The sequence below is a fragment of the Microcoleus sp. D3_18_C2 genome (assembly GCF_036702395.1).
Lineage (GTDB): Bacteria > Cyanobacteriota > Cyanobacteriia > Cyanobacteriales > Microcoleaceae > Microcoleus.
The window spans coordinates 1-57,671 of the sequence record NZ_JAUBTG010000032.1 but is presented as its reverse complement, the minus strand read 5'-3'; the positions used below and the strand labels follow the sequence as shown (position 1 = coordinate 57,671).

General features: G+C 47.1%; 36 protein-coding genes. 26 read left to right on the top strand and 10 right to left on the bottom strand.

The window, feature by feature from the left end; all coding sequences use genetic code 11:
- Positions 1-211 precede the first annotated feature (211 nt).
- Positions 212-1,450 carry an LL-diaminopimelate aminotransferase gene (locus QUA88_RS18825; protein WP_333033869.1) on the bottom strand — a complete coding sequence of 413 codons (1,239 nt, stop codon included), beginning with the start codon at positions 1,448-1,450 and terminating at the stop codon, positions 212-214.
- 106 nt (positions 1,451-1,556) lie between these two features.
- Between QUA88_RS18825 and QUA88_RS18820 the strand changes: the two genes are divergently transcribed.
- The 8 genes from QUA88_RS18820 to QUA88_RS18785 all read left to right on the top strand — a co-directional run bounded on the left by QUA88_RS18820 (position 1,557) and on the right by QUA88_RS18785 (position 16,521).
- Complete coding sequence (locus QUA88_RS18820; protein WP_332950583.1) at positions 1,557-1,697, top strand: hypothetical protein; 141 nt, start codon at positions 1,557-1,559, stop codon at positions 1,695-1,697.
- A gap of 146 nt (positions 1,698-1,843) precedes the next feature.
- Complete coding sequence (locus QUA88_RS18815; RefSeq protein WP_333250733.1) at positions 1,844-2,935, top strand: hypothetical protein; 1,092 nt, start codon at positions 1,844-1,846, stop codon at positions 2,933-2,935.
- A 240-nt stretch (positions 2,936-3,175) separates the two neighbouring features.
- Positions 3,176-4,933 (top strand): DUF3352 domain-containing protein, encoded by a 1,758-nt coding sequence (locus tag QUA88_RS18810; protein WP_333056460.1) that lies wholly within the window; start codon positions 3,176-3,178, stop codon positions 4,931-4,933.
- Between the two features lie 1,220 nt (positions 4,934-6,153).
- Positions 6,154-10,512, top strand: coding sequence for a CHAT domain-containing protein (locus QUA88_RS18805; RefSeq protein ID WP_333273115.1), 4,359 nt, complete (start codon positions 6,154-6,156; stop codon positions 10,510-10,512).
- Positions 10,506-10,718, top strand: a complete 213-nt coding sequence (locus QUA88_RS18800; RefSeq protein WP_333273113.1) for a hypothetical protein — start codon at positions 10,506-10,508, stop codon at positions 10,716-10,718. Before QUA88_RS18805 ends, QUA88_RS18800 begins: the two co-directional genes overlap by 7 nt.
- A 146-nt stretch (positions 10,719-10,864) precedes the next feature.
- On the top strand, positions 10,865-13,273 hold the full coding sequence (locus tag QUA88_RS18795) for a dynamin family protein (protein WP_333273110.1): 2,409 nt from the start codon (positions 10,865-10,867) through the stop codon (positions 13,271-13,273).
- A 60-nt stretch (positions 13,274-13,333) separates the two neighbouring features.
- Positions 13,334-14,194 carry a hypothetical protein gene (locus QUA88_RS18790; protein ID WP_333273108.1) on the top strand — a complete coding sequence of 287 codons (861 nt, stop codon included), beginning with the start codon at positions 13,334-13,336 and terminating at the stop codon, positions 14,192-14,194.
- Between the two features lie 11 nt (positions 14,195-14,205).
- Entirely contained in the window at positions 14,206-16,521 is a 2,316-nt protein-coding gene (locus QUA88_RS18785; RefSeq protein WP_333273105.1) for a dynamin family protein, read from the top strand.
- A 534-nt stretch (positions 16,522-17,055) separates the two neighbouring features.
- On the opposite strand, the gene QUA88_RS18780 is transcribed toward QUA88_RS18785, so the two are convergent.
- Both QUA88_RS18780 and QUA88_RS18775 read right to left on the bottom strand, forming a co-directional pair.
- Positions 17,056-17,355 (bottom strand): DUF4351 domain-containing protein, encoded by a 300-nt coding sequence (locus QUA88_RS18780; protein WP_333273103.1) that lies wholly within the window; start codon positions 17,353-17,355, stop codon positions 17,056-17,058.
- A 53-nt stretch (positions 17,356-17,408) separates the two neighbouring features.
- The gene (locus QUA88_RS18775; protein ID WP_333056456.1) at positions 17,409-18,698 is read right to left on the bottom strand and encodes a transposase; all 1,290 of its coding nucleotides are present in this window, start codon (positions 18,696-18,698) and stop codon (positions 17,409-17,411) included.
- An 865-nt stretch (positions 18,699-19,563) separates the two neighbouring features.
- Between QUA88_RS18775 and ccsB the strand changes: the two genes are divergently transcribed.
- The 3 genes from ccsB (at position 19,564) to tilS (ending at position 22,636) form a co-directional block, all read left to right on the top strand.
- Positions 19,564-20,634, top strand: a complete 1,071-nt coding sequence (gene ccsB, locus QUA88_RS18770; protein WP_333056455.1) for a c-type cytochrome biogenesis protein CcsB — start codon at positions 19,564-19,566, stop codon at positions 20,632-20,634.
- A 212-nt stretch (positions 20,635-20,846) separates the two neighbouring features.
- A complete protein-coding gene (locus QUA88_RS18765; protein ID WP_333056454.1) occupies positions 20,847-21,272 on the top strand; it encodes a KGK domain-containing protein in 426 nt (141 codons plus the stop codon).
- Between the two features lie 218 nt (positions 21,273-21,490).
- Positions 21,491-22,636: a tRNA lysidine(34) synthetase TilS gene (tilS, locus tag QUA88_RS18760; RefSeq protein WP_333056453.1), complete on the top strand. Its 1,146-nt coding sequence runs from the start codon at positions 21,491-21,493 to the stop codon at positions 22,634-22,636.
- On the opposite strand, the gene hmpF is transcribed toward tilS, so the two are convergent.
- Positions 22,633-24,378, bottom strand: coding sequence for a pilus motility taxis protein HmpF (gene hmpF / locus QUA88_RS18755; protein WP_333210862.1), 1,746 nt, complete (start codon positions 24,376-24,378; stop codon positions 22,633-22,635). The two genes, tilS and hmpF, sit on opposite strands and share 4 nt — an antisense overlap.
- 723 nt (positions 24,379-25,101) lie before the next feature.
- Between hmpF and QUA88_RS18750 the strand changes: the two genes are divergently transcribed.
- The 8 genes from QUA88_RS18750 (at position 25,102) to QUA88_RS18715 (ending at position 40,328) form a co-directional block, all read left to right on the top strand.
- Positions 25,102-25,392, top strand: a complete 291-nt coding sequence (locus QUA88_RS18750; RefSeq protein WP_333056451.1) for a helix-turn-helix domain-containing protein — start codon at positions 25,102-25,104, stop codon at positions 25,390-25,392.
- A 139-nt stretch (positions 25,393-25,531) separates the two neighbouring features.
- Positions 25,532-26,356 (top strand): RNA-guided endonuclease TnpB family protein, encoded by an 825-nt coding sequence (locus QUA88_RS18745; protein WP_333056450.1) that lies wholly within the window; start codon positions 25,532-25,534, stop codon positions 26,354-26,356.
- A 358-nt stretch (positions 26,357-26,714) separates the two neighbouring features.
- Complete coding sequence (locus QUA88_RS18740; protein ID WP_333056449.1) at positions 26,715-27,953, top strand: response regulator; 1,239 nt, start codon at positions 26,715-26,717, stop codon at positions 27,951-27,953.
- A gap of 699 nt (positions 27,954-28,652) precedes the next feature.
- Positions 28,653-29,186, top strand: coding sequence for a chemotaxis protein CheW (locus tag QUA88_RS18735; RefSeq protein WP_039887356.1), 534 nt, complete (start codon positions 28,653-28,655; stop codon positions 29,184-29,186).
- A 147-nt stretch (positions 29,187-29,333) separates the two neighbouring features.
- The gene (locus tag QUA88_RS18730; RefSeq protein WP_333056448.1) at positions 29,334-32,429 is read left to right on the top strand and encodes a methyl-accepting chemotaxis protein; all 3,096 of its coding nucleotides are present in this window, start codon (positions 29,334-29,336) and stop codon (positions 32,427-32,429) included.
- 57 nt (positions 32,430-32,486) lie between these two features.
- Positions 32,487-33,389, top strand: a complete 903-nt coding sequence (locus tag QUA88_RS18725) for an HNH endonuclease (protein ID WP_333056447.1) — start codon at positions 32,487-32,489, stop codon at positions 33,387-33,389.
- A 51-nt stretch (positions 33,390-33,440) separates the two neighbouring features.
- Positions 33,441-38,777: a response regulator gene (locus QUA88_RS18720; RefSeq protein WP_333273095.1), complete on the top strand. Its 5,337-nt coding sequence runs from the start codon at positions 33,441-33,443 to the stop codon at positions 38,775-38,777.
- A 264-nt stretch (positions 38,778-39,041) separates the two neighbouring features.
- Positions 39,042-40,328: a Rid family detoxifying hydrolase gene (locus tag QUA88_RS18715; protein WP_333273092.1), complete on the top strand. Its 1,287-nt coding sequence runs from the start codon at positions 39,042-39,044 to the stop codon at positions 40,326-40,328.
- Positions 40,329-40,511: 183 nt separating this feature from the next.
- Here QUA88_RS18715 and QUA88_RS18710 read toward each other — a convergent pair whose 3' ends face one another.
- From QUA88_RS18710 to QUA88_RS18700, 3 genes are all read right to left on the bottom strand, one after another.
- Positions 40,512-41,177, bottom strand: a complete 666-nt coding sequence (locus tag QUA88_RS18710) for a methyltransferase domain-containing protein (RefSeq protein WP_333232253.1) — start codon at positions 41,175-41,177, stop codon at positions 40,512-40,514.
- A gap of 25 nt (positions 41,178-41,202) precedes the next feature.
- The gene (locus QUA88_RS18705; protein WP_333232251.1) at positions 41,203-42,546 is read right to left on the bottom strand and encodes an amino acid permease; all 1,344 of its coding nucleotides are present in this window, start codon (positions 42,544-42,546) and stop codon (positions 41,203-41,205) included.
- A gap of 395 nt (positions 42,547-42,941) precedes the next feature.
- The gene (locus QUA88_RS18700; protein ID WP_333056441.1) at positions 42,942-43,331 is read right to left on the bottom strand and encodes a hypothetical protein; all 390 of its coding nucleotides are present in this window, start codon (positions 43,329-43,331) and stop codon (positions 42,942-42,944) included.
- Positions 43,332-43,490: 159 nt separating this feature from the next.
- Between QUA88_RS18700 and rppA the strand changes: the two genes are divergently transcribed.
- Both rppA and QUA88_RS18690 read left to right on the top strand, forming a co-directional pair.
- Positions 43,491-44,165, top strand: a complete 675-nt coding sequence (rppA, locus tag QUA88_RS18695) for a two-component system response regulator RppA (protein ID WP_333056440.1) — start codon at positions 43,491-43,493, stop codon at positions 44,163-44,165.
- Positions 44,158-45,429: a HAMP domain-containing sensor histidine kinase gene (locus QUA88_RS18690; RefSeq protein ID WP_333056439.1), complete on the top strand. Its 1,272-nt coding sequence runs from the start codon at positions 44,158-44,160 to the stop codon at positions 45,427-45,429. The genes rppA and QUA88_RS18690 overlap by 8 nt, the downstream gene beginning before the upstream one ends.
- A gap of 556 nt (positions 45,430-45,985) precedes the next feature.
- Here QUA88_RS18690 and QUA88_RS18685 read toward each other — a convergent pair.
- Positions 45,986-48,139: a polyribonucleotide nucleotidyltransferase gene (locus QUA88_RS18685; RefSeq protein ID WP_333056438.1), complete on the bottom strand. Its 2,154-nt coding sequence runs from the start codon at positions 48,137-48,139 to the stop codon at positions 45,986-45,988.
- A 447-nt stretch (positions 48,140-48,586) separates the two neighbouring features.
- Between QUA88_RS18685 and QUA88_RS18680 the strand changes: the two genes are divergently transcribed.
- A complete protein-coding gene (locus tag QUA88_RS18680; RefSeq protein WP_333273086.1) occupies positions 48,587-52,036 on the top strand; it encodes a DEAD/DEAH box helicase in 3,450 nt (1,149 codons plus the stop codon).
- A gap of 448 nt (positions 52,037-52,484) precedes the next feature.
- Positions 52,485-53,312 (top strand): SWIM zinc finger family protein, encoded by an 828-nt coding sequence (locus QUA88_RS18675; RefSeq protein ID WP_333056436.1) that lies wholly within the window; start codon positions 52,485-52,487, stop codon positions 53,310-53,312.
- A gap of 151 nt (positions 53,313-53,463) precedes the next feature.
- Here the strand turns inward: QUA88_RS18675 and QUA88_RS18670 are convergent, their stop codons facing one another.
- Both QUA88_RS18670 and queG read right to left on the bottom strand, forming a co-directional pair.
- Positions 53,464-54,102 carry an HAD-IA family hydrolase gene (locus tag QUA88_RS18670; protein ID WP_333056435.1) on the bottom strand — a complete coding sequence of 213 codons (639 nt, stop codon included), beginning with the start codon at positions 54,100-54,102 and terminating at the stop codon, positions 53,464-53,466.
- Positions 54,103-54,281: 179 nt separating this feature from the next.
- Positions 54,282-55,247, bottom strand: a complete 966-nt coding sequence (gene queG, locus QUA88_RS18665; RefSeq protein ID WP_333056434.1) for a tRNA epoxyqueuosine(34) reductase QueG — start codon at positions 55,245-55,247, stop codon at positions 54,282-54,284.
- 209 nt (positions 55,248-55,456) lie between these two features.
- Here queG and QUA88_RS18660 point away from each other — a divergent pair, with 209 nt between their 5' ends.
- The 3 genes from QUA88_RS18660 (at position 55,457) to QUA88_RS18650 (ending at position 57,194) form a co-directional block, all read left to right on the top strand.
- Complete coding sequence (locus tag QUA88_RS18660; RefSeq protein WP_333056433.1) at positions 55,457-56,419, top strand: orange carotenoid protein N-terminal domain-containing protein; 963 nt, start codon at positions 55,457-55,459, stop codon at positions 56,417-56,419.
- 130 nt (positions 56,420-56,549) lie between these two features.
- Entirely contained in the window at positions 56,550-56,678 is a 129-nt protein-coding gene (locus tag QUA88_RS18655; protein ID WP_333056432.1) for a hypothetical protein, read from the top strand.
- A 138-nt stretch (positions 56,679-56,816) separates the two neighbouring features.
- Positions 56,817-57,194 (top strand): nuclear transport factor 2 family protein, encoded by a 378-nt coding sequence (locus QUA88_RS18650; protein WP_333056431.1) that lies wholly within the window; start codon positions 56,817-56,819, stop codon positions 57,192-57,194.
- The last annotated feature ends 477 nt before the right edge of the window (positions 57,195-57,671 follow it).

Here is a 57,671-nt window from a genome sequence, read left to right as displayed (position 1 = left end):
CAGGCTTTCCGGCCTGTTCCACAACATATTAAATTAATGCTCTTTCGCTGAATCCGGCAGTCCGCCAGGGGTTGAAACCCCTGTCTCAAAGCTAAAGTCCTCTGAAGAGGACTGAAGAACTCATTAGTCCTCTTCAGAGGACTTTCGCTATTAGCCAGGGAATTGATTCCCTGGCGGCCTGGGGGCTTTTCGGTTTAAGCAGGAGATGAGATTAAACCTTAAACTTCTCCACAATCCGTCTCATCGCTTCTTCCACATTCTCCCGACTATTAAACGCCGAAATGCGGAAATAACCCTCACCCGCCGCACCAAAACCAGAACCCGGAGTTCCCACCACATTGCAAGTTTCCAGCAACTTCTGAAAGAAATCCCAACTCGACAAACCGTGAGGCGTTTTCACCCACACATAAGGTGCATTTTCGCCACCAAAAACCTCGATTCCCGCCGCTGTCAATTTCTCGCGAATAATCGCAGCATTTTCCATGTAAAAATTGACTAATGCCTGAATCTGTGCCTTGCCAGCCTCTGAATAAACCGCCTCAGCACCGCGCTGCACTATGTAAGAAACTCCGTTAAATTTAGTAGATTGGCGGCGGTTCCACAATTTCCAAATTTCCACATCGGAACCATCTGCTGCTTTTCCAGTCAAAGTCTTCGGTACAACTGTTAGCGCACAGCGAGTACCCGTAAAACCAGCATTTTTGGAAAAAGAACGAAATTCGATCGCACAATCCCGCGCCCCTTCAATTTCGTAGATAGAATGGGGTAAACTCGGATCGGTAATATACGCTTCGTAAGCCGCATCGAAGAAAATAATCGAACCGTTAGCCTTAGCATAATTTACCCAAGCTTGCAAGTGTTCCTTGGTTGCAGTTGCCCCCGTCGGGTTATTCGGGAAACACAAGTAAATTAAATCGACTTTTTTGTCCGTGGGAATTTCCGCAGTAAAATTGTTTTCCGCTGTAATTGGCAGGTAAACTAAGCCGCCGTATTCGCCATTTTCGTTCGCATCTCCCGTGTGTCCAGCCATCACGTTAGTGTCTACATACACCGGATACACTGGATCGGTAACTGCGATCGTGTTATTGTTGCCAAAAATATCGAGAATATTGCCGCAATCGCACTTAGAACCATCAGAAATAAAGATTTCCGAAGCATCAACATCGCATCCCCGCGACTTGAAATCGTGCTCGGCAATTTTCTCCCGCAGCCACTCATAACCTTGTTCCGGGCCGTATCCTTTAAAGGTATCCCGCGAACCCATTTCTTCCACCGCCGCCACCATCGCCTCCCGACAAGCAGCCGGTAGCGGTTCAGTCACGTCGCCAATCCCCAGCCGGATGATGGGCGCTTCGGGATTAGCCTCTGCATAGGCTTTCACCCTGCGCCCAATTTCGGGAAACAGGTAGCCGGCTTTGAGTTTGAGGTAGTTGTCGTTGATAGTTGCCATAGTTCGATCGCTACAGAATGTCGTAGAATAGCTTATACCATTTTAGATTTTAGATTTTAGATTTTAGATTTGAAGAATTGAAGAATTGAAAAACTGGGAATGACTGATGACTATGGGGGTTGGCAGCTTGCAGGCAGTTGCATTCTGTTTTGAAATTGGTATTACTACTAATCGTCTTTCTCAAGCAAAAGGAAGTTCGGCAACAAATTTTATCAGGGATTTAACGGATTTAACGGATGGATATTGAGGAGCGAGGGAAGATTTTCCCCGTTCGGACACTCGAACACTCGGCAAATCCGCCATCACAGGCAATCTGCACAGTCGCTCACAGCTATTGACAAAAAAATCAAACTATCTTGTATAATCAGAATAGTGTGCAGCGCAGAAACAATTATGGACGAGATCGAGTACGCCAAACTCTATCAGGAACTGGCGGCAATTCTGGATGAGTTTAATTTGGGTTGGGTAGTGCAACAAGTAGCGGATACTGTAGAGATAGGCAAAGTAATTGAAGAGCGATCGCTCAAAAGAAAAACACCTCTGCTCAAGATAGAAGATTATACCGCAAAAGAACAACTTTTGCTGTTAATTAATGCTGTCGAACAAGCGACGGTCAACACTTCCGAAATGGAAGACGAAATTGCTTATTTCTTGAAAGTAGAATCTGAAACCTCTCCCCTCGGCACAAAAATTACTTTTGCCAATTCAGGTGCCGAAACTGCCAAAACAATTGAGTTTACCTCCAGCGTCACAGCCCCCCGCCACAAACAGGCGATCGCCCTCAAGCACTTGCTGGAAAAACTGCCCTCTGGGCCGAGCAACTACGCCATCAATTCCGAAATTAAAAGCAAATTAAAAAGCTCGATCGATCCAGATTTTAACACAGCAGCAGAACAAGCCAGAATTTTTGACACTTACCTCTTCACAATCTTGCTAAAAGCAGTTGCTAATGAAGGCGGTACTATTTATTACAACAATGTTTTAGACGACGAAACACCGAAATATTTAACATTTAGAAAAACAGCGGGAAAAATTCACGGAACGGCACATCCCTATACTCATGCTGTTGTGGAATTTCCCGACAAACCAGCCCTGGAAGTTCACCTAGGAGTAAAAGTCCAAGGTAGAGCCGGAGTTTTGCACAACTGCAACGTTTTAATTTTGTACCAAAAAGAAGCAAATATCTGCCGCTTGCTTAACCGCGAACCTCGGCACTCGCAGGTAATTTTAGCAGTAAAATCGGAACACAGCACCTCAGAACTTCAACTAGAAATGGCTGGTGCTTTTATCGGCTTAGCATCAGACATTCGCTACGAAGGTGGCAGCTATTTTATTTCTAACAGTTACTCACAACCCGTAGCCAAACTGCTAACTACTGCTCGCAAAAAATGGGAACACAACATTTTTCCGAGAGCCACAAACGATGTCCACCGAATGATGTACTCGTTTCAAACTATCTTTAAAGACTTTAAAGCCAGAAACTGATTCAATTAATCAGGACTAAGGCAAACTGTCACAAAAGTCTTGCTACATTTTTTGTGTTAGGTTTCGTTTCACGAGCCTAACCTACTGTCTGATTCAAGTAAGGAATGTTTTTCTGGTTGTTTCCGGAGGGGTAAATTCGAGTTTCCTAAATTTGCCCGGTTAAATGTATCTGCTAATGTATCTGCTACATGAGCCAAGAAAATAATCTATCATGTTGCGAGCACCCGAACCTTACGAATAATGTTTAAGAAAGATAAATCTTCCCTGTTGTTTACGATCGGAGCCGCCACACTTCTGATCGGTTTAGGCTTTGTCACCTACTACCTCGTCATTTCCCGTGGGCCCGCCAAAGATTTGCCGCCGGGGGCAACGGTTGTCCCGCAAGATACGATGATGGCCCTATCCATCAGCACCGATGAATCGCAGTGGAATAGACTGCGAGAATTTGGCACGCCGGAGTCAAAAGCTTCGTTTGAGAGGTTTTTAACTCAAATGCGCGATCGCCTGCTCACAAGCAACGGCTACGCCTACGGGCAAGACATTCAACCCTGGGTTGGTAACACAGCAATGGTAGCCTTTCTCCGCAACAAAATAGCTATACCAGCCCCCTCGCCGGCACCCAACACGCCCCCATCTCCGCCAATTCAACAGTCAGTGGCAATTATCCTGCCAATTGCCAACCCAGTCAAAGCCAAAGAATTATTAGCAAAACCCAGACCCCTTAGCCAAGGAAAAATTGTTGAGCGTAATTATAAAGGGGTGCAAGTCACAGAAACTCAAGGCGTACCCGATCGCAATTTCTCAGTCGCGGTACTCGGCACAAGGTATCTAGCAGTCACCACAGATCCTAGCGCTACAGACAGAATAATCGACACCTACAAAGGCGAACCTTCCCTAGCAAAAACCCCTGGCTATGCAGACGCCATAGACAAAATAAAAAGTCCGGGAGCCTTCGGTCAAATCTACGTCAATATGCCCGTTGCCGCCGCCTATGCCGCCGCCAACTCAGCCCGCGAAATTTCGCCAGAAAGCCTCGAAAAACTGCAACAAAATCAGGGATTTGCCACCACAGCGACGCTGGAAGAAGAAGGAATTGCCTTCAAATCAGTCTCTTGGCTAAAACCCGATTCTACCAGAAGGATAGCAGTAGAAAACAATGCTCTAAAAATGGTTAACCGCCTGCCCAACAATACAATAATGATGGTATCCGGCGGCAACTTGCAGCGTTTGTGGCAAGACTACGTATTGGGAGCCGAGGCAAACCCGATTTCCCCGATTAATCCCCAAGTTTTACGCACAGGTTTAAAATCCACTACGGGCCTGGATTTAGATAAAGACTTGATGAACTGGATGGCGGGAGAATTTTCTCTATCATTAATACCAGCGCCAGCCCAGAATCCCAGAGACAAATTTGCTGCCGGATTTGTATTTATGGTGGAAACAAACAACCAGGGGGCTGCGAACAAATCCCTGAAACAGCTTGATGAAACGATGAAAACTAAAGGATTTAGAGTGGAGGAAATTCAAGTCGGCGGCAAACCGGGGATTAAATGGACATCGCCGTTTGGAGGGATTACGGTAACTCGCGGCTGGATGAACAATGTAGCGTTTATGACAGTAGGAGCTCCCGTGGTTGATGCGATCGTTCCGGAACCGAAAAGTCCGCTTTTAAGCAGCGAACTGTTCCAGAAAACAGTCCGATCGCAACTTACACCCCACAACGGCAATTTCTTCATCGACACCGAGAGTGCGTTTAACCCGAAAAACCTAGCTTTGCCGGAGTTTCCTCCCAGCCAAAAAATGTGGATTGACGCCACGCGGTCGATCGGCGTTACAGCGGCCGTCATTGGCGATCGTACCACCCGTTATGACGCTTTTGTCGGTCTCAAAAAATCCACCCAATCCACTCCTTCACCGGGCCTTGCTTCACCGCGCCCTGCTTCACCGCGCCCTGCTTCACCCAGTCCCTCGCCCACTGTCCAAACTTCACCCAATTAACTCTTAAATCCTGCCACAAATCCGCCTGCACACCCCCTTAACCACCAACAGGGCGATCGATTAAAATCCAAAACCCGCCGATATAAATCGGCAATAATCGAGTTGACTATAAAAGGGAAGTAGAGCCGGATTTAAGGAGTTTTACTTCACAAAACCTCACACAAAACAACCAAAAACCCGGTTTTTTATTTAAATAAACCGGGTTTCTGAATACTCTAACAATTTGACTTACTGAAGAAGAATTCAGAAGTCAGCAGCCTGAATCTCGAAGATATTCTGTGCGAAAGGATCGAGAATCGAGGCTTAAGCCCCCCGATTTTAATGGTGGGTCACAAAAAATCACTTCCGTGACCGTTAACACTCACTTCAGGCATGGGGTATTCTGAATTCTGAATTCTGTCTTCTGACCCTTCTCATTTCTTATTTTCATAATTTTAATTTTCGGCAAGTGTAGACTTTTTTTGTATAAAATAAAAATTTTTGGGATGTTTCCGAGTCAGTCTTGGACGCAGAAACCTAGTTTTTGAAGCCCGATACTTCCTTCAGACTCTCAATAATAGTTAAAAAACCAGGTTTCTACGGGTGGGAGTGCCTCTATGAAGGCCGTTTTTGTTTTTTTTTATTAATATGTCATGCGGAAGATACAGAGCCTAGGCATTTCGAGTTATATTTAGATTGTGGAGAAGATACGCTGAGAAAATTGCAAAAGCAGAGGCCAATTCTACCCATTGACTCCTGAATGCACTTGCAGTCAGCAACCCGGTTGCTTCATAAATATAGCGTCTTCAACCGTTCCGAAAAACCTATGCAGATATTGGCCTTCCTAGTCAGCACCTGTACAACATCGGAACCGGCAGTCAAGCATCTTAACTGACTACGTTCATCTGGTCACGACACCGTGATGTAAACGCCAGCATTATGCACTGTCGAAGGCGATTAAGGAACGAGTGAACAGGTTGATAGCCAAGCGTATCGCTTTCCTAAGCAGGGAACGTGAACCTTTACCAGGCAAACCTTACTTAGCAATAAGACTTACAGAATAGCTCACAAATACCACCTCTGAAAATGAGGGGTAGATTTCCAATCTTCTACGCACATTGACCAGACACAGCACAGATGTGGAGATATTTAGTGACACAGCCGTAAACCCAAGTTTTTTCTACAAAGTCGGTTTTTTTACCTAATTTCTGTGATTTATATATTTTACCCATTAAAAACCTATGAAAAGCGTCAAAAATATTCAAAAAACGTCTAAATCCCTATCTAAAGCAAGAATAAGCAAACTGGCACTTGCTCTGCAAATAGTCTTAATAAATCTTTACTTTGTGCAAGCAAAAGCTGAAGGTCAAACAATTGTGCCAGCGGCGGACGCAACGGGTACTACCGTGACTCCCGCAGCGCAAAACGGAACTCCTGGGCAGCCAACTCGCTTCGATATTGAAGGCGGACAATTATCGAGCGATCGACAAAATCTTTTCCACAGCTTTACAGAATTCGGCTTGTCGGAAAATCAGATTGCCAACTTTATATCAAACCCCAACATTCGCAACATTTTAGCGGGCATAGGCGGCGGCAACCCCTCGATTATTAACGGCTTAATTCAAGTAACCGGCGGCAATTCTAACTTGTTTCTAATGAATCCATCCGGCATCATATTTGGCAACAGTGCCAGCTTAAACGTGCCGGCTTCTTTCACAGCAACCACCGCCACCGCTATTGGATTTGGTTCAAACTCGTTTAACGCTGTCGGTAGTAGCACTTACACATCTCTGACAGGCGTGCCCAATTCCTTTGCTTTCGGGGTCGATCGAGCAGGGGCAATTATCAGCACGGCCGACTTAGCAGTCAAGTCAGGGCAGAACTTAACCTTGCTCGGCGGCACCGTTGTCAGCACAGGCAACCTTTCGGCCCCAAACGGTCAAATTACCGTCGCATCAGTCTCCGGGACAAATTTAGTGCGCCTCAGCCAGCGAGGCAATTTGCTGAGTTTGGAAATAGAGCCGCCCTCAGCAACCAGCAGCACTGGAACATCCAGCACAGCTTCTACATTCTCGATCGCAACCTTGCCCGAACTCCTCACAGGCATCGGTGAAACGAACGCTACAGGCCTCAGCGTCAATGCCAACGGTGAAGTGGTACTCACGGCCTCTAACCGAGCAGTAGCTGCGGGGGACGTGGCACTAAAAGATGCAAACGCTCGGGCGATCGAAATTCAAGCAGCCAACAGCATTGCAGTCAGCGGAAACCTGACAAGTTCCCAAGGCGGCCCAATCGCCCTAGAAGCTAGGGGTGATATTAGCACTGTCGATATCAACTCCAACTCCGACACCACCGCAGGCGGCAACATCACCGTCACCAGCCGTACAGGAAAAGTAGAAACAGGCAATATCAACGCAAGGTCGATCGACAAAAACAGCAACGCCGGAGACGTTAGTATTGCAGCACCCTCAAGCAGCATTCAAACAGGTTTCATAGACGCCAACTCCGAAGAAAAACAAGGTGGCGAAGTCACCCTCAACGCGCGCAACGATATCGAAGTAACCCATATCAACACCGAAGGTAGAACAGGCGGAGGAAAGATAGACATTACAGCCGGCGGCAATTTCCGAGCGACAGGCACTTTCACAAACGATAACAACTGCTTGTCGCAAGCTTGCAGCATTTCCGCATCCACGACAGGTAGCGCCAATGGTGGAGATATCACCATTCGCCACGGTGGCGAAGCCTCGAACACTCTTTTCACCATCGGGCCAGACTATAACAGAGTCAACGGTACTGCTGGCAGCATTGCCACCGGCGGTCCAAAGAAGGAAAATGTGATTACAAAGGGAGGTTATTTCAGCCCCAACCCTCAGATAGTACAGCCGACACAAATTAACATTACGGCTTCTTCAGTATCGCCAGCACCAACACCCGCACCAACACCCGCACCAACACCCGCAGCGACACCCGCACCAACACCCGCACCCGCAGCGACACCAACACCCGCACCAACACCCGCACCAACACCCGCACCCGCAGCGACACCAACACCCGCACCAACACCCGCACAAACACCCGCACCCGCAGCGACACCCGCACCCGCACCAGCAGCGACACCCGCACCCGCACCAGCACCAGCACCCGCACCAGCACCAGCACCAGCACCCGCACCAGCACCAGCACCAGCACCAGCACCAGCACCAGCACCAGCACCAGCACCAGCACCAGCCCCAGCACCCGCACCCGCACCAGCACCAGCACCCGCACCCGCACCAGCACCAGCCCCAGCACCAGCCCCAGCCCCAGCACCAGCCCCAGCACCAGCCCCAGCCCCAGCACCAGCACCAGCACCAGCACCCGCACCCGCGCCCTTACCCGCGCCGACTCCCCCGCGAGCATCCCTACCAGCACCAGCACCCGCCCCAGCACCCGCACCCGCGCCAGCACCCGCGCCCGCACCAGCACCCGCGCCAGCACCCGCGCCCGCACCAGCACCAGCACCCGCCCCAGCACCCGCGCCAGCACCCGCACCCGCGCCAGCACCCGCGCCCGCACCAGCACCCGCACCAGCACCCGCCCCAGCACCCGCACCCGCACAAACATTAACGCCAGCACCCGCGCCAGCGCCAGCGCCCGCACCAGCACCAGCACCCGCGCCCGCACCCGCGCCCGCACAAACATTAACGCCGACGCCAGCACCGGTCTCAAATCTGCCACCAGCACCGATAATTACTCAAAATCCAGCACCAGTCCCAAATTTGCCGATCGCACCGACAATTACTCAAAATCCAGCACCGGTCTCAAATCTGCCACCAGCACCGACAATTACTCAAAATCCAGCACCAGTCCCAAATTTGCCACCAGCACCGACAATTACTCAAAATCCAGCACCAGTCCCAAATCTGCCACCAGCACCGATAATTACTCAAAATCCAGCACCGGTCTCAAATTTGCCACCAGCACCGATAATTACTCAAAATCCAGCACCGGTCTCAACTCTGCCACCAGCACCGACAATTACTCAAAATCCAGCACCGGTATCAAATGTGCCACCAGCACCGACAATTACTCAAAATCCAGCACCGGTCTCAACTCTGCCACCAGCACCGACAATTACTCAAAATCCAGTGGTTGCGCCTGCTGCTGCGCCCATAAATCTCGCGCCGACACCGGAGATCGCAGCCAACCAGCCACCCAGCACAAATCGTTTATTTTCGCCTAGCTTGCAAGAGCAAAACCAGATATCTAATTCCTTGCAACAGCGCATTTCACCTCCCGCGTTTGGGAATCTTGAAGCTTCCAAGTTGCCCACTAACGTCGGCGCTGTTATTTTTCCCGTGGAGGAGAGATTTACCAGTGAGTTTGTCGATTACCTAAATTTGCCATCAACAAATACGATCGCCACCTTAGAAGATGCCCAAAATACCCTTCGCAGTGTCCAACAAGCCACAGGCATCAAACCAGCTCTTATTTATATCAGCTTTGTACCCAGAGGTTCTACAGTCGATCGGCCTTACAGCAGTTCCCCCGTTTTGCGCGTAGAACAGCAAATTCAAGCCTCTGACGAACTGGAAATGATGGTGATCGCCCCGGAAGGCGTGCCCGTTCGCCAGCGCATCTCTGGAACCTCTCGCGCCCAGGTAATGCAAGCTATGGAGAGATTTCGGGCTGAACTGACTAATCCGGTAAAGCGCAATACTAAAAGTTATTTGCCCTTGGCTCAGCAACTCTACCAGTGGATGGTAGCGCCGCTCGAAGCAGAACTGCAAGCCAAAGGCATTGAGAATTTATCTTTTATCTCAGATATGGGGTTGCGATCGATACCGATGGGTGCACTGCACGACGGCAAAGGGTTTCTGATAGAGCGTTACAGTGTTGGCTCAATGCCGAGTCTCAGTTTGACGGATACCAGCGCCACCAATTTTAAAAATACCCAAGTTCTGGCAATGGGGGCGTCGCAATTTCCAGAGATGAGTCCTTTACCTGCGGTGGAAATAGAAGTATCGACAATCACGCCGCAGCAGTGGCCGGGCAAGTCTTTCTTGAACGAAGCTTTCACCCTGGCCAATTTAAAATCGCAGCGCCAGCAGTATCCTTTTGGGATGATTCACTTGGCTACCCACGCCGAATTTCGAGCTGGAGAGCCCAGCCAATCCTTTATTCAGTTGTGGGATACTAAATTGCGTTTGGATCAGTTGCGGCAAATGAATTGGCACAGCCCGCAAGTTGAAATGTTAGTTTTGAGTGCTTGCAAGACTGCTGTGGGCGATCGAGAGGCCGAGTTGGGCTTTGGCGGGTTAGCCGTGCAAGCCGGGGTTAAATCGGCTATGGCGACTCTTTGGTATGTCAGCGACGAGGGCAGTTTGGGGTTGATGACGGAGTTTTACGGGCAGTTAAAAACTGCTCCGATTAAAACAGAAGCACTGCGGCAAGCGCAATTAGCGATGTTGCGGGGAGAAGTGCGAATTGAAGGGGGGATGCTGCACACTTCTGTTGGCAATCTGCCGTTACCCCCAGAATTGGCAAACACGACGACTCAGAATTTCTCTCATCCTTATTATTGGTCTGCTTTTAGAATGATTGGCAATCCTTGGTAATAGGGTTTGTTTTAGTCGATCGATTGTTGGCTAATTGTGCGATATTTCGATCGGCGGGGTTGGGGAATATGGGTATAATCGATCGCAATTTAGAGCGCTCCTTCGGCGTTTGTGCGATCGTTTCAGACCTGGATTCAGCAACGCCCGCTGATAATCTAATTGAATACCTGCAAAAAGATGAAGAGCCTGTTTGTAACTTTATTTAAATAAAGAAAGTGCGATCGCCTCTTGACAGGTTATAGTATTATACCTAGAGTCATAATTAAACAGTGCTGCTGTCAGCCCTCTATGAGTGGCGACTCAAATATGTTACCTAGAATACATATTCACTATAAACACCGGTATTGAACACATGAGTAAACAATTATACAAAGTTTTTGACGAAGTAGAATTCAAAGCTCAACTGCTTGCTAAATACTGGAATAATTTTTATACAGAAATTTCCGAGCATTTACCAGATACATATCAGCCTGAAATGCAAGAACTGTCTATAAAGTTAGACGAGGCTTTAAGCAATCTGGTTGATCAACTTCGTAATCCGACTCTGACTCTGGCGACTACAGGAACCACCAGTAGCGGGAAAAGCACTTTGGTAAATTTGTTGTGTGGAGCCGAAATTGTTCCTGTAGCCGTAAGTGAAATGAGCGCCGGGGCAGTCACTATCGAATATAGCAAGGAAAAGTCTCTAATAATCCATGAAACACCAGGAGCATTGTGGGAATGTGGAGAATGGAGAGGTATCAGAGAGGAAAAAATTTATCAGCGCTTATACCAAGTAATGATAAGTTATATCGAAAACCGAGAAACACAACCGAATTTAGCTTGCCCACAATCTACAATATTTTACCCTTTCAGGCTTGTCAAAGAGTCTAAACTGGAACTACCACAAGGAACAAGGGTAAAAATTCTTGATTTACCTGGTTTGGCCTATGTGGGCGATCAAGGTAACGCAGATGTTATTAAACAGTGCCGAGAGGCCTTGTGCATAGTCACATACAATAGTGCAGAAACTGATGCACATAAAGTAAAAAGTTTACTGCAAGAAGTTGTACAGCAGGTAAAAGATTTAGGTGGTTCTCCGGCGCGTATGCTCTTTACTCTGAATCGGATTGACGTTTTTCGAGCCGACAAAAATTGGCCTGAAACAGAAAATCGCTTTGTTGAGAAAGCTATACGTGATATAAAAAACGAATTGACTGAACAATTACAAGAATATACAGAAGATATTGAGAAGTTACAAGTTGTCAAACTTAGTACATGGCCGGCTCTACTAGCTCTTCAGATCCAAAATAATGATGATATCTATAGTGCTGAAGCCTGTAAAAAGGCAGACAACAATTTTAATGGATTAATTGATGAAAATATATTAGAAGTCCTGCCACGTAACGTACAAAAATGGTCTAGACACGATCGAAACCGAGTTGCTGAAGCATTATGGAAAAAATCTTATGCAGAGGAATTTCAACAGAACTTAAGGGAACATATTACTCAACATTTCCCACAGCTAGTAATTCCACAAATTATAGAACGTTTTAATCGGGCTGCTGGAAATGCAGTAACGGAATGGGCAACACAAACAACAACAGCCATTCTGAATAGTTCAGAAGCACTTTATCAACAGGAATGTAAAAAAATATCAGACATTAGGTCATCACTTAAACAGTTCTTAGAAACTAGCGATGCAAACTTAAAACAGCCTTTTGAAAAACTAGATACAAAAGTTAAACAGGTTCTTGGAAAACAGTCAGAAGATGATGTTGTGAAGTATATAAGAACCATAATTTCGGAACTCCAGCAGGTCGAACCATACGATGAATTACGAGAAAAATTATTCCCACTTTATTCATGGGAAAATGAATTTCAAAAAGGAATTAACCAAGTATTAGAAGCAGTGGCAAAGTCTTTAGAAACTGGAAGGGTAGACTTAGACAGTCCGAATTTAAAAAGAGCAAATGTTTTAAATGTCAATTTACTAGCAAGAAACTTGAACCGTTTAGTTGGCTTAGGCTACAAGGCTTCCGTTGCTAAAGAAGGAAAAACAATGGAAGCAAGAACGGAGGCTGAGAAAAATAAACTCAAACAACTTAATGAGGAACTCAATGAACTAGCTATCCATCTTAACATTGTTATACAGGATGTATTAAAACAGATTTCTACTCAAGAATCAAATAGAATTCATGAGGCTGTGTCCGAATTGTTTCGCTGCCATTTGTCTTATTTTGAAAATGAAGCAAATGATATTGCACCTAACATAGCAATTAAATTTCCTGAATCAGAACTGATTAAAGTCGAAACTGATTTCACATTTAACTTTAGGTTTAAAGCAGGATTTCCTATTACAAAAGGGAATTGGGAGGAAGCAGTACAGGTTCCAAGACAAAAAAGAACTTGGTATACATTGTGGATAGGGAAGAAAACCATTTATGAAACCGAATATCGAACTCGTTCTAGCGATAATGCTGATCTACCAAGCGTAGACAATTTACTTGAAGGGTGGGTAATGCAGGCAAAAGGGGAAGACTCAGAAAGAGTAAATCAAGTTGCAAGCTGGTTTCTAGAACAAATTGATTGTCTAAAAAAAAATGTAGATAAAGTTCAGAGTGATATTCTTGACCGTTATCAAGAAAGGCTTGATAAGGCACACCAAGAGATTACTCTAGATTATGAAAAACAAAGAAACGTCTGGCAACCTATGCAACAAAAAGCTCAAAACCTAGCCGAAGAGTTTTCTAGCTTAGAACAAGTTTGGAAAGTTAAGTGAAGAATTGATAATTAGCTTTGTTAATTTAAAATTATTGCTCAATCCAAAAAATATAATGGCATGACTTCGCAAACCAACAATCCAGTAGCTCAAAACATAGAAAAATTGTATCAACCGATTTGGAAAGAGATTTATCCTAAAATTAAAAATCACAAGAAGGGAGTTCTGTCCACAATAATATATATAATAGTTGGAGGAGACAACTCACAAGCTCAAGAAGTTTGTCAGCGTTTTCAAGTTAAAGCATACGCATCAATAGAAGATGATTTATCTAAATTCGACGAGATTATTGAGCTTTTCATAAGGAATCCTAATAACACAACAGCGATAAATGATGATAATATAATTAAGCGGGCTGAGAAAATTGTTTTAAAAAATCTACGTAAGGTTAGGAATAATTTGGAAGGTAATGATATGGAATTATGGCAAATTTTTTTAATAGGATGTCTAATGGTAGGAACAGTTGTTTGTATAAAAAATAAAGGACGAGAATTAGAAGATAGTCGCGAAATTCAGCTATCAGATAGCCTTCCACTACGATCAAAAATCCCAAAACCTGTAGATTTGTGTCTTGTTGTACCAGCATCAGTGGTAGGAAATTTAACAAACAATAGCCCAATTAATGTGTCTGACATAGAAAAACTCATAGATAATTCCTTATATTTTCTATGTACAAGTCCTGAAGATGCAGATACTATCCAGCCACGTCTAGAATTAACAGGCGAAAATATTACAACTGTTAGTGAACAGAGAGAAATTTATGTCAGGATTAACATTACTGATGGAGAAGAGATGATAGGGAAGAAAGTCCCATATATTTTAAAAAGAAATCTCCCTTCTAATGGAGAAGGTAGGGTTACACAATTAGATTGTCTAAAATATCTATCTGTATCTGGTTTAGAAAACTTTAACCGGATTTAAGGAACCGCAAAATGGATTGGAAAACAGCATCTTCTTACTATGAGGCTCGTCTTAGCGACGCTCTCAACGTGCAGCGACACGCGCTTAACTTGGCTATGTTGCCCCAAGCTGAAGTTCCGGCTCGATTAAAAGAGGTACTTTTACAAGAAGCAGAACCAACTCGTCGCCAACTTGAAAGACTCAAAAAGCGCGAGTTTCGCATTGCAGTTGTCGGGTTAGAAAAAGCAGGAAAAAGCACCTTTATTAATGCTTGGTTGCAATGTGATTTACTTCCAGCAAAGGGAGGAAGATGCACATTTACCACAACACAAATTTATTCAGTTGAAAACGAGTCTGAACAAAGGCTGGAAGTACAAGCGAGAACTGAAGAAGAGTTTATAAACTTACTCAAGGAACTGGAGAAAGTTGGGGCGAAAGAAGACCTAAATACTATACGAACAAACGAAATAACCTTACAACAGGTAAGAAGAGAAGGTAATCTGACTTTTCCCTTTACTAGACTCGAAGATATTAGAGAACCACTCAAGAAGTATGTAGCAGATGAAAAGTATGCTCACGCTGTTTTAGAGGCGAGACTTTATACTAACAAACTTGCTCAGGCTGAAGGGATTGTTTTTTATGATGTTCCCGGTTTAGATTCAGGTTTAGCAAAGCACGTTGATGAAGCACAAGCAATGCTTTCTGACTGTGATGCGGTGATATTGGTACAGCGGTTTACTAGCCTCCGAGAAAAGGAACTAGAAATAATCAAGTTTACCGAACTTGGCGATAAAAACGTCACCGTTGCTGATAAGCTTTTTGTATTTTTAAGTCGGATTGATTCATTAGGTAGTGCAGAGGCGCTTAAAACACATATTGAAGAAGCATCTCAAGACTGGTTAAAGCGTGCAAAGCTTCCACCTGAACGCATTGTATATGGTTCAGCCGGAGCCTATCTAATTTTGAATGGTTTAGCAGGAGAACAGACTAAGTTAGAGATTGGGGATGCAAGTAATATCGAAGCTCAGTTGAAGAGACTGACTGGAATTACCGATGAAGAAACTCTGAATAAAAATGGTACTGGAATTCCAGAAATTAAGGAAAAAATATTTAACTATATCAACACTGAGCGTGTCTCGATTTTAAAGAAAAGATGCGAAGCGTCTATCAATAAGATTTTCAGCAATTCAGAACAGATTTATATTACAGTCAGCAAAAAGTATCCCGAAAATCCTGAAGAAGCCAAGCTATTTGAAGAAAATAATCGGCGGGTTTTATTTACAGAATGGTGGAATCAAAAATGGGAAACAATCAAAGCTGATTTACAAAAATACTATGAATATTCTGTTATAAACAAATCCTTAGATAGTTCTAATGCTAAGTCATTCACTCAAATAGAAAAATTTAGAGAACGATATTTACAAATCGTTGACAATGAAATGCAGAAACTCAGGGAGGAAACCTTTAAAAAGAAAGAGACTATCTTTCTTGCTAACTCCAATCCAGAGTTTGACCGCATGAAAGCCAATTTTGCTTGGCGTGATGATTTGTACGGTGATATTAGTAAGCTTCTCTCTGCAATTGCTCATCAACTTGCTTTAGAACTTAAGGATGAAGCATTAAAATTAGTTGAATATATGACAAGTTTATTATGGGAAAGTAATCAAGTAAAACCCAGGCTCATTGAAAATTCAGAGGAATATTTTTTAGCAAAACTAGAGAATAGCTTAAGCGTATTATTTTTACGCTTTGCACGTCCAGTTGCTGAAGCGCTGATTCGCGGCCCAGTTAATAGTGATACTCGAAATAAAATAATCAAAAGTTTAGGGGTAGATATTGAAATTATTGATAACTACTATAGTGGGGAAGAAGCTGCATTTAGGGTTCTCAAAAAATATGTAAAATATGGTTCAGATTTACTATTTAATTCGGAGATTCGGCAACAAGTATTAGGAGTTACAGGAATAGCAACACAAATTGCTGGGGTAGCAGCGCAAATAGTGGGAGATTTTTCTAATGACATAAAATCGCCACAAGAAGAAGCTGTAGTTTTTGAGGTAGGAAATGATATTAGTGCGTTTGAAGAATACTTAATTTATGCAATTTTCAGTGCGGCTGGTTTTGAGTCATACTGTATTCAAGAACTGAAGGGTTTAGTTGATAGTTTCCGAGACAAAGAAGGTACTTGGACTGGCGTTGCTCTCAATGAGTGGTTGCAGGGAAATTCACTTCTGTTTGCTGAAATACCTGATAAGTTGAAGTCAAAAGAATCGAATTTAGAAGTTAGCGAACGATTGAGGCAATTATCTATTGCTTTAAAAAGAAGTCGTTCGCCGGAGGTACTGTGAGGGACTGAAACTACAGGAAAATAGACCTTTTGCAAAAGTCCTTTTAATGAAATTTTAGGACGCGCTCTCCGGCCCATCCCACAAAAATCATCTTTTCTTGTGGAATGGGGCGGAGAACCCGTCTTAGCTATTTTTTGCAAGAGGTCTAATTTAATACCAATTCTCTAAAGTCTTGCAACAATGATGAGTGTGGGTTTGTTTACGCTCAGCCGCTCGTGTCAGGTGCGTCGCTCGATTGTGGATATTCTTTAAGATTTAAGGGTGGCGACGCACCCTACAGATACTGTTGCATGAGTTTTGAGAATTAGTATAACATAAGTCTGTGGGTTCGATCGCCCAAAACATCTTCCACCATCATCAATCCGCTTCTAATCCGCCGGAATCATCCCCGATCGCACCCTGAACATCCTCTCAGCAACGGCGGATGCACCAAAAAAACCCCAAAAGCCAGGAAGTAGAGGGGGGGTACGTTTTGATGTGTTTGTGCGCGTAAATGGCGCGATCGCCCCCTCAAGTACAATTCCTAACCTCGTATCACTCTCCCTGCGGCAAATTCTCCAGCCAAACCACTAAATCCTCGATCGACTGAAAATCTAACAATTCCTCTGCTAGAGTTTCAATTTGCTCGATCGACAAATCAGCAATTCTAGTGGTGATAGATTCCGGTAATGTTCCAACTCGCCGATTTAACAGACGGCGATTTAACTGACGTAAAATCAAGGCTCTTCCTTCTTGTTCGCGACCTTGCACAATGCCTTGTTCAATGCCTTGTTCGATGCCTTCTTCCTTAGCTTCCCGATAAAACCGAGTTTCCTCAAGCGTAATCCCTAACATCGCCTCTGCCTCCCTTCGGTTCAAATTTGTAAACTTTTGACATCCTCCCACCACTAATTTGGAGTACCGAATATAGTGGGGGATTCCCAAGAATTCTTGGTTCGCAGTTCATCGAGCCAACTTAGAGCAAGAACGTCTCCGTTCTTAAGCCAGAGGTTAGTTTCTCCCTGCGCTTTTGAGCTTTTGGCTCCAGATTCCGTATGCCCTACGGTACTGTTTAAATATTCAGCTAACAGCTTGAATCCTTTTGCCAAAATGTTTTTTGCGGCATTGTGGTCGCGATCTAAAACCGTGCCACACTGGTTACATCGATGCGTCCTGGTGCTAAGAGTTTTCTTCACTTTCGATCCACAGCACGAACAATCAACAGTCGTGTTTCGAGGTGGAACAGCGATAACAATGACACCGTGAACCAGGGCCAAATATTGAAGCCATTGAGTGAATTGATACCATGATGCGTCGCTAATAGACTTAGCTAAGTGGTGATTTTTCACCATGTTTCGTATCTTCAAGTATTCGTAGACAATTAGGTCGTTAGATCTAACTAGCGCCAGAGCATCTTTACGAGCCTTGTCTTCACGCTGTCTACTTACCTTGAGATGTTGTTTGGCTAAAGCCCTGCGAGCTTTATGGTATCTATTAGACTGCTTTTTGCCCCTGATATGCTTCTTAGAAACCCGGCGTTGCAGCATCTTGAGGCGACGTTCGGACTTTCTCAGATATCGAGGGTTATCGACAGTATTTCCATCAGAATCGGTGTAGAACTCTTTAAGCCCTAAGTCGATTCCCGTCATTTTTCCTTGAAACTCATGCTCCTCTCTTCTATCCCAGTTCACTAAGAACTGAGCGTAGTAGCCATCAGCAAGTCTGATAACTCGAACCCTAGAGATTTGTTTTTCTGAATACCCGACCAAATCCCTAGAGCTCCATAAGTTCATCGTTCCTACTTCAAAACCATCGGTGAAGGTTATCTGTCTTCTATCAGCAGATAATTTCCATCCACTGTTTTTGTACTCAATGGAACGGCTGAACTTCTTGTATTTGGGGTAGCCTTTTTTACCAGGCTTACCCAATCTACAGTTTTCATAAAAACGCCCAATAGCAGACCACGCTCTATCTGCGTGAGCCTGTCTAGCTTGAGAGTTAAGCTTCTTCGTCCAAGGGGTTTCCTTGTTTTTAGCTAGTACCGAGCAAAGCTTTTGGAGGTCATTCCTAGTGACTCCTTTGTTATCTTCCCAATATCGCAGACAAGTGTTGCGGATGAATTGTCCGGTGCGGATTGCTTCATCCAACTTACTGTACTGTGATTGAGTTCCTTTTAACTTTGCTTCTATTACTAACATGGTAGAATGATACCACATTTTACCCAACACAAACACGGGTATAATTATAATGATTCGCTATCGCTCAATCGTTAGCTGGTCGGCATTCATCTCGCCGCTAAACCATCGGGGGGACTCGCGGATCTCGATAAATCCCCCTCGGTTATAGCGGGAGCCTTCTGCGGACATTAAGGTAAAATATTGAATCTCGACGCATTAACCCAACATCTCCTCTAACCTATGCAACTGCTCGAACCCTCAGTCCATTTTAGATTTTAGATTTTAGATTTTAGATTTGACTCGCCTTGATAAATCTGGGAGGTTGAGCTTTAGTCTAAAATTTGGGGAATATCCACAACGATTGTCGGGGGCTTCCGTTTTTTGCTGGTTGCAAAAACAGCAAATGGGTAATTCAGCTCAATCAATTCTAAAGGATTCCAGATCGCCCCAGATCAAAAAACATCCTATATTTTCAGTCCTAGACGCACTCCCGACCAAGAAACGGGGTTTTTTACTTAATCTTCGAGTACGAACGAAGGATTTTCCTAAAAAAACCCGGTTTCCGGCCCCCTCTGCGTAAATCCTAATTTTGTGAATCGGCGATCGAATTTCGCCCATCAGCATTCCGTGTTTCCTTCCTTGGAACTCGTCCAACCTCAAGCCCTCAGCCAGAATCAACAAGCGTGACTTGACGGGGTGACACTCGTCTGGTGGGTCAATAGTAGCTTGTTTGATGCGTCCGCGCGATCGCCCGCCCGTACCTCAACAACCGCCAATCACTCATAATTGCCACAAAAATTCAAAATCCTAAACCCAAAACTGCCCAACCCCAGTACGATCGATCTAGTTAGCAAAAATAAGTAAAAACACTACCGGAGTAATTTTTATGGATCTGGTCGTACTCCAGAACTGGCTGGACAACATCTCCTTTGCCGTTTTGTTCTCCACAATGCTCATTTACTGGGTTGGCGCAGCATTCCCCGGCATTCCCTACCTGGGGGCCCTAGGAACCGCAGGAATGGGCGTCGCCAACCTATCCATCGCCGCTTTACTCGGTTCTCGATGGATAGAAGCAGGCTACTTCCCCTTAAGCAATCTCTACGAATCCCTATTTTTTCTAGTTTGGGGAATCACCGCCATCCACCTAGTCGCGGAAAACATGAGTCGTTCCCGCTTAGTAGGAGTAGCCACATCCCCCGTAGCAATGGCAATATCCGCCTTTGCAGCCCTGACTCTGCCCGCAACCATGCAATCTGCAGAGCCCCTAGTACCCGCCCTCAAATCAAACTGGCTGATGATGCACGTTAGCGTCATGATGCTCAGTTACTCAACTTTAATGGTAGGAGCCCTGCTGGCGATCGCCTTTTTAATCGTCACCCGCGGCCAAAAAATCGAACTCACCGGTAGTTCCTTCGGCACCAACAGCAACCGCAACGGCAACTACCGCCTCCAACGCCCTCAAAACCCCGAACCTCAAAATGCAGAAACCAGCGCCGACAGCGCATTAGTTTTCAGCGAACCCTCTTTCAACTCCAACAATAACGGTTTGGGCACCACCGCAGTCCTTGAATTAGCCACCGTTCAAACCACATCAACCGCCCCAACTCAAACCGCAGAACTTCTCTCGCCCCAGCGCTTGAATCTAGCAGAAACTCTTGATAACATTAGCTATCGCATCATCGGTTTAGGATTCCCTTTACTAACTGTTGGCATTATTGCCGGTGCGGTTTGGGCTAACGAAGCTTGGGGCTCATACTGGAGTTGGGACCCGAAAGAAACTTGGGCGCTAATTACTTGGTTGGTATTTGCTGCCTACCTGCACGCCCGCATTACTCGCGGCTGGCAGGGAAGACGCCCAGCAATTTTAGCAGCCACAGGTTTTGTGGTAGTTTGGATTTGCTATCTAGGCGTTAATCTGTTAGGCAAAGGTTTACATTCCTACGGTTGGTTTTTCTAATTCCTAATCCACCAATGGGCCACAGAAGAACAGGATAAGTCAAAGAATCGGGATTAATATCATCTCCGGTTGTAGGGTGGGCAATTCCCACCTTACTTAACCAGCGAGATTCTAATAATTAACTCCCTCTTCCTTCTTATAACTTCGGTCTTCCTCACATCCGTTACATAATCCGTTGCCGAACTTCCTTCATTAAAATAAGGACAATTAATATGGACGAATCGCCAATATTTCCCCAAGAAGACGATGTTGTGTCTGCCCCTACCAGCGCTTTGATGTATCAATGTACATTCAAAGTCAGCGAATTTATGGCAATCATGCAGTCAAAATTGGTAGACGAAAAATTATTCTCAGACGGCCTGGATTGCGAGCTATTAAGTGCTGGAAAAAACTGGACTAAAGGAAAACTTAGAATGCGTCTGGAGTTCATTCCGCTTGAACCAGAAATCAAAGAACAAAAAGCCCTTCCTGCCGCTGCCGAAAGCTCAGACACCCTGCAAAACTCTGCGGTAGATAGCTCAACTCAAACCGATATAGATGAGCCATTAAATCAATGTGACTCAACAGAAATAAGTAATCATTTTCCTATTTCTAGGTATCCAGACCGCGACCCCCAAAGTATAGGAATGTGGAGCTAGGAAGGCAAAGATTGAGAGATTGGGAGAGGGGGATGGTTCCCCTTCTTTGCTGAAAATCCATCCGTTAAATCCCGGACAATGCTCGTTTTCTAAGGAATGAGAATTAAATAACTTCCACAAGTTTGTGGGATGGGCGTCCCACAATAACAATTAAAATTGTAAGTTATTTAATTCGCGATCCTAACTTCCTGATTTTTGCTTAATAAAAAACTGCTCTCATGGCTGAATCTTCCAATTGGACGCACCTCCACGCTCAAGTGCACAAGACGCTGCTGTACCGACAAATATTGCCATCAAATCAGCGATTGCTAGTAGCAGTATCGGGCGGACAAGATTCTCTGTGTTTAATTAAATTACTGCTAGATTTGCAGCCAAAATGGGGGTGGAATCTAGCGATTGTTCACTGCGATCACCGTTGGCGTTCTGACTCGGAAGCCTCGGCTAATCATGTAGAACAATTAGCTAAAAACTGGGGAATATCCTACTATTTGGAAACAGCCTGGGACATCCCGAAAACAGAAGCAGCGGCCAGACAGTGGCGATATCAAGCTTTAACCGAAATTGCGATCGCCCACAACTACCCCTACATTGTTACAGGCCATACAGCTAGCGATCGCGCCGAAACACTCCTCTACAACCTGATTCGCGGCAGTGGCGCCGACGGACTTTCTGCCCTCACCTGGAAACGGCCCCTCGCCGATTTTGGATTGCCGATTTTAGATTTTAGATTGGCGAATTCCGGCGAAAATCCCAACTCCCAAATATCGGCCGATTTTAGATTGGAAAATCAGGATGAAAATTCCCAATCGAAAATCCCAAATCTAAAATCTAAAATCTATTTAGTTCGTCCCTTGCTTGAAATAACTCGATCGCAAACAGGTCAATTTTGTCAAGAGCAAAAACTACCAATTTGGGAAGATTCCACAAATCAAGACTTGCAATATACTCGCAACCGGATTCGATCGGAATTATTGCCTTATTTGGAAACTCATTTCAACCCAAAAGCCCAACAAGCCCTAGCCCAAACAGCCGAACTTCTCCGCGCCGACGTAGAATATCTCGAACTTGCAGCCAGCGACTTGCTACAGCGAGCAATGTCTCCAATTGCAGACAATATGCAGGTGAATTTTCAACTTCCCGTCAAGTTAAATCGCCCGATTTTGCGCGAAGCACCCCTTGCCTTGCAGCGACGGGCAATGCGGCAACTACTGCAACAAATATTGCCCTCGGCGCCCAGTTTTGAAAGCGTAGAAAAACTAACGAGCTTAATAGTAGCCCCCAACCGATCGCAAACCGATCCATTTCCTGGAGGAGCGATCGGTCGAGTCGAACACCCTTCGATAATTTTACATATTAAATTTTAAGCTGAGAGCAAACTCGAAAGGACTTGCCGCAACTCAGAAACTACCCGATTTTGCTCGTCTCCCGTCTCCTGCACCCGATCGAGTTCCCCCGCCACCGCTTCGAGCTTTTGGCGTAGCGCATTCAAATTGTCCTGCACCGGCTGCAACATTTCTTGATAAACATTCACCCTGCCCCAGAGTTGCGCCACTGCACCTTTCTGGTTGAACAAATTCTGCTCTAACTGCTTGAGTTCGTAGCGTTTCGCCTCACTTTCCCCATTTTGGCGGTTGACATTTGCCTCTATTTGGGATATTGCTTCCTGCACTTGCTGAATTTCGTTTTCCAGTCTTTGCAATTCTTGGCTTTGCTGCTGTCGCTGAGTATTGAGCTGTGCGACAATCGGCCCCAAATCAATATCTCCTCGCTCTTGTTTGGAAGCATTAGCAGTACCCAGCCGCCGCCACAGCACCGCCTGATGCTGCTTTAAAACATCTTCTCGTTCCTGCAACCGGAGGCGCTGTCCCACCAGAGTTTCGTTTAACATCTGATAACTTTCGAGCTCATCTGCCATTTCATTTTCCAAAGCCATGCGATCGTACTCGGAAGCAGCTTGAATTTTCTCTTGCAGCTCCTCGATTGTCTCCCGCTGCAGAGTCAACTCCTCCTCTTGATCGTTAACAAACCGGAACACCTTTTCCAAATCCTGTTGCAGGTGTTGCACCAGCCCTTGTAACTCATCAACAGGCATCTTCTCCAAAGCTGACACATCTACTTTCTGCTCCGTACCCGCAGCACCCGAAGCAGATGCGAGCCTGGAAACTTGCTGGTAAAGCTCCTCAACAGCCCGCACCTGCAAAGACACCGACTGAGCCTGAGCCTGCTTAGCGCTGAGGGTACTTTGCTGTCCTTTAAGCTCCGCCCGAGCCCCGGCCAAAGTATCTTGAGATTGGTACCACTCTTGCCAGCGGTTTTGGAGGCTCTGATTTTGTCGATCGACCTCTTCTTGTTGCTGTTGAGCTATGCTCTGTTTTTGCTCCAACTGCTGCCAGTGCTGATCCAGAATTGCCTGTTGAGCGCCCACGGCACCAAGAGACTGATTCATTTGTTCCCGCACCCCTTGGGCCGAAGCAATTGCCCCTCCCAGCTTCTGCATCAACTCCTGAATCCTCTGGGTCTGCTGCTCATCAACCACTGCCCCCTGCGGAACCTCAGACTGCTGCTGGGCCACCCGTTGCTGCTCGCCCCGCAACTGTTCCCAAGCCGTCTCAATTTCCACGCGACTGCGATCGACTTCTTCTCGCAGTCGGTTAGCTTCATCTCGAGTATTTTCAATTTCCGAGCGCTGAGCCTCCAGCCGCTCCAACTCCTCTTCCATTTGAGCCAACTGCTCTTCGCGGGCTTGCATTTCCATTTCCCGGCGATTGAGTTCCTGACTCGAAAACGTCAGAGAAGCCTTCCACTGTTCAATTTCCTCTTCCTTATCCTTAAACTTGTCCTGCAATCGCGAGAAATTTTGCAGAATGCTCACCAACTGGCGGGCCGCCTCCTGAATCCGCTGCACTTGCTTGCTAGCGCTCAACTCAACCAGCACCAGCGTGCCGTCGTTAAACTTATTAGCTTCCTCAACTGGGATCGCGTCATCACCTGGTACGGCGCTCCAGTTATGTTCGCCCCGCTGACAAGCTAGCAGTTTCAGTTCAGCCTTACCGCCACCGAGACCAAAGCCGCTTCTCTGTTTTTGTACTTCCGCTAGATACAGCACACTAATAGTCCTCTGCTTCGTAAAACCTATCCCAACTTACTTTAAGTTACTTAAAGGCCTAAAAGATAAGTGGTGTTTACTTCCTACGCTGTTGGGTAGACGGCTAATTCCAACATAAGTAGGCTATCCCCCTTAAGCCAAAGGTTCTTGACTAAAGATAACACTGCCTGTGATTTTTAGTCAACTTACCTAAAGTAAACAAGTGTAGGCAAGTAAGGATCGCTTTTTGCCAATTAAGTCTTACTTCTTGGTATTGTTTGCCCAATCGGGGGATAGCATTTTTTCTAACTTTTCTTCAGCACTAACGCATAGCACGTTCTCACGGGAGAACTTCCAGAAATTACGGGCGTCACCAGTTGTCTGGAGGAATGAGACAGCAGTACCAATGCCACTTGATTAAAGACTAGCTCTCACTGCGAAGACTGCCATAGGCTAAAGCTGAAAAAGGTCAGTCCGTCAAAAACTTTCTATTGATTGTACCAGGCTTTAGTTGCGGCTCGATCGTCAGAAAAGCCATCGCTACCCCCAAGCGGACGCCATCCTTCGGCGGACTAGGGATTTGAACCGCGCTGCCTTAGAATAGGGTAATGACGCGAGCCGATGACGCTCGCGGGGGGCGAGCAAAAAGGTCGATCGGCACTGAGGGTGAGAAACTGTAACCAAAATCCTACTCACATCTACTCATTCCTTCTGAAATGAGTAGGGATTGAAGCAGTATATAGCGTGATTCAAAGCGATAGAGAGGTAAAAATGCTGTTAGGCTTCAAAACCGAATTGAAACTGAATAATCAACTTACTCGCACATTGTTAGCCCAGCATTGTGGAGTAGCGCGTCATGCGTTGAATTGGGGATTGTGGTTGACCCCAAATATACTTCACCACAATAAAACCAACGAGAGTGAAAAGCTCAAACTTCCCACAGCTACTGACTTGCACAAACTCTTAGTAGCTATAGTGAAATCAAAAAATCCTTGGTACTATAGCAATCCTCGCATCATTTGTAAAAATATGTAGGGGTAGTGCTACCCCTACTCCCCCTGCCTACCCCAGCCAAGTTGGGGCAACCGGGCGTGGGGAGAGCCCCTACAAGAATTACACGAATCATTTAGGATTGCTATATGAATGCAGCAAGTCTACACCGCAGCAAGCATGAATGGCATTGCGCGAAGCAGGGAAACGGTGTTTTAACAAAACTCGGGGAGTGCCGATATTTAAGAATCAAGGGCGGCGTGACTCTTTCACGTTAAAAAGCGCAGTTAAAATCTTGGGTGACAATAAAATTCAATTTCCTGTTATTGGCATTTTGAAAACTTATGAAAGATTGCCACAAGTATTAACCAAGTCTTGCACGATATCCCGTCAACCCGACAGGTGGTTTATCAGTTGGCGGTTTGACGCCCAACAGCAGGAATCAGGCAATACAAGCATTTTCAGAGTTGACCTCGGCATTAAAGCATTAGCTACTCTCTCAACAGGTGAAGTAATTGCTGGGGCAAAATCCTACCCAAAATATGCAGCCAAAAGGTCAAGAAGGCAAGGGCTAAACCGCCCTAAAATGATCGGTTCAAGCAACGGTCAAAAAGCGCAAGTCAAGATAGCGAGACTGCATAAAAAAATAGCTAACACACGTAAAAATACGTTACATAACTTGACGACATTACTTGCCCAAAATCACGGTTTAATGGTCATAGAGGATTTGAATGTAAGCGGAATGATGGCTAATCATAAGTTGGCTGCGTCTGTTGCCGCTCTGGGATTCTTTGAGTTTCGCCGCCCGTTAACCTACAAATGCGAGTTGTACGGTTCAAAGTTGGTAATTGCTGACCGTTGGTTCCCGTCCAGTAAAACCTGTTCTAACTGTGGAACAAAAAAAGAAACACTTTCCTTGAGCGAGAGAGTGTTTGAATGCTCCTATTGCGGATTGGTGATTGACCGTGACTTAAACGCGGCAATTAATTTGTCAAAAACCGTCAGTTAGGCGGGGATCGTGCCTGTGGACTGGTGAGTTTCGACACCGCCAGGATGAAACAGGAAGTAAGCTTTACAATACTACTGAGTAGACTTGTCTAGTCATGAGTAGATGTGAGTAGGTCTTATGTAACGGAATACAAGGTGAAACTCTACACTTAGAGAATGCCGCGAGTTGCGCGGTTTCAGCTTGTGGACTGGTAGCGCGGCCGAGACCCGGCAGCAAGTATCGCCCTTTCGTCAATTCCCAATTGTGAGATCGGCATCAGCGCGTAAATTATTGACGGAAACTAAAGTCAATGTTTTCGCCAGCACACAGTCTTTCCGATCTCAGACGCCAACGGTTTTAAGGAGGACATTTTAGCTGCATGCAGGGAAATTTGAGTGAAATAGACATCCGCAGCATCCTGCAATTGATTGAGTTAGGCCAGCGAACCGGAGAACTGTTCGTAGAGGCCTACACCTCCACCGGCAGCGGCACGGGTACTCAACCTACCTCGCGCTCCCTTGCAGGACAATCCTGGTATGTCTTCTGCTTCAACGGTCAGATTATTTACGCTACCCAGAGTGCGGGCAGTTTGTTTCGCTTGCGCGACTACCTGCGCCGCTACAAAGCAGATACCGCCCTCGACAAAATCCAAGTTCCCTATATGGCATCTACCAATGCCCCAGAATACGGCTACCTCTGGGCCCTGCTAGAAAACCACATCCTCACCCCAGCTCAAGGCCGCAACATCATCCAGAGCATGATCCACGAAACCCTATTTGACTTGCTCAGTCTCCACCAGGGTTCCTTCACTTTTGAAATGGGCCCAGCTTTGGCTCCTCAACTGACCAGCTTAGAAATTAGTTCGCTCCTGGCCAAGATTGTCAAACAGGTGCAGCAGTGGAAGCAGTTTCACCCTCACATTCAGTCGCCCAACCAATGCCCGGTGATTTCAGATCCCTCCGAGCTGCGAGTCGCGCTGCCTGTCAACACCTTTAATACTCTCAGACGCTGGGCCGACGGGCACACTTCGATCCGCCAAATGGCGCGCTACCTCAACCGAGACGTGCTCACTGTCGCTAAGGCGATTTACCCCTTTGTGCAGCAGGGATTGGTGCAAGTATTTTACGAACCCTCTGTAGCCCCCACCAACAACAAAAAAGAATGGTCGTCCCCAGAAACCAAAGTTCCCAGAGTTGTCTGTATTGACGACGACAATACTATTCGCAAAACAGTCGAGTCAATTTTAAATGAACACGGTTACGAAGCTACTACGATCGGCAATCCCCTCCAAGCCCTGAGTTTGGTGTTTCCACTCAAACCCGATTTAATTCTGTGTGACATCGCCATGCCGGAACTCGACGGCTACGAAATTTGCGCTATGCTGCGTAGTTCTAGCGCTTTCCGGCAGACGCCGATCGTGATGTTGACGGGCATCGACGGATTTATCGATCGCGTTAAAGCCCGCATGGCCGGAGCTACAGACTTTTACACTAAACCTTTTGGTGAAAGCGAGTTATTGATGCTGGTAGAAAAATATGTGGGCCCAGGCTACCCTCGGGTCAATCTCTCGGAAAGATTATTAGACCGATCGCTAGAAGACCAATTAGAAGAAAAATAAGTTTCGCCCCCATGGCATGATGGGAGCTTTTTTGTACCTGCGGTTAGATCGAGTCTCGGCCACCACAAAGAGAAAGCTGGACGTACTATTGGCGATCGCACCATAAACTAGAATGTATAAATCCGCGCGCTGGCATAAGGGCGTCGGTAAAACTCTGTTCAATTTCTAGACCCAAGTGGGTCTAACACGCTCAAAGTGCAAATATAATATACTTGTTCTCCACTTGCAGCCGCTCCGAAAAACTGATGTACAGAGCTACTTATTGCTAGGTATTTCTGTACAAAGCCAGAGAGTCCAATTCTCAGTCTTAACTGACTCCGTTCATGATTGTCGGGACATCAGCCATGTCAACAACTCCTCGCTAATCCCAGTATCGGTTTAGCATTCATCGCAGAAATTACCCAGAGTTTTACCAATTGAGACGGCGGTGGGATTACAAAGTGAAGCTTTAGGGGTTTCAAATTAATTGTTCGTAGTCGATTTGAGCTAATTTGTAAGCATTGGTCGCGCGAATTTATTGCTGGCAGTCAATTATTGACGGAACAAATTTATTGCCAAGTACCTCCGGCAGTAGCGCCATTCACCCCTTGGCTGTGTCAAGCTTGGCTGTGTCAAGTTTCGACCATCGAAGTTTCGATCGGCTTCTTCTTGGCGGGAAACCTCAACAATTTTGCTAGAAATGCAGGTGTCAGAATTATGATTAGCGGTAGCCCAGACTTTATATTACCAGGACTAGGCGTAGATCCGGCTCCGGAATTCCAAGAACTAGAAACTCCCGAAGGAGAGCTGCACCTGCGGTTCTACGTTCCTTCGGGGAACGAGTTCGCTCTGCCAGCGACAGGGATTAGAGAGGTACTATCCCCGTCCCCAGACCGCATGACACCGATCCCCAACGTTTCCTCTTTGCTTTTAGGTACGCTAAATATGAGAGGACGAGTGATTTGGGTGGCAGACCTCGGCCAATTTCTGGGAGACCAAACACCTCTGAACACAGATAGACCCGAAATCCCGATCGTGGCTGTGGAAGACCAAGACACGATTTTGGGGCTGGCAGTCGATCGAATTGTGGGGATGGACTGGCTCGACGTAGAGCAACTGCACTCTCAGAACAATGCACCAGACGGCATGATTCCATTTCTGAGGGGAGAATGGATGTTAGGTGCACCAGCTCAGAAAGTGCTCCGACTGCTAGATCAAGTGAAAATTCTGCGCTCGGCGCGGTGGGCAGCGTGAAATCGATTTTAGATTTGCGATTTGCGATTTTCGATTGAGGTCTAATCATAAACAGTCACACGACGTGAGGCGCGCATCTAAACATTCAATTCAAGATAAAAATCAAAAATCTCAAATCTAAAATCTAAAATCCAAAGAGGGCGGCAAATGGCAACAAGTACCAACTTTCAGCAGGACTACCAACGGGCAGAAGCGGCCTACATGGATGGCAATTATTCAGAAGCCGCAGCCCTAGTTTATCAATTAGTAGAAGATTTTCCCGAAGACCCCAGCGCTCGCCTGCTGTGCGGACACATTTACTGCTACGGACTGCAACAGTATGAGGTGGCGCGGGAACAGTACACGGTTGTGCTAGGTCTGAGTGATGACCAGAGTTTGGTAGAACACGCTCACAGCGGAATTACCTACACAGACCAATTTTTATCTGGAGAACTAGAAACGGAAAATTTCGAGGCTTTGTCTGCTGAAACTGAATTAGAATTCTATCCAGACTTATCTCTTGATGAAGGGTTAGAAGACCCGGATTTGGGACTTTTCCAAGGAAATTCCCCATCCCTTTCCTATAGAAGTCAATCCCCAGACGACATGGAAAACGAGGACTTGGCCGACTTAGGCATGAGTGGCTTGGGATGGGAACCAGAAGACGACGATGGCGCAGGCTCAGTCCCAGATTTAGCCTCACATTCTAACCCCTTTGGTGGCGACAGCGGCGGAATGGCAGCTTATGCTGAGAACTCCGGCTCGCTAGACGGCATAGACGAGTTTGCCGACTCGGACTTTGGAGACCCTTTTGCCTTAGATGATGGAGGGTTTGATGGTGCTGACTTGTCTAGCAGCAAAGTTTCTGGTTCAAGCGCACCTTACTCAGGAGATTCGTTTTCCGAAGCTCCGACTCAGATGCTCAACGGTCAAAGTTTTGCCTCTTCAGAAAGCGGGAATTCCTTCGACTCGAACCAACTAGACTCCCCCATCGGGCCCTCGGACAATTTTGGCGAACCTTTTGGTGCGCTCGATTTGCCAGACGAATTCGACAATAACTCCGACTACGACTACCAATCCCCGCCCCAGATTGGCCAAAATTACGGTCATAACACACCTGGGGTCGAAGATGAAGACCCCTTTGCCGAGGCGATGCCCTCGTCGGGTTTCGGGTCTTCTAGACCTCAAAACAAACAGTCGAATAACGGGTCGGACTACTCGTCAAACTATTCGCTGGCGGAAGACGAAACGCTGTTGATGGGAGGTGCTGTCCCCAACTCTCAAAGTCAAAGGTCGAGCCGGGGACAATTTAATTCAGTCGATCCAGCCTCCTCCAACAGCAACGGTTACAGCGACTCGGAACCCCCGGCATTTAGCTCTAGAGACAACTTCGAGTTAGATGCTTTTGAAGACGACGCTTTTAGCGATTCTTTCTCTTTCGACGAAAACGAACAAGCAACAGCTTTCGGGGCTTCCGACAAGAACAACAGCGCCTGGTCGTCAAAAACTGGGAACGCTCAAGAACACAGCGACTTTTTAGACGAATTTGACGAATTTGACGATTTGGGCAATTTGCCGGACTTTGATATCTCAGAAGATGCCACCAGTTCGATCTTGACTAGAGGTAACACCAATTTCGGCAACTCGACCAGCGGCATGATGGGAACGACTGGGAGCAGCCTGGACTTTGACAACAGCGATGGCTCAGCAATTCGGGATGACGAAATATTTAGCATAAGCGGCCCGGCTGATACGTCTGTGTCGACTTTTTCTCCCACAGAAACAGAAGCGCTCGATACTTCGGTAACAGTAGAACAGGGGGGACTGGCTTTCTTGGAAAATGCCCCTTTGTTTACAAAACAGTTGTACACGGCAATCGGGGCGGGACTTGTTTCTCTGGTAGCTGTGGCTTTCGTCACCAACATTGCCTCCTATCAAGCTCTGCGGCAAGACAAACCGGAGGCGATCGTTTACCTGCGCCAAACAGGCTGGGTAATGACTGCAGCCGCAGGCTTTACCAGCTTTTTAACTTCTTGGGGCATCGGCCAGTTGATCGCCAAGCAGGTACGCAAGTCGTCGGACAATTTGCAAGCTCAGTTCGATGCCGTATCTCAAGGAACTTTGGATGCTCGCGCTACGGTTTACTCGGAAGATGAATTTGGCAAAATGGCTGCTAAATTCAACCACATGGCGAAGGTCATCCAAACCACGATTAGCGATACTAGGCGCAAGTCTGACGAGCAGGAACAGGCAAAAGAAGACTTGCAGCGCCAAGTGATTCGCTTGCTAGACGACGTGGAAGGAGCGGCCCGGGGTGACTTGACGGTGACGGCAGAAGTGACCGCAGACGTTTTGGGTGCTGTTGCTGACTCGTTTAACTTGACAATTCAAAATCTGCGCGAAATTGTCCATCAGGTGAAGCAGGCGGCTCGGGAGGTCAGCAAAGGCGCGACAGATAGTGCCAAGTTTGCGGGCGATTTGTCTTCAGACGCGCTGCGGCAAGCTGAGGAACTGGCGGCAACGCTGAATTCGGTGCAAGTCCTCACCGATGCGATTCAGCGGGTCGCAGAGAGCGCTAGAGAGGCGGAAGAAGTGGCCCGGGGCGCGGCGGCAACGGCTCTGAAAGGGGGCGAGGCTGTGGAGCGGACGGTGGCCGGGATTTTGGAAATTCGCGAAACAGTAGCAGAAACCACGAGAAAAGTCAAGAGGTTGGCGGAAGCTTCTCAAGAAATTTCTAAGATTGTGGCTTTAATTGCGACGATCGCCTCCCGGACGAATTTGTTGGCCCTCAACGCCAGTATTGAGGCGGCGAGAGCTGGGGAAGCGGGCAGGGGTTTTGCGATCGTGGCAGATGAGGTGCGACAATTGGCAGACCGATCGGCTAAGTCTTTGAAAGAAATCGAACAGATCGTGATGCAAATTCAAAGCGAAACCGGCGCGGTAATGACGGCGATGGAAGAAGGGACGCAGCAGGTTATTGAGGGGACAAGATTGGCAGAACAGGCGAAGCGATCGCTTGAAGATATCATTCAAGTTACTAATCGAATTGACGTGCTAGTGCGATCGATTACTGCCGACACTGTAGAGCAAAACGAAACAGCTCGCGCGGTCGCCAGTGTGATGCAAGCTGTCGAGCTGACCGCTCAGGAAACGTCCCAAGAAGCGCAGCGAGTTTCGGGTGCTTTGCAAAATTTGGTGGGCGTTGCTCGCGACCTTTTGACATCGGTGGAAAGATTCCGAGTAGAAACAGCAGAAAGACAATAATCAATTGTCTCATGCTTTTTTTGCGGGCTGATTTACAAGCACGTTAGTGTGGCAATAATGGCATACAAAAAGCAACCTCGCAGTCTTGAAACCCCTGCGGGGATGCCAATTCAACACCTAAAGGAAGTAGGAGTTGCACAGATGGACGATAACATAGTAGAGGTAATACCGGGCATCTTTGGTGAAGTTCAGCCGACGGGCTGTATTATCTCTACCCTAACCAAATCTAGGAGTGGCTATGCAAACAAAAGACTTCGCATTAACGGTGAATGGAAAACGTTTACTGTCCACCGTTTAGTATTAGAAAATATCTTAGGTCGTCCGATTAGACCGGAATACTTTGCTTGCCACACTTGTGATGTCCGCAACTGCATTAATCCAAACCATTTATGGGAAGGTTCTAGACTGGAAAATTCTCAAGATAGGTTTAAGAAAGGACGAATTAAAGATGTAGGAAGTACATCTGCGCCGAAACCTCAAAAACAAGTGCGAGGCATAGAAGTAATTCCAGGCATTCGCGCTGAAATACAGCCGAACGGCTGCATGATTTGTACCTTGGTTAAAAGAAGTGATGGTTACGCCATTAAGGGTACTAAAATTAATGGCAAAACAAAAAGTTTCTACGCTCACAGACTTGTACTGGAACACAAACTGGGAAGGCCTGTTAAACCCGGTTATTTTGCGTGTCACAGTTGCGACGATCGCGGTTGTGTCAATCCTGACCATTTGTGGGAAGGAACCCCCGCCGATAACTCCCGCGATGCTATAGAAAAAAACCGCTTTCCTTTCGTTCCCGGCAAGATATCTATCCACCGCAAACTCCAACCCGAACAGGTGCGCGAGATTCGCTATCTTTTAAGTGAGGGCATATCGAAAACAAAAATAGCCAGGACATTTGCGATATCTCGCAGTCAGATTATTCTCTTGGCAAGGGGCGAGATATACAGAGACCTTCTCTAGAACTACTAACATAGACCCAATACAATAACGCTTAAAATCAGGAATAAAACTATGCTGCCGGAGCAACAACAGAGGATAATGGGCTACTTTATTGAGGAGGCAAAAGACCACCTCAATACGATCGAACAAGGGTTGCTGAATCTGCAAACCACGATCGAAGACCCCGAACTGGTCAACGAAGTATTTAGGGCCGCTCACTCTGTCAAAGGAGGAGCAGCAATGCTGGGGCTGACGAGCATTCAGCAAACAGCTCACCGACTAGAAGATAGTTTTAAAGTATTAAAAGAGTGCAGCGTTAAAGTAGACCAACAGCTAGAGTCCCTTTTTCTGCGAATTTTTGACACATTGCAAGGGCTGTTAGAGCAACTGTCGGGGCCTTTTGGACTGACAGAAGAATTGGGAGAACAGATGGTTCGAGAATTAGAACCAGTATTTGAAGAACTTAATGGGCACTTGGGGGGACTCGTTGGACACGGAGAACACCATGCAGACGAGAGCTACGCGATGTCAGTACCCGAACCAGTTATGGCGGGGGTGGGAGTCGGGGCCTTTGCCTCATCAAAGAGTTTTCCAGATTCGCGGTCAGTTTACGCACCTGATGCCAGAACAACAGAAGACAGCGCGCTGCAGCTAGTATTTGACTCGGACGTGCCGGCGAGGATGCGGGAACTCCTGCAAGAGTTTAAACAGCCGGAGGGGCCAGAAAGCAGGCGGCAACTTAAGAACATTTGTCGGAACTTGCTCAGGGCGGGGGAAGAATTTGAACTGCCCTGCTGGATAGAATTGATCCAAGCTGTATCCAAGGCGATCGGCAATCCAGAAAATACCTACCGCACCTTAGCCCCAACGGTGATCAAAGACATCAAACAAGCGCAAGAACTGGTAATTTCTGGTCTAGAATCGTCGATCGCCCCAAGCGCAAAACTTCTGTCGCTGCAGCCGGCTGTTCTGGTTCCAGAAACAGATTTTGAAGATTTGCTGGCCTTCGCTCAACCGACGAGTAAATCCGGGAAAAATGTGGTTTCTGTTGAGGATGAGGCCTGGGATCTGGTGGGTTCGGGCGATGCCCAGGATGGATTGAACAAGTTGCTGCCGACTATTTCTGGGCTGAGTATAGACGAGCTGTTCGACCAACTCGATAGCGGCGACAGCAACGATGACAATGGCATTCGATCGTCCCAGTTCGACGAAGATTCCGCCTTCGCAGAATCGGATATAGAGACGGGTGCTTTTAGAGGCTCGACCCGCAGCGGCCCGGAAGTGGGCGCGGCAGAACTCAACACTTTAGCTGACTTGTTTGACGGCGAGTCCCCGGATCTCGACGGCGCTTGGGAAGAAGAAGAAGACCTCGACTATGCACACTCTTCTGGGATATCGGCGGCCCGAATGCTGGGGTTAGACGATGATGACAATTCCGGCGATTTTACTGATTTGTTGTTTGACGAATACGATGCGGAAAGTTCCGAAACGAATAGGACGCCTCCGATTGATGACCTGACGAGTTTGTTTGGGGAGGATTTGCTGTTTGGAGAAGAGGCAGAGGGCTCGACAGTAGCTGCCGATCGGAAAAATGCGGGTTCGAGCCAGCGGTTAACCCGCAACCAGGTTAAAACGGGTAACGGTAGGGGCGGTTTGGAGCGGCGATCCGACACGGTGGCCCCAGCGAGGGGACAAGCTGACGAAGATGCTCTCGGTACGCTGTTGGACGAAGTGGCGGCCCAAACTTCTGCTGGTGGTACGGAGGACAATGCTGATTTCGAGAACTTGTTCGGCGATTTAGGCTTATCTGAGGCAACAGGTGGGCAGGCAGTCTCTTCGGAGTATTCCCTGAAGTCGGAGGCTTTAGACGGAGAATCGAAGCAGCCGGCAGCCGGGGGGGACAATAATGATTCAGCGAATGCCGAAGCGCTTGAAGAGCCTGAAATGGATGATTTCGAGTTGTTCTCTGAGCTGGGCGAGGATTCGGATTTGAGCGAGTTGTTGGGGATTACTTCTAATTTCCTTTCTTCAGAAGACGAAGGTGGGGAGAACGGGGGCGATCGAGCTCAAGCTGCAGGCACCGCACAAAATGAGGAAATGGGCAACGTTCTTAACATGACATCAAATTCTGATTTAGATATCTCAGCAGATGAAAACTGGCTAGAAGATGCTTTCGGCCTGGAAGACGAGTCTGTGCAATCGCTCAACCTGGAAGGGGACGATACGGATTTGGATGCGCTGTTTGGGGATATGACCTCGGACGCGATTTCTGAGGATGAACAGACTGTGCGGGATCGGCAAGGAGTGGCTACTTCCCGAGAAGCTGCCGATTTGGCTGAGCTTTTCGGTTCTGTACCTACGGGTACGGAGTATGAGGGAGAAGCTTCGGGGCAAGCCCGTGGGGGTTGGCCCAAGGATGGGGATTCAGAATTGCTGAGTGCGGATTTGGGAGTTGATGAGGGCGACTTGGGGAGTTTGTTCGACAATAATAACAATGGTGCGGCGGTTTCCGACCAAGGCTTGGCAAATTCGGCAGAGGTTGAACTTGGGGCTTTGTCCGACGATCGTCCTGAGTCGGAAATTTCAAATCTCGAATCTGATGAGGGCGCAGCTTTCGATTTCTTGGAGGATATGTTTGGGGAAGGGCTGGTGCAGCAGCCCGATGCTGTAGTGGCGCCAGATGAGGGCGCGGCTCATGATGAGGAAGAATTGTCGGCCGAACTGCCCGATGGTTTGGCAGGCGGGGTGAGTGCTGATTTGTTCGATCGAGCCGAAACAGATGTCGCCGGGGAGTATGAGGGCGAAGATGATTTGTTTGATGCCCTGGAAACTGATTTTTCGAGTGTGGATTTAGAGCCGCTGCCTGCTGAATCTCTCGATGGTATGTTTGATGGCGATGCTGACTTGCTCTCGGCGATGGAAACGGGCGCTACTCTCAACAACGCAGAGTTGGAGGGTTTTGATGATTTGTTGGATTCGATCGATGCTGAGGTTTTGGTGACTTCGGAACTGACGACGGGCTTTTGGGACGCTGAGGACGAGTCAGCCCAGGCCGATGCCTCGGAGTTAGATGAGGGGTCGCTGGCAGACTTTTTTGGCGATGGCGAATCAGGCGATGAGGATGATTCTGAAGGCAATTTTGACGATTTAGAAGCACTGTTAATTGCAGGCGGTGCGGGAGCTGTCATAGCAGCTTCTGCGAGTACAAATCAGAGTCCGGTAAATACAGAAGTTTTCTCGGATCTTGAAGAACTCCTCAGCGAGAGCGCAACTATGCCGGAAATTCACGGGCTACCGGCGACAACTGCTAGTAAAGCCGCGCGCACCGCTGCCGATGAGAGCGACGACGAATTTGGCGATTTGGAAAAACTGCTCGAAGATCCCAAGGACAGCGGCCGCTCACAGGGGGAAGGCAATATGGGGCCGTCGGCGATCAACAGACCCAGGCGGAATGCCCGCGCGGGCGGGTTCGGCGACCAGACGATGCGGGTGCCGGTCAAGCAACTGGATAACCTCAGCAATTTGATGGGGGAACTGGTGGTGAACCGCAACAGTTTGGAGCAAGACCAAGAACGGATGCGCCAGTTTTTGGACAATTTGCTGCACCAGGTAACGCTGCTGAGCGATGTGAGCCAGCGGACTCAGGATTTCTACGAGCGGAGTCTTTTGGAGATTGCTTTGCTGGCAAACCGGCAGGGACACCGATCGGCCTGGCGCTCTGAGGATTCGGCCCACACGAGGGAAAGTGCCTGGAGACCAGAGGAAATGGACAGGTTTACTCCTTTCCACAGTTTGGCTCAGGAGATTATTGAGCTGATCGTGCGGGTGCGGGAGTCGGCTGCGGACATTGAGTTTTTGGTGGATGAGGCGGATCAGGTGACTCGCCAACTGCGGCAAGTTACGACTCAACTGCAAGAAGGTTTGACTCGCGCCCGGATGAAGCCGTTTGCGGAGACGACGGACAGGCTGTTCCGGGCGGTGCGGGAAATCGCGATTAAGTGCGGGAAGCAGGCTCAGTTGCAGGTTGAGGGTAAGGAGATTTTGATCGACAAGATGATTGTGGATCAGCTATATGACCCGATGACTCATTTGGTGAACAATGCGATTACTCACGGGATCGAAGCGCCGGAGGTGCGTCTGGCGGCTGGGAAGCCTGCAGTCGGCAGGATTACGATTCGCGCTTTCCACCAAGGGAACCAAACGGTGGTTTCGGTTTCTGACGACGGGGCCGGAATTGATCCGCAAAGGGTGAAGGCGAAGGCGATTAAGCAAGGTATGCTGACGGCGGCTCAGGCTCAGAGGATGTCTCGCTCGGAAGTTTACGATTTGCTGTTTATGCCCGGTTTCAGCACTCAGGAACAGGCGACGGAGTATGCCGGCCGGGGGGTCGGTATGAATGTGGTGCAGACTTCGCTGCAGGAGATTCGGGGCACTGTGTCGATCGATTCAACGATCGGCAAAGGGACTGTGTTTACCATCCGTTTACCTCTCGTGTTGAGTATTTCTAAGGCTCTGACTTGCATTAGCGATCGAGCTCGCATTGCTTTCCCGATGGATGGGGTCGAAGATATGATCGATGTGCCTCGCGATCAGGTGACGACGGGGGCGGACGGTTTGCCTTGCATTGAGTGGCGGGGTCAAAGCTTGCCGTTCCGGCCGCTGCGGGATCTGCTGGCTTACAGCCGCCATTTGGGCCGGGGCAGTGTTTACGGGTTTAATACTGACGATGACATGATTTCGGTGATTGTGCTGCGCTCTGCTGGCAATTTCTTGGCGGTGCAGGTGGATCAGGTTTCGACGGAACAGGAAATTGTGATCAAGCCGTTGGAAGGGCCGGTGCCCAAGCCGATCGGGATTGCTGGGGCCACGGTGCTCGGAGACGGTCGGATCGTGGCGATTGCGGACGTTCTGGAGCTGATCGATTTGGCTACCGGCAGGCTGCGGAAGGACACTGGCGGTACGCTTTGGGATGAGGGCGAGAAGGCTACTAAGGAGGCGGAAATTGAGAAGACTGAGCCGACTGTGCTGATTGTGGATGACTCGATTACGGTGCGATCGCTCTTGTCGATTACTTTTGAGAAGTCTGGCTATCGTGTGGAAGAAGCTCGCGACGGTAAGGAAGCTTGGGAAAAGATGAAATCTGGTCTGCCTTGCGATATCGTTTTCTGCGATATTGAGATGCCGAGAATGGATGGTTTGGAACTACTTTCTCGGATGCAGAAGGATGCGGTTTTGTGTGAATTGCCGATCGCGATGCTAACTTCTCGCGGTGCTGACAGACACCGCCAAATGGCTTACAGTTTGGGCGCGAAGGGCTATTTCACTAAGCCTTATTTGGAGGAGCAATTGCTTGATGCTGCTTCTCGGATGTTGAAGGGTGAGGTTGTTGGTGCTCCGGTTGGTGTGTAATGTGTAAATCTGCTTTTATCTGCGGTTAAAAAATGGAATTTCTTAACCGCAGATGAAATTGGATTGATTAAACCGCAGAGGACACAGAGAACGCAGAGAAAGAGAACAGAGAGAGCGATGATTCCGAGGAAGGACGAATTTGATATAATTTATCTGCGTTTATCTGTGTTTATCTGCGGTTGAAAAAGGGAGTTGATTGACCGCAGATGAAAATGGATTGACGCGGATTTAGATCGCGCTTTCGGTTTTGGTGGTAGGCTGGGAATGTGGGGTGTAGCGGAAGGGCGATCGAGGTTATTTATGGATGCTGAAGAACTTTTAGAAAAATACGCTGCAGGCGAACGGAACTTTACAAAAGCACAGTTAAGCGGGATAGATCTCAAAGGTGCAGACTTGAGTGGAATAGACCTACGCGGTGCAAATTTGACGGGAGCTGAGTTGAATGAGGCAACTCTGAACAAAGCAAACCTCTATGGAGCAAACTTCAGTAGAGCATCCCTGGTAGGAACAAACTTAATCGGGGTGACAGGTAATAGTGCCAACTTCTGTTTTGCAGACCTCACCAGTGCTGACTTGAGTAGGGCAGACCTCACCAGTGCCAATTTGAGAAATACTAAGCTGGACAATGCAAACCTGAGTGATGCCCAATTAATCTCTGTATGGTTAACTACAGCCTCCTTGAAGGAAGTAAATTTAAAGAGAGCAAATCTGAGCGGCTCAAATTTCACGAGGGCAAATTTGACAGGAGCACAATTGAGTCAAGTGAACTTAGGTAATGCTAGTCTCGAAGATGCCAATCTCCAGCAAGCCCAACTTCGAGGTGTCAATCTCTCTGCACTTAACTTATCAGGTGTGAATCTGACTGAGGCGGATATTAGTGCAGCAGACCTCACAGGGACAAATTTGAAAAAAGCCTGTCTGGCAGGGGCAAATCTAGAAAAATCTAGTCTTAAACAAGCAACTTTGATGCTAGCAAGTTTGGAGGGAGCCAACCTTAAGAAAGCAGACTTGACTGATGCTCAAACCTATGGTTGGAATTTTAAAAAAGCAGACTTCACTGGTGCGATAATGCCAGATGGAGAAATCTACCAGCCAGAAATCTCAGAACCAGAAATCGACAACAAACAAACCCCTCAACAAGAATCCCAAAAAGTGACATCTATGACGCGCAAAATTATTCGTACTGACAAAGCACCGGCACCCGTGGGCCCATACAATCAAGCGATCGCCGCTACGGGCACTATGCTGTTTGTAGCTGGCCAAATTGCGATCGACATTAGACTAAACGATATTGTCTACACCGACGATGTGGCAAAACAAACCGAACAAGTTATGGCAAATCTCGAAGCCATTCTCACAGAAGCCGGCGCTACTTGGTTGGATGTCGTAAAAACTACCGTTTTCCTCAAAGATATGAATGATTTTGCCGCTGTGAATGCGGTTTATGCGAAATATTTTGATGCGGAAACTGCACCGGCGCGCGCTTGTGTGGAGGTTTCGCGTTTGCCGAAAGATGTGTTAGTTGAGATTGACTGTATTGCGGTTATTTAACGTGAGTTAGTGTGCTGACCTAGCACGTCGATCCGATCGACGTGCCAGCTATATAGAGTCTGACTGCTCAAGCTCCAATAGTCTTAGGAATGAGAATTAAATAACTTCCACAAGATTGTGGGACGGGCGGGACGCCCATCCCACAATAACAATTAAAATTGTAAGTTATTTAATTCGCGATCCTTACTTCTTCAAATTAGCAGGAGGAGTTTCAGGTACAACCCAGTAGTAGACTGTTCTGCCGTCCACTTTTACTACTTGCTCAGGTTTCCAGTCGCCCATATCGAATTCATGGGACACAATGCGCGTACCTGGTTTTAGACTGAGTAATTTGGGGCGCAGTTTTACGTTGAGTTCTGGCAGGAGATAAAGCGTGACAACTGTTGCCTCACTGAAGTCTGTTTGGAATAAATCTTCCTGACGAAACTGGACACGATCGGTAACGCCAGCCTTTTTGGCGTTCTCGTTAGCTTCTCGAATGCGTTCTGGGCTGATGTCAATACCAATGCCCCGCGCGCCAACCTTTTGAGCGGCTGCAATCACAATCCTACCGTCGCCACTACCCAAGTCGTAAACTACGTCATTGGCTTGCACGTTTGCCAGCCGCAGCATTTCATTCACAACCGGTACAGGGGTTGGAACGTAAACGACATCGGGTTGACGGGTGGGAGCTTCTGTTGTGGGGCTAGGAGTCGCTTGAGCCACATCGGAAACAGAATTAGTTGGGGATGCGGCAGCCGGAGTTGGAGCCACTGTCTCAAAGTTACGTTGTTGGGTACAGCCGATCGCAGCAAAACTGAAAATGCTAACGCCAACAAAGAATGATTGCCTAATGGTTTTGAGTTGCACGATTGTAAATCTCCAAAAAAAGTTGCTATGTAGTGTGACGGGCAAAGGGAATACCCAGTAGAACAACGATGACCCCTACGATCGCGCCGATGCCTGTATAAACCAGGCTGGAATAGAGCAAGTAGCCACAAATGGCGCAGAACATTATGGGAACGATCGGGTAAAACGGTACGCTAAACGGGCGTAGTCGATCGGGTTCTCGAATGCGTAAAACAATTAACGACAGGGTGCTGATCAAAAAGAAAAACCAGAAGATGGGCGCAGTGTAGTCCACCATTGTTTCAAATCCTTTGCGGGTGAAGGTTCCCAGCCCAATCAGGGTCAGCGCGATCGCACCTTGCAATAAATAAGCGGTTGTCGGTGAACTCGGATGCGGGTGCCAGCGTGCCAACCAGCGAAATGCAGACCTATCCTGCCCCAGAGCAAAGCTGCTGCGTGCCCCCGTAAAGATGCTGGCGTTGATCGACCCCAGGGTGGCGGTCACAACCAGTAAACTCACAAACGCGGCTCCCGGTTCACCCAGCACTCGCCGCAGTAAATCTGATGCAACGGCTTGAGAGTCGGTCATGCCTGCGATACCCAATCCCCGCAGATATGCCAGATTAATCAGCAGATAAAGTCCTGTAATGATGCCAATGCTCCAGAGGAATGATCGCAAAATATTGCGCTGTGGGTTGTGAATTTCGGCAGAAATGTAAGCGGCTTCATTCCAACCACCATAGGACAGCAGCACGAAGACCAGCGCTAAGCCCCAGGAAGAGGTACGGGAGGCATCGGAGGAAAGGGCCGGGACGGGAGGAGGGGAGGATGCCAGACCCACTACGATGACCAGCAGTAAGCCTAAAACGAGTATCACCGCTAGCCCGTTCTGGAGGCTTTTACTCTGGCGCAGTCCAATGATGTTGAGCATTGTGAGCAGGGCGATCGCGACTGCTGCGTAAATTGCAGGGGAGTAGCCACCTAGTCGAAATAGCTCAGAGGCATAGTCGCCAAACACAAATGCCAGCAGCGCGATCGATCCAGTCTGAATCACGGTCATGCGTGCCCAGGCAAATAAAACTGCGATCGGTTGCCCAAATGCCCGTTTCAAGTAGTAGTAGTTGCCGCCGACATGGGGATATGTCGTGGCCAATTCGGCGTAGCAAAGTGCCCCCAGTAATGACACCACACCGCCTATCAGCCAGACTCCTATGACACCACCAACCGTTCCGGTATTAGCCGCGACCAGAGCAGGGGTTTCAAAAATGCCTGCGCCGATTACTAGCCCGACAATCAGGGCGATCGCATCAATTAGACTAATAGAGGGTTTTGGAGTCCCTGTTTGGGGTTCGTTACGTTCCACCAGTGCAGTGTTCTCTAATCTATCCACAGTTTTAGCTTCTCAACGAGTAGAATTTTTTACGACACCCAGGCTTAAACCAATTTCCGTTTTGCCCAAAAGTCCGGCGCCGACTCAGAAGAATTAGAATTCCTGCGATACCAGAAATTAAATAAAAAGAGTTGCTGGAAACGTGAACTGTTCATCCTTAAAAATCTATTTAGGAGAGGGTTGACAATCAAGGTCTACTCTTAGCTTCCACAGCAAATGTGACTCAAAGGTGACAATCCCCACATTTTTCCAATTAATTACTGGGAGCCTATCGATATTACAGAAGACAAAATTTCTAGTCCTTCTCATCACCAGCACTAAATCCCTGCTTGGGATCGGCGGTACTCGATCTATTTCCCACTCGCCAATGGTGGAGCAATTTTTCGCTCAACCGCTTAGTTCTTCATCCGGTAGCTGATCAATTTACGGACATTTTCAACCGGCATTGCTAATTCTTGGGCGATCGTTGCTTCGACCTGACTGGTTTGGGTAACAGGAAACTCGTATTCCAGCTTCTTTAGAGTTGAGTCACTGGTGTTGACAAAAATAGTGGTAACACCCAGGCTGCGATCGATTTCTGCATTTATGGTCAAGATTGTTACTGGTAATCTCCGATTTAACGGTCTATCTGCCAGTAGTTTGTTGACAGAGTTATACGGACGGCTTAGAGTTTGGGCCGCGATGAAGTTACCTGTAGTCCAGAATAAGGCTGCTACCAATGGCAGAGGTACCCAAAATTCCCAGGCAGCGCGGTGTAGAAGTGGTAGGATGCGAGGTAAAGTCATGGGAATGTTGGATTTTAGATTTAGATTGCTCGAAATAATCGGGAGAAACTACCAACATTTTAGTTAGCAACTGATTGGCATAAATCTTACCTGTGATGGATGCTTTTCCTAAATTTCTTCTCTAACATACATAAAATTTGCCGAACAATGGTTAGACGGATGCGAATTCTCCTGGTAGAAGACGATGTAGATCAACTGGAGCCACTTCAAGCTGCTCTCTCTGAGGCTGGACATATTGTCGATGGTGTAGAAGATGGGGCGACGGCCCAGTGGATTTTATCGAAGCGGGACTATGATCTGTTGATCCTTGATTGGTTATTACCTGAGATCAGTGGCTTAAGCTTATGCCAGCAATACCGCCGTCTGGGAAAAACGGCCCCGGTGTTGCTGTTGACTGCCAAAGATGCGATTGTTGACAAAATTAGCGCTTTAGACGCTGGAGCCGATGATTATCTCATCAAACCCGCCGATGTGTTTGAACTGCTGGCACGGGTGCGGGCCTTGGGACGACGATCGCCACTTTGGAAAGGGGATACTTTACAGGTTGAAGATATGACTCTACATCTATCAACGCTGACTATTGAACGGGGGGAGCAAAGTATGCAGTTATCGACTCGTGAATTTCTATTTCTAGAGTATCTGATGCGCCATCCTCGTCAGATACTCTCCCGCAGCCAAATAGAACAAGCCTTGTGGGAGTGGGGCAACGAACCTGAGAGTAATGCGATTACTGTCCTAGTGCGTCGTCTGCGGCAGCGATTGCAGATGATAGGTGCTGTCAGTTGGCTAGAAACCGTATATGGTATGGGATATCGCTTGAATCCAGATGTTTAATCGTAGCCGCCGCAATCTGGCCCACTGGTTTACGCTCTCGATGGGGGCTATTCTGATCGTGTTTGCCGGGATCATTTACTACCAGCGAGCGGTTAACAGCTTAGAAGAGTGCGATCGACTACTCTACAAAAAAGCAAGAGTCATGGCTGCCAATATTGACTATGGTTTGCGGCAGGGAAAAGAACACATCGATCTGAGTAACGTTCCGATTCTTGGTAATTATTCTCCTCCCTCTGGCAGTGAAATTGTTTACGCTAGGTGGTATTCAGCGACTGGACAACTGCAACAGTTTTATGGGGCGCAGCCCTCGGATCGGATTCAGGCTCGCGCGGCGTTTCAAACCATTGAGTCTTCCCCCGAGTGGCTGCGACAATTAACGCTTCCGGTTGACTACAACGGACGCACGATTGGCTACCTCCAGATTGCCATCCCTTTGACGGATGCTCAGAAAACACTGAGAGAGTTACTGATTGTGATGGTGATAACATTGCCCTTGACTCTGGGCGCGATTAGTCTAGTAGGTTGGTTTTTAGGCGGATTGGCTATGCAACCGATTCAAAACGCCTATGTCCAAATGCAAAGATTTACGTCTGATGCTTCCCACGAACTAAGGGCACCGCTTGCCACCATACTCAGCAATGCCCAGGTTGGCTTACTCAGCCCAGTCGATGCCGGCGGGCCTAAGCACTCTCGATTGGAAAAGATTGCTGAAACGGCTAAGTCGATGAATCGGTTGGTGACTGATCTCTTGTTTTTAGCACGACAGGCAGGACAGTTAGATGCAAAGTCGATTCAATCGATTCACTTGAATGACCTGTTAAAAGATACGATCGCCACTTCATCAATACAGGGTGTTGCCCAGCATTTAAGCCTTCATTTAGAACTGCCTGAAGAGAGAGTTATCATCAAAGCCAATTCTGATTTATTAAAACAAGCTATCACTAATCTACTCACCAATGCCTGCAAATATACCTTACCTGAAGGAACAGTGTGGCTGCGGTTATTGACTCAATCTCATCGCATTTTAATTCAAATAGAAGATACGGGAATCGGCATTCCCGATGTAGATTTGCCACACATTTTTGACCGATTTTACCGAGTTGATGAGGTACGAACACGGAAGAAAGGCGGCTCTGGATTGGGATTGGCGATCGCCCAGCAAATTGTGGAAGCTCACGGCGGACACCTAACGGTAAGTAGCGAGGTTGGGAAAGGTTCTCTGTTTCAAATAGAACTGCCCCTGTCAATCGATTTTAGATTTTAGATTTTAGATTTTAGATTTTAGAATTGAAGCATTGACCCAGCCCAAAAACCGATACCGTGCCACGTACTTAAGTCGTGGAAATATAAAAATTTTAGACTCTTGTTCAAGCTCCCAGATTGCATCTGTGGGGTAAATCTAAAATCTAAAATCTAAAATCTAAAATCGACTGACCCCACGGATAAATTCGGGGGCTCCTTTATCGGATACAGGTTTTTTATTTCTGGACTGATGAATCACGTGGCGGGTATCCTGGATGCGGGAATTGTCATAGAAGATATCCTGCGGCTATAACGGGGACATCGAAGATTGTCACTCTTGAATCACAGTTGCGATCGATTGTGTAGTTGCGGTTTCAGCCGCCGAGGGGAAAGTGCGCGACTTTATTAACTTCTACAGCCGATCGCACTTTTGTCGATCTGTCGCTGTCGCGCACCTACTCCCAAATCTGAAACAATCAGATTTAATCACGAGTTAGCAATTAGCAATTACTAATCACCAGTTAGCAATTAGCAATTAGCAATTACTCTATAAGTAATTACCAATTACCAACTGTAAACTATTTATTCAACGCTTCGCGGGCGGCTACCGCTTCGTCGGGATGAATATTCAAGCGGGTCAAATTAATTCGACCTTTGTTGTCAATTTCTCGCACTTTGACAATCACTTCATCGTTCACAGCTAACTCGTCTTCCACTTTCCCAACGCGGTAGTCAGCTAACTGGGAAATGTGAATCATTCCTTCTTTTCCGGGCAAAATTTCCACAAAAGCGCCGATCGGAATAATTCGAGTTACGCGGCCGACATACACATCTCCTGCATTCAACTTGCGCGTCATGCCTTGGACAATGTTGTATGCCCGCTGAGCTTTTTCGCTGTCGTTGCCAGCAATTGTCACGGTTCCGTCGTCTTCGATGTCTATTTTGACACCGGTTTCTTCGGTGATGGCTTTGATCGTTTTGCCACCTGGCCCAATTACCAAACCGATAAATTCTGGATCGATTTTCAGGGTTAGCAAACGCGGTGCAAACGGCGACATTTCCTTGCGGGGAGTGTCGATGCTTGCCAGCATTCTTTCTAAAATGTGCAGTCTGGCGGGTTTGGCTTGGCGGATGGCATTGGCAATTACATCTAAGGGCAAACCTTTGATTTTCATGTCCATCTGCAAAGCAGTAATCCCGGTGTCGGTACCGGCTACTTTGAAGTCCATGTCGCCTAAGAAGTCTTCAATTGCCTGAATGTCAGTCAAAATTCGGACTTCATCGCCTTCTTTAATTAAGCCCATTGCCGCGCCGCTGACGGGTTGGGAAAGGGGAACGCCTGCATCCATTAATGCTAGGGTTGAGGCGCAAACTGAACCCATTGAGGTGGAACCGTCGGAAGAAAGGACTTCTGAAACTACGCGAATCACGTAGGGGAAATCTTCTTTGGATGGCAAAACCGGCAGTAAAGCGCGTTCTGCGAGGGCTCCGTGACCGATTTCACGGCGTCCGGGCGATCGCATCGGCTTGGTTTCTGCTACCGAAAACGGCGGGAAATTGTAGTGATGCAGGTAGCGTTTGTCTTGCTGTGGGTGCAAGTCGTCTCCTAAGTCTTGGGCGTCGCCTGGGGTTCCCAGGGTAGCTGCAGACAAGACTTGGGTTAACCCCCGATTAAACAACCCAGTGCCGTGTACTCGCGACGGCAGCACGCCTACGCGACAAGAAACGGGTCGCACCTCGTCTAGCTTGCGGCCGTCTACGCGGATGCCATCTTCGAGGATTTGTTTCCGCATCATTTTTTTGGTAACGTCTTTGAAAACGTTGCCGATCGCCTTGCTGTTGGCGGTGGCTGCTAGTTTTACCGGATCGTCTTCGGCAAGTTCGGCGATCGCAGCTTCGACTTCATTTGCCTTAACTTCGTCCAATGCTGCATTCCGTATTGTTTTGTCTTTTTCAAATCTTGACAAAATGATGCGGATGGGTTCTTGGGCGCGATCGCGAATAAAGTTTTCCAGGGCCGAATCTTGCGATGGCCGTTCCTCTACCACCAAATCGATGCCCAATTCCGCCATAATTTCGCGCTGGGCTTGAATCAAGTCACAGGCTGCTTCATAGCCGAAGTCGATCGCCTCGATGATATCCTGTTCCGGCAATTGGTTAGCGCCAGCTTCTACCATGATTACTCCGTCAGGAGAACCAGCTACCACGAGATCCAACTCGCCTTCTTTGATTTCGCTGTAGGTGGGGTTGATGATGAAATCGTCCCCTACCAAACCGACTCGCACTGCAGCCATCGGCCCGTAAAACGGCATTTTCGCCAGCAGTATCGCCACCGAAGCCCCCGTCACCGCCAAAACGTCTGGTGGCACTTGTTCGTCCATCGAAACCGTTGTGGCTACAACTTGGATGTCATCTCGCAGCCAGCTTGGAAATAGCGGACGCAGCGGTCGATCGATCAAACGGCCAGTCAAAGTCACTTTTTCTGGGGGGCGCCCTTCCCGGCGCAAAAATCCACCGGGAATTTTACCGCCAGCGTAGAGTCTCTCTTCGTAATCCACCAACAGGGGCAGGAAATCAATTCCTTCTCTCCCCTGGGATCGAGTCGCTGTCACTAAAACCGCCGTGTCACCCGACTGAATCAAAACTGCACCGCCTGCTTGAGGCGCTAGTAAACCAATCTTCAGTCTAATATCCCGTCCATCGAAGGATATTGACTTGTCTATCTCTACCATGTAGCACTGCTTCCTTATCTACCACATTCTTTCTCTGTCGGGATCGTAACATTACCACAGGATGTTTGAGAGTCCGACGCCAAAAGACAGGGATAATCGCCTCGCGATCGACTGTCTGCGTCTCGATTGTAGGCATTTATACTCTAAATTATTTTTTGCAGTCTGGGGTCGATGCTTCGGTCGATCGTCCGCTAAACGCCTTCCATAGATGGTACGATGAATTTTCGTTTGGGAATTGGGACGTTGAAGGAAGAAGGAAGAAGGATTTAGTTATCTAAGCCAGGGAATAAGCGGTAAGGTGTGCCATAAGTACCTAAATACACAGGTTCTACCTAATTCCTATCTGGGTCAATTTTTCCTCGGTTTGTTTTAAATAAAAATTTCATTTATCCATATAAATGCTGTAGTCAACCTCGCACTTAAATACAAATATCAGGGTAAAAAAATATGGCTATTTTACACGGCAGTTGGCTCGTAGAGAATGAAAAAAGTTGCTTATTTATTTGGGGAGAAACTTGGCGAAAAATTGGGGCAATTGAAACCATAGAATCGGGGATAAATTTACCGCATCCCTTAGCAATGACCGAATCGGAATTTAAGACTTTCCTCAATTCGTTACAGCAGTCGGGAAAACTAAACTGGCAATTACCGGAAACCGCAGAAACTCCACCGGAAAAAAGCAAAAAAACTAGGCGATCGCCCAAAACTCAAAACGCAGAAATTCCCACCCCAGACTCCTCAATTCAAAAGGAAATTCGGGCGATCGCACTTCCCACCCAAATCTCAGAATCCAATGCAACCCTGATGCCGCAGCACTCAGCAGCAGCACTTGAGGAACCCGCTAAAACCGAGGAAATTTACCTTTATCCCTGGCAAGTCGAGGGTTTTTGTCTCAACCCTCAAGCAGCTTTTGTTTTCTTGCAATCACTACCGCTTAACAGCACGGAACCAGACTCTTTTGTCGGCTCAGATTTGCGTTTTTGGTCTCATATTGCTAGGTGGAGTTTGGATTTGTTGGCAAGATGCAAATTTTTGCCTGGATTGGAGAAACAGCCCGACGGTTCTGCTATTGCCACATGGCAACCCCTGTTAGATAGTTCTACAGATACACTCCGCCTCGCCACTTTTGTCAAGCAAATGCCGACAGCTTGCAGAACATATCAATCGAAGGAAGGTTCGGCAGCGGATTTTGTAACGGATGTAACGGATGTAACGGATGTCAGTCCGGTGTCCGTCGGAAGAAGGAAGAAGGAAGAAGGAAGAGGGGAAAAGGAAGAAGGAAGAGGGAAGAAGGAAGAAGGAAGAGGGGAAAAGGCAGAAGAAGGGAGTCAATTGCCTTTAGCGGTGGATTTGCCGATGGGGGCGGAGGAATTGGTGTTAGGCTTTTTGAGTAGTATTGTAGATAGTCAAGTGCGATCTGCTGGTAGCTCTACTTTAGACATCAAAGCAGTTTCTCCTGTGCGCGAGTGGCTGCAAGCTTTGCAGCAGGAATCTGGGAGAGTTCAAGTAGAAACAGCAGCATTGGAAAACTTGGCAACCAAGCTGACTGCTTGGACTGCACCGCTGCAAAATCAATTATCTCAACAAAGTCAATTTCGCACTTGCTTTCAACTCATACCGCCGTCTCCTGGTAAAGCCAACTGGAATTTAAATTATTGCTTGCAAGCAGCAGATGAAAACGAATTTTTGGTAGACGCGACAACTGTTTGGAACAACTCTGTCGAGCGTTTGGCTTATGCGGGGCGGACAATAGAATTGCCTCAAGAAACTTTGCTCAGCGGCTTGGGTTTAGCCTCGAAACTTTATCCGTTAATTGAACCGAGTTTGCAAGCACAGCGGCCTCAATCTTGCCAATTAAATCCGCTGCAAGCTTACGAGTTTATTAAGTCTGTAGCTTGGCGGTTTGCTGATAGCGGGTTGGGCGTAGTTTTGCCGCCGAGTTTGACAAAGACGGATGGTTGGGCGAGTCGTTTGGGTTTGAGCATTCAAGCGGAAACAACCCCCCCCAACCCCCCCTTAGTAAGGGGAGGCGCTGGAGAAACTAACCCCCCCTTAGTAAGGGGGGGCAAGGGGGGGTTGGGATTGCAAAGTCTGCTAAATTTTAAGTGGGAATTGACGATCGGCGGACAGCGCCTTTCTAAGGCAGAGTTTGACAGATTGATTGCGTTGAATTCGCCTTTGGTGGAAATTAACGGCGAGTGGGTGGAGTTGCGCGCGCCGGATGTGAGGGCTGCTCAAACTTTTTTTGCTAGTCGCAAAGAGCAAATGACTCTTTCTTTGGAGGATGCTTTGCGTTTGGCGTCGGGCGATTCTCAGATGATTGAGAAATTGCCTGTGGTGAATTTTGAGGCTACGGGTCAACTTCAGGAATTGTTGAATACTTTGAGCGATAATCAAGCGGTAAGTGCGATCGCAACTCCGGCTAGTTTCCGAGGACAATTGCGGCCTTATCAAGCGCTAGGAGCAGGCTGGTTAGCATTCTTAGAACGCTGGGGTTTGGGTGCTTGTCTCGCGGACGATATGGGTTTGGGAAAGTCGATCGAGCTAATTGCCTTCCTGCTGCATTTACAAGAAAAAGATTCTTTAGAAGCGCCGACATTACTGGTTTGTCCGACATCGGTATTGGGCAATTGGGAGCGGGAAGTCAAGAAATTTGGCCCGACGCTAAAAGTGTTAGTTCACCACGGAGACAAACGCGCTAAAGGCAAAGTATTTGCGACGGCAATTAAGGGAAAAAATTTGATCGTTACCAGTTATGCGCTAGTGTTCCGTGATGCTAAAGAAATTCAAGGCATTAAGTGGCAAGGATTGGTTTTAGATGAAGCGCAAAATATTAAAAATTCTGAGGCTAAGCAGTCGCAAGCAGTGCGACAAATCGAGGCATCTTTTAGAATTGCGCTGACGGGAACTCCGGTGGAAAATAGACTGCAAGAATTGTGGTCTATTTTGGAGTTTCTCAATCCTGGCTATTTGGGGCCGCGCAATTTCTTTCAGCGCCGATTTGCAATTCCGATCGAGAAATACGGCGATCGGGAATCTTTGCAGACTTTGCGATCGCTCGTTCGGCCTTTCATCCTCCGCCGCCTGAAAACTGACAAAGAAATCATCCAAGATTTGCCCGAAAAACAGGAGATGACTGTATTTTGTGGGCTGGCGACTCAACAGGCTGCATTATATCAGAAAATAGTCGAAGAGTCAATAGCTGAATTAGACTCAGCCGAAGGCATTCAGCGCCGGGGAATGATTCTGGCTTTGCTGGTAAAACTCAAGCAACTTTGCAACCATCCGGCTCTTGTCAAAGCAGAAGCTAAGCCGAAAGAATTGGAGATTAAGAGTCAGGAATCGGGGAAATTGCAGCGGTTGGTGGAAATGTTAGAAGAGGTGCTCGCTGAGGGCGATCGGGCTTTAATTTTTACTCAATTTGCCGAATGGGGAAAACTCCTGAAACCGCATCTAGAACAGCATTTAGGGCGAGAAGTTTTGTTCTTGTACGGCGGAGTTAAGCAGCAGCAGCGGGAAGAAATGATCGATCGCTTCCAGCACGACCCCCAAGGCCCGCCGATTATGATTTTATCTTTAAAAGCTGGTGGTACTGGTTTGAACTTAACCAGAGCAACCCACGTTTTCCACTATGACAGATGGTGGAATCCCGCAGTAGAAAATCAGGCAACTGACCGCGTATTTCGCATCGGTCAAACTCGCAATGTGCAAGTCCACAAATTTGTCTGCACTGGTACGTTAGAGGAGAAAATACACGATATGATCGAAAGTAAGAAAGCTCTAGCCGAACAAGTTGTCAGCGCCGGCGAAAACTGGCTCACCGAACTCGATACAGACCAACTTCGCAATTTACTAATCCTCGATCGCAATGCTATTATAGAAACCGAAGAAGAATAATGTGCTTAATTACCAATTCCCAACAGCACGACACGGATGTCACGGATACACGGATAGCTGTTTTTTCCTTTGTGACCGAAAGCATCCAGGATACCCGCCACGTGATTCATCCGTCCAGAAATAAAAAACCTGTATCCGATAAAGGAGCCCCCGAATTTATCTCGCGCAAGTCAATGCTTCAATTCTAAAATCTAAAATCTAAAATCTAAAATCGATTGACTCCAGTATCCCAATTACCTGTTTGGCCAAGGCCCGATGCCCAATTCCCAATTCCCGATTGAAGCCAGAAGGAAGAATGAAGAGGGGAAGAGAAGGAGATAGGGAAAATTCCCTGTTTGGCCAATGCCCGGTTCCCAATTCCCAATTCCCTGTTTGGCCGATTCCCGATTCCCAATTCCCAATTCCCGATTCCCAAATCTAAAATCTAAAATCTAAAATCTAAAATCGAATGATTGACAGAGAATGGTGGACACAACAGTGGTTAGATTTAATCAATACCTACCGCTTCAAAAAGCGCTTAGAACGTGGCTGGCAATACGCGCGCGAGGGAAAAGTTCTCAGCATTAAATTTCCCAATCAAGAAGTAATTGCCATAGTTCAAGGCACCGATCCAAAACCCTATCAAGTTTCTTTAGGACTCGATACATTGAGCGATGAAGATTGGGATTATGTGATTGAAAATATGTCGCAAAGAGCAGTTTTTTCAGCTAAACTCTTAGCAGGAGAAATGCCGCACAATATTGAGGATGTATTTGCGGCCGCCGGCAAAACGCTATTTCCGTTAAGTTTATCTGATATTCGATCGCGCTGTAGCTGTCCTGACCCGCAAAACCCTTGCAAACACATCAGTGCAGTATACTACTTATTGGGCGATCGCTTCGGCGAAGACCCTTTCGTACTGTTTCAACTGCGGGGGAGAACCAAAGAGCAAATCTTGACAGCACTTCGTCAAAGACGGGGTACGGAAGGAGAGGAAAATACCCAGCTAAACAAGGGTGAAAATTCCCCTACTGCGAATGCTAAATTGCCGAAGGTCGATCGCTTTTGGGAATACAATCAGCAGCTAGAATCATCTTTAGTAGTAATTGTACCGCCGCCCAGCAGCGAAACAGTATTAGATATCTTAGGCCCAATTCCCATCGCCACCGACGGAAAAGGAAGCGCTAGCAAATCCTCGCCCGCCTCTGACGCACTCAAGCAGCATTTTAGCAAAATCTACCAAGCAGTTAGCCAGCAAGCAGTTTTAGCAGCACTGAAACGGGGCGAAGGAGATTAACCTAATGTATTCCCAGAGATGATACAAGAGATTATGGCTGATAACAAATCAAGCTTTAATACCCATTTTATTCTTGAGTTTCTCTCTGCTGGAACGAGAGTTTGTCTAGAATAGATTTCAACCGAGGAGTCTTACTTTTGGCAATTTCAGTTTATACTTCCCGCAAATTACTCATAATTTCTATCAATTCCTGGGGGCTTTGAATCAAAAAATCAGGATTGTGTGCCACCAAAGCCTCCTCAGAATTAAAACCCCAACCTACAGCAATTACCTTAATTCCGGTTTTTCGAGCAGCTTCTATATCTCTAATCTCATCTCCCACATAAACGACTTCTTTAGCATTTATATGTTCGGTTTTTAGCCATCTATTAATAACTTTATGTTTGCCAAAAGTTGAGCCAGAGTAAATAAACGTGAAAGTGTCTTGCAAAGCATTTTTTTTCATCGATTCCAAGACATTTTCTCTGGAATTAGATGTGATAATACCCAGTTGAAATCCCTGTTTTTTTAACTCCAGTAAAACTTCTTTAATCCCCGGAAATAAACGAATGTTGGGGATTTCGCTGCGTAACTCCGCTTTCAACATTCTAATCAACAGCGGGAATTTGAAGATAGAAATACCAGAATACTGAAGGACTTGCCAAGAAGTTAAATTGCTCAGTTGAGCGATTTGCTCTTTGGTTGCAGATTTAAAGCCTAATTCGACTGACAAACGGTTGGTGATGCTTAGAAGAATATCGATTGTATCTGCTAAAGTGCCGTCAAAATCAAAAATAATTACTTTGGTCATTGGACAATAGCAAATAAGGAACGGGGAAGCATACAATTTTAGATTTTAGATTTTAGATTTTAGATTGGGAATTACTTACTGCATAATGTATTTGCTCTTGGCGCTCCGTACACACCCTAGGGTTATTATCTATAGGGTAAGGTGCACCCTAAGCACCCTGAGCGCGAACATCTCAACTTTTAAGGGTTAATTTGATTGGCTTTCGCATTTCGCCGCAGCATTTCGGGTTTTATGCGCCGCAGCGCCGAAGCTGTAAATCTGCGGTTCCATTCTTCGTCGGAGATGTCGGCTAATTCTGCAAGTGTCGGTGCTATGTTTTCAGGATAAGGCTCAAAGTCTGCAACATCAGTTGGTTTAGCAAATCGCTGATTCCAAGGACAAACATCCTGACAAATGTCGCAACCTGCTACCCAGCCTTGTAAATTAGATGCAATTTCGTCGGGCAATTTTTCGGCTCGATTCTCGATCGTGTGATAGGCTATACATCGATCGGCATTCACCACAAAAGGCTCAGTAATTGCTCCCGTCGGACACGCCTCTATGCAGCGAGTGCAAGTGCCACAATGTTCCGTATGAGACTCATCCGACGCTAACTCCAGATTAGTCAAGATTTCGCCCAAAAACACCCAAGAACCGTATTCGCGCGAAATTACATTACCATTTTTGGCAATCCAGCCAATCCCGGCACGCTGCGCCCACATTTTATCCTGAACTGGTCCGGTATCAGCATAATACCGCGCTTCAATTCCCTCGCCTTGCGATCGCACCCAATTTGCCAAAAGCTTCAGTTTTTTGTGCAAAATTCTATGGTAATCCCGCCCCCAACCGTAGCGAGAGATTTTAGCATATTCGATCGCTGCATCGTCCCCCCCCTCCCACAGGGGATTTGCGGGGCGTTGGTGGGGCGTGTAGTAGTTGATGGCGACACATATTAATGACTGCACCTCTGGCATCACCAATTGAATATCCTGCCGTTTCGGGTTTGCCATCCATGCCATATCCGCCTGATAACCCTTGTCCAGCCAAGCTTGCAATCTTTGTTTTTCTATATCAAAATCCGTGTCTGTTGAGGCTATCCCGACTTTGTGAAATCCCAACTCAAGGGCTTTTTGCTTAATGCGATCGCTATTAATTGATTTTTTCATCACGTAAGAAACCACTGCACAATTTGTGCCATAAGTCTAGTAACTTTCAGAGTAATTTTCGGACAGTATTGATAATACTTTGGCAATCTTTATATTTATAAGTTTGAACTCCAAAATGTCAAAAATGTTACATAATTTAATTTAGGGAGAATTCGATTCGCTAATTCAAGTACGCAAGTAAAACCGACAGCGAATCCCACAGCATACATATGGCAGTTAGTATTCAATCAGCTCAATCTATTTTCTCCAACACCGAGATTGCTAGCGTTGTTCCGGCTACCACGGAAGCGTTCTACAAACTCAGCGTTGAAGACCAACTAGCCTTGCTCTGGTATGCCTACACCGAAATGGGCGTTTCCATCACCGCAGCAGCACCGGGAGTAGCCAGCATGGCCCTTGTCGAAGGCATTCTGAGCGAAATCAAGCAAATGTCGCCTGCTGCTCAAAGCAAAACTATGTTTGACCTAGCCAGCAACGCCGACACAACAATTGGCCGGATTTACACTTCTTTGCGGGTCAACACCAAACTCGGTTTCTGGTACGAGTTGGGTCAGTTGATGAAACAGGGCGTTGTCGCTCCGATCCCCGCCGGCTATCAAATGTCTCCCGAAGCCACCGCAGTTCTCGAAACCATCAAGCAACTAGATCCGGGTCAGCAAATTACCGTACTTCGGAATACCGTAGTTAACATGGGCTATGACCCTGCTTTTAACCAAGAGTACGGCAAACGCTCAGCCCCCCGCAGCACTCCCACCGCTCCAGAAGAGCGGGTGAAAACCCAAATTGAGGGTATCAGCGAGCAGACAGTGCTCAGCTACATCGACTACATGAACGCCTTCGACTTCACCCCAGCCGTCGGTTTATTTGCTGAAGAAGGTGCCCTGCAACCACCTTTCCAAAAGCCGATCGTTGGTCGCGACGCTATCCTCAACTATATGCGCGAAGAGTGCGTCGGACTGAAAATGATGCCCGAGCGAGGCGTATCGGAACCCGCAGAAGATGGCTACCGCCAAGTGAAAGTCACTGGCAAAGTCGAAACTCCCTGGTTCGGATCGAATGTGGGTATGAACATCGCGTGGCGGTTTTTGCTCGATCCCCAAGGTCAAATTTTCTTTGTGGCGATCGACTTGTTGGCATCTCCGAAGGAATTGCTCAATTTGATCCGCAAATAGAATATTCTGGTTGGCTCTGTTAAACAGGCTTGCCCAAAAACCCAGATGCCTTTAGGTGTCTGGGTTTATAGCATTTTAGGTTTTAGATTTTAGATTTTAGATTCAATAATTGAAGGATTGGAAATGACTGATGGTATCAGAGTTTGCCGGTTGGCTAAACTTGCATTTTTTGAAAGTAGTATTGATTTTGGTCGATCGCTCCCAAAGCTGCGATCGACCCTCTCCGGTTCCTCCTTTTTTAGGAGAATTATTTTCCTAGCCCTACTTATATCTTTTGAGGGATTTGCTGCGACAAAGAGAATGATTAAAGTATACTCATTCATTTGAAATCACTTGTTTTATGACCGCAACAACTCGACCTATTTTAACTACCTCTATAAAGATTGCAGGTATCACAATGCCAGGGATACTGCAATATTTTGAAACTTTAAACGCGGGCGATTTTGACGCGACGGCTAATTTATTTGCAGATGACGGGGTGCTGCACGCGCCGTTTGAAGATCCCATTATCGGCAACATTTCGATCGCCACTTATCTCAAAAAAGAAGCGCGAGGAATGCAGCTAGAACCCCAGAAAGGTGTCAGCCAAATTTTAAAAGATGGCAATGTAGAAGTTCAGGTCAGCGGCCGGGTGCAAACTTCCGCCTTTGGTGTTAATGTCGGATGGCTGTTCTTGCTCAATTCTGACCAAAAAATCCTTTCAGTCACGGTCAAACTGTTAGCTTCTCCCCAAGAATTGCTAAATCTGCGGTCGCAGACGAAATTTGATGTTTGATAATCTGTTTCACATTTAAATTGTTTGTTTTGGTTTGACCTGTCGATCGAATGTAATGGCTCAAGCCATCATTATTTTTGCGCGCAATTGAGGCAGAAACCGGGTTTTTTATCCAAATCTCCAGTGAAGCGCCGTCAACCGTTGAAAAACCCGGTTTCTTGATTATTTGCGCGCAATTGAGGCAGAAACCGGGTTTTTTATCCAAATCTCCAGTGAAGCGCCGTCAACCGTTGAAAAACCCGGTTTCTTGATTATTTGCGCGCAATTGAGGCAGAAACCGGGTTTTTTACCCAAATCTCAGGTGAAGCGTCGCTAACTGTTCAAAAACCCGGTTTCTTGGGTATTTGTGCGATCGGGACTGTACCCCTACAATCTTACAGTCTCGCCTTGGGCTGACAATAAAGCATCCAGGATACCCGCCACGTGATTCATCCGTCCAGAAATAAAAAACCTGTATCCGATGAAACTTGCCGAACG

Coding starts and splice junctions, on each gene's coding strand:
- QUA88_RS18825 (WP_333033869.1), bottom strand. CDS start 1,450: ATGGCAACTATCAACGACAACTACCTCAAACTCAAAGCCGGCTACCTG.
- QUA88_RS18820 (WP_332950583.1), top strand. CDS start 1,557: ATGACTATGGGGGTTGGCAGCTTGCAGGCAGTTGCATTCTGTTTTGAA.
- QUA88_RS18815 (WP_333250733.1), top strand. CDS start 1,844: ATGGACGAGATCGAGTACGCCAAACTCTATCAGGAACTGGCGGCAATT.
- QUA88_RS18810 (WP_333056460.1), top strand. CDS start 3,176: ATGTTTAAGAAAGATAAATCTTCCCTGTTGTTTACGATCGGAGCCGCC.
- QUA88_RS18805 (WP_333273115.1), top strand. CDS start 6,154: ATGAAAAGCGTCAAAAATATTCAAAAAACGTCTAAATCCCTATCTAAA.
- QUA88_RS18795 (WP_333273110.1), top strand. CDS start 10,865: ATGAGTAAACAATTATACAAAGTTTTTGACGAAGTAGAATTCAAAGCT.
- QUA88_RS18790 (WP_333273108.1), top strand. CDS start 13,334: ATGACTTCGCAAACCAACAATCCAGTAGCTCAAAACATAGAAAAATTG.
- QUA88_RS18785 (WP_333273105.1), top strand. CDS start 14,206: ATGGATTGGAAAACAGCATCTTCTTACTATGAGGCTCGTCTTAGCGAC.
- QUA88_RS18780 (WP_333273103.1), bottom strand. CDS start 17,355: ATGTTAGGGATTACGCTTGAGGAAACTCGGTTTTATCGGGAAGCTAAG.
- QUA88_RS18775 (WP_333056456.1), bottom strand. CDS start 18,698: ATGTTAGTAATAGAAGCAAAGTTAAAAGGAACTCAATCACAGTACAGT.
- ccsB (WP_333056455.1), top strand. CDS start 19,564: ATGGATCTGGTCGTACTCCAGAACTGGCTGGACAACATCTCCTTTGCC.
- QUA88_RS18765 (WP_333056454.1), top strand. CDS start 20,847: ATGGACGAATCGCCAATATTTCCCCAAGAAGACGATGTTGTGTCTGCC.
- tilS (WP_333056453.1), top strand. CDS start 21,491: ATGGCTGAATCTTCCAATTGGACGCACCTCCACGCTCAAGTGCACAAG.
- QUA88_RS18745 (WP_333056450.1), top strand. CDS start 25,532: ATGGCATTGCGCGAAGCAGGGAAACGGTGTTTTAACAAAACTCGGGGA.
- QUA88_RS18740 (WP_333056449.1), top strand. CDS start 26,715: ATGCAGGGAAATTTGAGTGAAATAGACATCCGCAGCATCCTGCAATTG.
- QUA88_RS18730 (WP_333056448.1), top strand. CDS start 29,334: ATGGCAACAAGTACCAACTTTCAGCAGGACTACCAACGGGCAGAAGCG.
- QUA88_RS18725 (WP_333056447.1), top strand. CDS start 32,487: ATGGCATACAAAAAGCAACCTCGCAGTCTTGAAACCCCTGCGGGGATG.
- QUA88_RS18720 (WP_333273095.1), top strand. CDS start 33,441: ATGCTGCCGGAGCAACAACAGAGGATAATGGGCTACTTTATTGAGGAG.
- QUA88_RS18715 (WP_333273092.1), top strand. CDS start 39,042: ATGTGGGGTGTAGCGGAAGGGCGATCGAGGTTATTTATGGATGCTGAA.
- QUA88_RS18700 (WP_333056441.1), bottom strand. CDS start 43,331: ATGACTTTACCTCGCATCCTACCACTTCTACACCGCGCTGCCTGGGAA.
- rppA (WP_333056440.1), top strand. CDS start 43,491: ATGCGAATTCTCCTGGTAGAAGACGATGTAGATCAACTGGAGCCACTT.
- QUA88_RS18690 (WP_333056439.1), top strand. CDS start 44,158: ATGTTTAATCGTAGCCGCCGCAATCTGGCCCACTGGTTTACGCTCTCG.
- QUA88_RS18685 (WP_333056438.1), bottom strand. CDS start 48,139: ATGGTAGAGATAGACAAGTCAATATCCTTCGATGGACGGGATATTAGA.
- QUA88_RS18680 (WP_333273086.1), top strand. CDS start 48,587: ATGGCTATTTTACACGGCAGTTGGCTCGTAGAGAATGAAAAAAGTTGC.
- QUA88_RS18675 (WP_333056436.1), top strand. CDS start 52,485: ATGATTGACAGAGAATGGTGGACACAACAGTGGTTAGATTTAATCAAT.
- QUA88_RS18670 (WP_333056435.1), bottom strand. CDS start 54,102: ATGACCAAAGTAATTATTTTTGATTTTGACGGCACTTTAGCAGATACA.
- queG (WP_333056434.1), bottom strand. CDS start 55,247: ATGAAAAAATCAATTAATAGCGATCGCATTAAGCAAAAAGCCCTTGAG.
- QUA88_RS18660 (WP_333056433.1), top strand. CDS start 55,457: ATGGCAGTTAGTATTCAATCAGCTCAATCTATTTTCTCCAACACCGAG.
- QUA88_RS18655 (WP_333056432.1), top strand. CDS start 56,550: ATGGTATCAGAGTTTGCCGGTTGGCTAAACTTGCATTTTTTGAAAGTA.
- QUA88_RS18650 (WP_333056431.1), top strand. CDS start 56,817: ATGCCAGGGATACTGCAATATTTTGAAACTTTAAACGCGGGCGATTTT.